At 40.6% G+C, this 57,671-nt stretch carries 57 protein-coding genes, 1 tRNA gene and 1 other annotated feature (1 of these 59 running past the window's edge); of the genes, 17 read left to right on the top strand and 41 right to left on the bottom strand.

The window, feature by feature from the left end; all coding sequences use genetic code 11:
• The 4 genes from CSV63_RS00290 to CSV63_RS00275 form a co-directional block, all read left to right on the top strand.
• Window positions 1-222: the 3' portion of a hypothetical protein gene (locus CSV63_RS00290; protein ID WP_099635693.1), read on the top strand. 81 nt of this gene lie to the left of the window's left edge; 222 of the gene's 303 nt are visible here — the last part of the coding sequence; its start codon lies beyond the left edge, outside the window; it ends in the stop codon at window positions 220-222.
• 165 nt (window positions 223-387) lie between these two features.
• Entirely contained in the window at window positions 388-930 is a 543-nt protein-coding gene (locus tag CSV63_RS00285) for a peroxiredoxin (RefSeq protein WP_099632383.1), read from the top strand.
• A gap of 91 nt (window positions 931-1,021) precedes the next feature.
• A complete protein-coding gene (locus CSV63_RS00280; protein WP_099635694.1) occupies window positions 1,022-1,477 on the top strand; it encodes a TlpA family protein disulfide reductase in 456 nt (151 codons plus the stop codon).
• 139 nt (window positions 1,478-1,616) lie between these two features.
• Window positions 1,617-2,807, top strand: coding sequence for an MFS transporter (locus tag CSV63_RS00275; RefSeq protein ID WP_099694043.1), 1,191 nt, complete (start codon window positions 1,617-1,619; stop codon window positions 2,805-2,807).
• Window positions 2,808-2,928: 121 nt separating this feature from the next.
• Here CSV63_RS00275 and CSV63_RS00270 read toward each other — a convergent pair whose 3' ends face one another.
• From CSV63_RS00270 to CSV63_RS00245, 6 genes are all read right to left on the bottom strand, one after another.
• Complete coding sequence (locus CSV63_RS00270) at window positions 2,929-3,816, bottom strand: transcriptional regulator CcpC (RefSeq protein WP_099694042.1); 888 nt, start codon at window positions 3,814-3,816, stop codon at window positions 2,929-2,931.
• Complete coding sequence (locus tag CSV63_RS00265; RefSeq protein WP_199203590.1) at window positions 3,803-5,242, bottom strand: MDR family MFS transporter; 1,440 nt, start codon at window positions 5,240-5,242, stop codon at window positions 3,803-3,805. Before CSV63_RS00265 ends, CSV63_RS00270 begins: the two co-directional genes overlap by 14 nt.
• A 141-nt stretch (window positions 5,243-5,383) precedes the next feature.
• Window positions 5,384-5,821 carry a cyclic-di-AMP-binding protein CbpB gene (gene cbpB / locus CSV63_RS00260; RefSeq protein WP_099694040.1) on the bottom strand — a complete coding sequence of 146 codons (438 nt, stop codon included), beginning with the start codon at window positions 5,819-5,821 and terminating at the stop codon, window positions 5,384-5,386.
• A gap of 136 nt (window positions 5,822-5,957) precedes the next feature.
• Window positions 5,958-6,188 (bottom strand): hypothetical protein, encoded by a 231-nt coding sequence (locus CSV63_RS00255; RefSeq protein WP_099694039.1) that lies wholly within the window; start codon window positions 6,186-6,188, stop codon window positions 5,958-5,960.
• Between the two features lie 154 nt (window positions 6,189-6,342).
• A complete protein-coding gene (locus CSV63_RS00250; protein ID WP_099694038.1) occupies window positions 6,343-7,212 on the bottom strand; it encodes an NAD(P)-dependent oxidoreductase in 870 nt (289 codons plus the stop codon).
• 189 nt (window positions 7,213-7,401) lie between these two features.
• Window positions 7,402-7,560, bottom strand: coding sequence for an aspartyl-phosphate phosphatase Spo0E family protein (locus CSV63_RS00245; RefSeq protein WP_099694037.1), 159 nt, complete (start codon window positions 7,558-7,560; stop codon window positions 7,402-7,404).
• 237 nt (window positions 7,561-7,797) lie between these two features.
• On the opposite strand from CSV63_RS00245, the gene CSV63_RS00240 reads away from it, so the two are divergent.
• Complete coding sequence (locus CSV63_RS00240) at window positions 7,798-8,028, top strand: YkvS family protein (protein ID WP_099694036.1); 231 nt, start codon at window positions 7,798-7,800, stop codon at window positions 8,026-8,028.
• Between the two features lie 21 nt (window positions 8,029-8,049).
• Window positions 8,050-8,697, top strand: a complete 648-nt coding sequence (locus CSV63_RS00235) for a hypothetical protein (RefSeq protein WP_099694035.1) — start codon at window positions 8,050-8,052, stop codon at window positions 8,695-8,697.
• Between the two features lie 68 nt (window positions 8,698-8,765).
• On the opposite strand, the gene CSV63_RS00230 is transcribed toward CSV63_RS00235, so the two are convergent.
• Entirely contained in the window at window positions 8,766-10,127 is a 1,362-nt protein-coding gene (locus CSV63_RS00230; protein WP_099694034.1) for an ATP-binding protein, read from the bottom strand.
• A 182-nt stretch (window positions 10,128-10,309) separates the two neighbouring features.
• On the opposite strand from CSV63_RS00230, the gene CSV63_RS00225 reads away from it, so the two are divergent.
• Window positions 10,310-12,064, top strand: a complete 1,755-nt coding sequence (locus CSV63_RS00225) for a B12-binding domain-containing radical SAM protein (RefSeq protein ID WP_099694033.1) — start codon at window positions 10,310-10,312, stop codon at window positions 12,062-12,064.
• Between the two features lie 49 nt (window positions 12,065-12,113).
• On the opposite strand, the gene CSV63_RS00220 is transcribed toward CSV63_RS00225, so the two are convergent.
• From CSV63_RS00220 to CSV63_RS00155, 14 genes are all read right to left on the bottom strand, one after another.
• Window positions 12,114-13,463 carry a TrkH family potassium uptake protein gene (locus tag CSV63_RS00220; protein ID WP_099694032.1) on the bottom strand — a complete coding sequence of 450 codons (1,350 nt, stop codon included), beginning with the start codon at window positions 13,461-13,463 and terminating at the stop codon, window positions 12,114-12,116.
• A 163-nt stretch (window positions 13,464-13,626) separates the two neighbouring features.
• Window positions 13,627-14,391: a TerC family protein gene (locus CSV63_RS00215; protein ID WP_099694619.1), complete on the bottom strand. Its 765-nt coding sequence runs from the start codon at window positions 14,389-14,391 to the stop codon at window positions 13,627-13,629.
• 436 nt (window positions 14,392-14,827) lie between these two features.
• Window positions 14,828-17,989 (bottom strand): efflux RND transporter permease subunit, encoded by a 3,162-nt coding sequence (locus CSV63_RS00210; RefSeq protein ID WP_099694031.1) that lies wholly within the window; start codon window positions 17,987-17,989, stop codon window positions 14,828-14,830.
• A gap of 184 nt (window positions 17,990-18,173) precedes the next feature.
• Window positions 18,174-19,751, bottom strand: coding sequence for a peptide chain release factor 3 (locus CSV63_RS00205; protein WP_099694030.1), 1,578 nt, complete (start codon window positions 19,749-19,751; stop codon window positions 18,174-18,176).
• 114 nt (window positions 19,752-19,865) lie between these two features.
• Entirely contained in the window at window positions 19,866-21,356 is a 1,491-nt protein-coding gene (locus CSV63_RS00200; protein WP_099694029.1) for a UDP-N-acetylmuramoyl-L-alanyl-D-glutamate--2,6-diaminopimelate ligase, read from the bottom strand.
• 314 nt (window positions 21,357-21,670) lie between these two features.
• Window positions 21,671-23,059 carry an aldehyde dehydrogenase gene (locus CSV63_RS00195; RefSeq protein WP_099694028.1) on the bottom strand — a complete coding sequence of 463 codons (1,389 nt, stop codon included), beginning with the start codon at window positions 23,057-23,059 and terminating at the stop codon, window positions 21,671-21,673.
• 99 nt (window positions 23,060-23,158) lie between these two features.
• A complete protein-coding gene (locus CSV63_RS00190; protein ID WP_099694027.1) occupies window positions 23,159-25,261 on the bottom strand; it encodes a heavy metal translocating P-type ATPase in 2,103 nt (700 codons plus the stop codon).
• Window positions 25,262-25,452: 191 nt separating this feature from the next.
• Complete coding sequence (locus CSV63_RS00185) at window positions 25,453-26,346, bottom strand: RluA family pseudouridine synthase (RefSeq protein ID WP_099694026.1); 894 nt, start codon at window positions 26,344-26,346, stop codon at window positions 25,453-25,455.
• Window positions 26,347-26,550: 204 nt separating this feature from the next.
• Window positions 26,551-26,623: transfer RNA gene (locus CSV63_RS00180), tRNA-Val, on the bottom strand.
• Window positions 26,624-26,808: 185 nt separating this feature from the next.
• A complete protein-coding gene (locus CSV63_RS16585) occupies window positions 26,809-26,958 on the bottom strand; it encodes a hypothetical protein (RefSeq protein WP_199203575.1) in 150 nt (49 codons plus the stop codon).
• Window positions 26,959-27,346: 388 nt separating this feature from the next.
• Complete coding sequence (locus tag CSV63_RS00170; protein WP_369823763.1) at window positions 27,347-29,383, bottom strand: TRAP transporter permease; 2,037 nt, start codon at window positions 29,381-29,383, stop codon at window positions 27,347-27,349.
• On the bottom strand, window positions 29,373-29,897 hold the full coding sequence (locus CSV63_RS00165; RefSeq protein ID WP_099694024.1) for a DUF1850 domain-containing protein: 525 nt from the start codon (window positions 29,895-29,897) through the stop codon (window positions 29,373-29,375). Before CSV63_RS00165 ends, CSV63_RS00170 begins: the two co-directional genes overlap by 11 nt.
• Window positions 29,898-30,040: 143 nt before the next feature.
• Entirely contained in the window at window positions 30,041-31,045 is a 1,005-nt protein-coding gene (locus CSV63_RS00160; RefSeq protein WP_099694023.1) for a TAXI family TRAP transporter solute-binding subunit, read from the bottom strand.
• A gap of 333 nt (window positions 31,046-31,378) precedes the next feature.
• Window positions 31,379-31,933, bottom strand: a complete 555-nt coding sequence (locus CSV63_RS00155) for a phosphatidylglycerophosphatase A family protein (RefSeq protein ID WP_099694022.1) — start codon at window positions 31,931-31,933, stop codon at window positions 31,379-31,381.
• A gap of 108 nt (window positions 31,934-32,041) precedes the next feature.
• Between CSV63_RS00155 and CSV63_RS00150 the strand changes: the two genes are divergently transcribed.
• The 3 genes from CSV63_RS00150 (at window position 32,042) to CSV63_RS00140 (ending at window position 33,812) form a co-directional block, all read left to right on the top strand.
• Window positions 32,042-32,767, top strand: coding sequence for an esterase family protein (locus CSV63_RS00150; protein WP_099694021.1), 726 nt, complete (start codon window positions 32,042-32,044; stop codon window positions 32,765-32,767).
• Window positions 32,768-32,851: 84 nt separating this feature from the next.
• Window positions 32,852-33,367 carry a YjcG family protein gene (locus CSV63_RS00145; RefSeq protein WP_099694020.1) on the top strand — a complete coding sequence of 172 codons (516 nt, stop codon included), beginning with the start codon at window positions 32,852-32,854 and terminating at the stop codon, window positions 33,365-33,367.
• Complete coding sequence (locus CSV63_RS00140) at window positions 33,336-33,812, top strand: GNAT family N-acetyltransferase (protein WP_233191922.1); 477 nt, start codon at window positions 33,336-33,338, stop codon at window positions 33,810-33,812. Before CSV63_RS00145 ends, CSV63_RS00140 begins: the two co-directional genes overlap by 32 nt.
• Window positions 33,813-33,866: 54 nt before the next feature.
• On the opposite strand, the gene CSV63_RS00135 is transcribed toward CSV63_RS00140, so the two are convergent.
• From CSV63_RS00135 to CSV63_RS00105, 7 genes are all read right to left on the bottom strand, one after another.
• The gene (locus CSV63_RS00135) at window positions 33,867-34,175 is read right to left on the bottom strand and encodes a hypothetical protein (protein WP_099694019.1); all 309 of its coding nucleotides are present in this window, start codon (window positions 34,173-34,175) and stop codon (window positions 33,867-33,869) included.
• 83 nt (window positions 34,176-34,258) lie between these two features.
• A complete protein-coding gene (locus tag CSV63_RS00130; RefSeq protein WP_099675237.1) occupies window positions 34,259-34,513 on the bottom strand; it encodes a stage VI sporulation protein F in 255 nt (84 codons plus the stop codon).
• 15 nt (window positions 34,514-34,528) lie between these two features.
• Window positions 34,529-34,663, bottom strand: a complete 135-nt coding sequence (locus tag CSV63_RS16865) for a YjcZ family sporulation protein (protein ID WP_099694018.1) — start codon at window positions 34,661-34,663, stop codon at window positions 34,529-34,531.
• Between the two features lie 71 nt (window positions 34,664-34,734).
• Window positions 34,735-35,097, bottom strand: coding sequence for a stage V sporulation protein AE (gene spoVAE / locus CSV63_RS00120; protein WP_099694017.1), 363 nt, complete (start codon window positions 35,095-35,097; stop codon window positions 34,735-34,737).
• A complete protein-coding gene (locus CSV63_RS00115; RefSeq protein WP_099694016.1) occupies window positions 35,094-36,113 on the bottom strand; it encodes a beta-ketoacyl-[acyl-carrier-protein] synthase family protein in 1,020 nt (339 codons plus the stop codon). Before CSV63_RS00115 ends, spoVAE begins: the two co-directional genes overlap by 4 nt.
• The gene (gene spoVAC / locus CSV63_RS00110) at window positions 36,107-36,562 is read right to left on the bottom strand and encodes a stage V sporulation protein AC (RefSeq protein ID WP_099694015.1); all 456 of its coding nucleotides are present in this window, start codon (window positions 36,560-36,562) and stop codon (window positions 36,107-36,109) included. Before spoVAC ends, CSV63_RS00115 begins: the two co-directional genes overlap by 7 nt.
• Complete coding sequence (locus CSV63_RS00105) at window positions 36,562-36,954, bottom strand: hypothetical protein (RefSeq protein WP_099694014.1); 393 nt, start codon at window positions 36,952-36,954, stop codon at window positions 36,562-36,564. The genes spoVAC and CSV63_RS00105 overlap by 1 nt, the downstream gene beginning before the upstream one ends.
• 128 nt (window positions 36,955-37,082) lie before the next feature.
• Here CSV63_RS00105 and CSV63_RS00100 point away from each other — a divergent pair, with 128 nt between their 5' ends.
• The gene (locus CSV63_RS00100) at window positions 37,083-37,655 is read left to right on the top strand and encodes a CotY/CotZ family spore coat protein (protein ID WP_099694013.1); all 573 of its coding nucleotides are present in this window, start codon (window positions 37,083-37,085) and stop codon (window positions 37,653-37,655) included.
• Window positions 37,656-37,837: 182 nt separating this feature from the next.
• Here CSV63_RS00100 and CSV63_RS00095 read toward each other — a convergent pair whose 3' ends face one another.
• From CSV63_RS00095 to CSV63_RS00075, 5 genes are all read right to left on the bottom strand, one after another.
• Window positions 37,838-38,254 carry a hypothetical protein gene (locus CSV63_RS00095; RefSeq protein ID WP_099694012.1) on the bottom strand — a complete coding sequence of 139 codons (417 nt, stop codon included), beginning with the start codon at window positions 38,252-38,254 and terminating at the stop codon, window positions 37,838-37,840.
• 73 nt (window positions 38,255-38,327) lie between these two features.
• Window positions 38,328-39,704, bottom strand: coding sequence for a magnesium transporter (gene mgtE, locus CSV63_RS00090; protein ID WP_099694011.1), 1,377 nt, complete (start codon window positions 39,702-39,704; stop codon window positions 38,328-38,330).
• 81 nt (window positions 39,705-39,785) lie between these two features.
• Window positions 39,786-40,751, bottom strand: a complete 966-nt coding sequence (locus tag CSV63_RS00085; RefSeq protein WP_233191921.1) for an RluA family pseudouridine synthase — start codon at window positions 40,749-40,751, stop codon at window positions 39,786-39,788.
• The gene (locus CSV63_RS00080; protein ID WP_099632627.1) at window positions 40,720-41,553 is read right to left on the bottom strand and encodes an NAD kinase; all 834 of its coding nucleotides are present in this window, start codon (window positions 41,551-41,553) and stop codon (window positions 40,720-40,722) included. The genes CSV63_RS00085 and CSV63_RS00080 overlap by 32 nt, the downstream gene beginning before the upstream one ends.
• 42 nt (window positions 41,554-41,595) lie before the next feature.
• On the bottom strand, window positions 41,596-41,979 hold the full coding sequence (locus tag CSV63_RS00075; protein WP_143565373.1) for a UPF0738 family protein: 384 nt from the start codon (window positions 41,977-41,979) through the stop codon (window positions 41,596-41,598).
• 159 nt (window positions 41,980-42,138) lie between these two features.
• Here CSV63_RS00075 and CSV63_RS16960 point away from each other — a divergent pair, with 159 nt between their 5' ends.
• The 3 genes from CSV63_RS16960 to CSV63_RS00060 all read left to right on the top strand — a co-directional run bounded on the left by CSV63_RS16960 (window position 42,139) and on the right by CSV63_RS00060 (window position 44,224).
• Complete coding sequence (locus CSV63_RS16960; protein ID WP_099694009.1) at window positions 42,139-42,798, top strand: lytic transglycosylase domain-containing protein; 660 nt, start codon at window positions 42,139-42,141, stop codon at window positions 42,796-42,798.
• Window positions 42,799-43,010: 212 nt separating this feature from the next.
• The gene (locus CSV63_RS00065; protein ID WP_099675246.1) at window positions 43,011-43,403 is read left to right on the top strand and encodes a globin domain-containing protein; all 393 of its coding nucleotides are present in this window, start codon (window positions 43,011-43,013) and stop codon (window positions 43,401-43,403) included.
• A complete protein-coding gene (locus tag CSV63_RS00060; RefSeq protein WP_099632621.1) occupies window positions 43,400-44,224 on the top strand; it encodes a DsbA family protein in 825 nt (274 codons plus the stop codon). The genes CSV63_RS00065 and CSV63_RS00060 overlap by 4 nt, the downstream gene beginning before the upstream one ends.
• A gap of 280 nt (window positions 44,225-44,504) precedes the next feature.
• Here CSV63_RS00060 and pepF read toward each other — a convergent pair whose 3' ends face one another.
• From pepF to spxA, 4 genes are all read right to left on the bottom strand, one after another.
• Entirely contained in the window at window positions 44,505-46,322 is a 1,818-nt protein-coding gene (gene pepF, locus CSV63_RS00055; protein ID WP_233191920.1) for an oligoendopeptidase F, read from the bottom strand.
• Window positions 46,323-46,371: 49 nt separating this feature from the next.
• Window positions 46,372-47,529, bottom strand: coding sequence for a competence protein CoiA (locus CSV63_RS00050; protein ID WP_158233873.1), 1,158 nt, complete (start codon window positions 47,527-47,529; stop codon window positions 46,372-46,374).
• A gap of 510 nt (window positions 47,530-48,039) precedes the next feature.
• Window positions 48,040-48,690, bottom strand: coding sequence for an adaptor protein MecA (gene mecA / locus CSV63_RS00045; RefSeq protein ID WP_099694006.1), 651 nt, complete (start codon window positions 48,688-48,690; stop codon window positions 48,040-48,042).
• 238 nt (window positions 48,691-48,928) lie between these two features.
• Complete coding sequence (gene spxA / locus CSV63_RS00040; RefSeq protein ID WP_009765721.1) at window positions 48,929-49,327, bottom strand: transcriptional regulator SpxA; 399 nt, start codon at window positions 49,325-49,327, stop codon at window positions 48,929-48,931.
• A gap of 435 nt (window positions 49,328-49,762) precedes the next feature.
• Window positions 49,763-49,976, top strand: a binding site (T-box leader).
• Window positions 49,977-50,069: 93 nt separating this feature from the next.
• Between spxA and trpS the strand changes: the two genes are divergently transcribed.
• Window positions 50,070-51,056 carry a tryptophan--tRNA ligase gene (trpS, locus tag CSV63_RS00035; RefSeq protein ID WP_099694005.1) on the top strand — a complete coding sequence of 329 codons (987 nt, stop codon included), beginning with the start codon at window positions 50,070-50,072 and terminating at the stop codon, window positions 51,054-51,056.
• 679 nt (window positions 51,057-51,735) lie between these two features.
• On the opposite strand, the gene fabF is transcribed toward trpS, so the two are convergent.
• Entirely contained in the window at window positions 51,736-52,971 is a 1,236-nt protein-coding gene (gene fabF / locus CSV63_RS00030; RefSeq protein ID WP_099694004.1) for a beta-ketoacyl-ACP synthase II, read from the bottom strand.
• A gap of 44 nt (window positions 52,972-53,015) precedes the next feature.
• On the bottom strand, window positions 53,016-53,948 hold the full coding sequence (locus tag CSV63_RS00025) for a beta-ketoacyl-ACP synthase III (protein WP_099694003.1): 933 nt from the start codon (window positions 53,946-53,948) through the stop codon (window positions 53,016-53,018).
• 178 nt (window positions 53,949-54,126) lie between these two features.
• Between CSV63_RS00025 and CSV63_RS00020 the strand changes: the two genes are divergently transcribed.
• Window positions 54,127-54,309, top strand: a complete 183-nt coding sequence (locus CSV63_RS00020; protein ID WP_099631038.1) for a YjzD family protein — start codon at window positions 54,127-54,129, stop codon at window positions 54,307-54,309.
• 57 nt (window positions 54,310-54,366) lie between these two features.
• Here CSV63_RS00020 and CSV63_RS00015 read toward each other — a convergent pair whose 3' ends face one another.
• Both CSV63_RS00015 and rraA read right to left on the bottom strand, forming a co-directional pair.
• Window positions 54,367-56,505 (bottom strand): ATP-dependent Clp protease ATP-binding subunit, encoded by a 2,139-nt coding sequence (locus CSV63_RS00015; protein ID WP_369823776.1) that lies wholly within the window; start codon window positions 56,503-56,505, stop codon window positions 54,367-54,369.
• 153 nt (window positions 56,506-56,658) lie between these two features.
• Entirely contained in the window at window positions 56,659-57,138 is a 480-nt protein-coding gene (gene rraA / locus CSV63_RS00010) for a ribonuclease E activity regulator RraA (RefSeq protein WP_099694001.1), read from the bottom strand.
• A 125-nt stretch (window positions 57,139-57,263) separates the two neighbouring features.
• Between rraA and CSV63_RS00005 the strand changes: the two genes are divergently transcribed.
• Window positions 57,264-57,485, top strand: coding sequence for a hypothetical protein (locus CSV63_RS00005; protein WP_099694000.1), 222 nt, complete (start codon window positions 57,264-57,266; stop codon window positions 57,483-57,485).
• Window positions 57,486-57,671: the final 186 nt, after the last annotated feature.

Below are 57,671 nucleotides of genomic sequence, written 5' to 3'. Positions count from 1 at the left end.
CTAGAAGGAATTTTTCTAGTAAACAATAAAAAAATCCGAACATGGAAAGAGATGGCCTCTCATTGCGTAGAGTGCATGGAGCCATTACATTATAGCGATGAATTTGACGCACGTTACTGTAAAGGTTGCAATGAATGGCGAGAAATGATTTGTGATCCTAATTGTAAAACATGTCAAACACGCCCAGTAAAACCTTCTGACTGTAAACAAGACTTTGAGTAATCAGATGCTCAAATCCTAAATATATGAAGTGTATCGCTCTTTATAATAACTATTATTATCTTCGAGTCATTCTAATTGAATTTTATATGAATTTTTGTTATTCTAATTATAATTGTGCAAGACAGTCATGTTGTTGTACAAAAGACTAATTGGAGGTTATATATAATGGCTGAGCGTATGGTAGGTAAACAAGCTCCAGATTTCACAATGGAAGCAGTACTAGCTGACAAATCTTTCGGTAAAGTTAGTTTACAAGAAAACATGAAGAACGACAAATGGACAGTTCTTTTCTTCTATCCAATGGACTTCACTTTTGTATGTCCAACAGAAATCACTGCAATGTCGGATCGTTACGATGAGTTCGAAGACTTGGATGCAGAAGTAATCGGGGTTTCTACTGATACTATCCACACTCACCTTGCTTGGATCAACACTGATCGTAAAGACAATGGTCTTGAACAACTAAAATATCCACTAGCAGCAGATACTAACCACTCTGTTTCACGCGACTACGGTGTATTGATCGAAGAAGAAGGTATTGCATTACGCGGCCTTTATATCATCAACCCTGAAGGCGAACTTCAGTATCAGACAGTATTCCATAACAACATCGGTCGTGACGTGGACGAGACTCTTCGTGTACTACAGGCACTACAAACTGGCGGTCTTTGCCCAGCAAACTGGCGTCCAGGTCAAAAAACTCTTTAATTTTTGGACAACCATCCCCACGCGTTACACTAATCGTGGGGATTTTTTTATCACATACTATATACACCCACTTAGCTAGGAGGAATTCTTGATGAAATTACGTGAGCAAATGCCTGAACTTCAAGGTGCTACTACTTGGTTGAATGGTGAAACTTCTAAATCAGAACTTGTTGGAGAAAAACCGACACTGATCCACTTCTGGTCTGTAAGTTGTCACATGTGCAAAGAAGCGATGCCGGATGTAAACAATTTCAGAGATCAATACAAAGAGGAACTAAATGTGGTAGCCGTCCATATGCCTCGTTCAGAAGACGATGTCGATTTGGAACAAATCAAGGAAGTAGCAGCTGAGCATGATATTACACAACCTATTTTCGTTGATAGCGAATTGAAGTTAAACGATGCATTTGAAAACCAATATGTCCCTTCCTACTACGTCTTTGACAAAGATGGTCAATTACGCCATTTCCAAGCTGGCGGAAGTGGTATGAAAATGCTAGAAAAACGCGTAAATCGTGTGCTAGATGAAATGAAGAAAGAAGATTAATTGTACCATCGACTCTTTTCTAAAAGGAGTCGTTTTTTTCTGCCTTCTCGTCATAAAACCCTATAGCAAGCACGAGACAGACATTGCCAATTTATTTATGATACGATTAGTAAAAAGTTTTTAGAAAGCGAGCTGCCGAATGAACAAAATACCTACAAAAATCGCACTTTATATTTTAATGTTCAACATGTTCATCGCAATGGCTGGTGTCGGCTTGATCATCCCCATTATGCCTGAATTCTTAGGTACTTTCGGAGTCGCAGGACGCGCACTCGGCCTATTGATTGCCATGTTCTCATTTGCACAATTTATCTTCTCTCCGATTGCAGGAAATCTTTCAGACAAATATGGCAGAAAAAGCATTATTATTTTCGGCTTAATTATCTACGGACTTTCTCAATTAGCTTTCAGTATATCAACGGAGCTATGGATGCTCTATCTCGCACGATTCTTTTCCGGCTTAGGTGCCGCTTTTATTATTCCGCCTACTATGGCATTTGTGGCGGATATTACATCTCCTGAAACCCGCGGTCGCGGAATGGGATTACTTGGCGCTTCGATGTCTTTAGGTTTTATGATTGGTCCTGGAATTGGCGGATTTTTATCTAAAATCAGCTTATATTCCCCTTTTTATTTCGCTGCATCCGCGTCTATTTTAGCAGCGATCGTGTCCTTATTGCTTCTACCGAACCCTAAGCCTATACTGCAAGGAATCACAATGAATGAAAACATCTTCCAACAAATGCGAAGATCTACACAAACTTCTTATTTCATTATGCTAATTGTCATGTTTGTATTTTCATTCGGATTGGCTAATTTCCAATCCACCATTTCGTTATATGTCGATCATAAGTATAACTATACACCTGCTCAAATCGCTGTCATTATTACAGTTGGCGGATTTGTAGGTGTCATCATCCAAACATTTGTCATCGATCGTTTGTTCAAACGTTTTGGCGAAATGCGTATTATTTTAGTCAATTTAGTCTTAGCTGCTTTCGCAATGTTAGGCATTATATTTGTGAATACATTCTTCACTATTCTCTTAGTGTCAACGATCTTTTCAACCGCCACTTCATTGTTGCGACCAGCAGTCAACACCTTAGTTTCGAAACTCGCCGGTAAAGAACAAGGTTACGCAGCCGGTATGATGAATGCTTATATGAGTCTAGGAAACATGATTGGTCCAGCCACGGCTGGATACATATTCGACTGGAATATGGAATCTCCCTATATAGTCGGTACAATCATTCTCTTACTTTGCTTTATTCTCGCTTTATATTGGGCGAGAAACAACAAGTCACTCATAGAATCTGCGAGGACTCCATGACACAGGTCGTGATAGTCGTAGTAATCGGAAACTTTTTAGCATAGTAAAAATGAAGACAAACCCTAGTACTTCTAGAGTTTGTCTTCATTTAAAGAACTTCCACACTGAATGGAAGTTCTTTTTATTTACCTTTTCTTAATAACTCCGCATACTCCTGCACGATATCTACAAATGCCTTCACTTGCTTCAATTCAAAAGTAGAACTATAGCCAATCAGCCATGTATCACGTGTCAGCTCAAATTCTTCTTCGCTGTTGAGCAATGGGATTAGATTGACTTTTTCATCGCCTGACAATGTGATAGAAGGCAGTATGGCATAACCTATACCTTTCAAAGCGAGTTGCTTGCACATTTCAATTTGATCCACTACGATTTGCCGGCTCGGATTTTGATTGAAGTGCTTATTCCACCAGCGCTGGATTTCCATGTAATAGTTTGAATCACTTTTATACTGAATGAAGTGACGGTCCGTGTCTTTTAATTCATCAATTGTAGAGATTTCAGAATCCACTAGATAGAGCTGATCTCGAAATAAATAGACGCGATTACTTTTCCAGTCTGTTTGTCCTCTGACAATACCAATATGCGCTTCCCCTTCGTACAACGCTTTGGAAATTTCTGAACTCCATCCAGTCATCAATGAAATTTTAGCGTCGGGGTAAAGTGCTACATAGTCTTTCAATACTTGAGGCAACCAAGTTTGACCGATTATAGAGGCACAGGCAATCTTCAATGTTCCATGTACTTTATCTTCGAGTGAGGCAATCAATTCCATCGTCTCATCTTTCTTCGCCAATGCTTCCTTCGCATAGCTGATGACGTGTTCGCCCGCTGGTGTCGGTTCCAAGCCTTTTTGCGAACGTATGAACAGCTGCATGCCCCATTCTTTTTCAATCGTCTGGAGGCGCTGTGACAAAGCAGGCTGAGACAAATGAAGGCGCTCTGACGCTTTACGCATATTTCCTTCTTCAGCCAAAGCTTTGATGATATCCATCTCAATTGTCGACATGATCTTGCACCTTCCCTCGTGGAATTCGTAAAATCAACAATAAGCTGATGACTGCAAATAGGGCAATTGCAATATACACCCCATGCAAGGAACTATCCAAACCATTTTGTAAACTGATAAGCTCTTGTGATGCAATCATCGAACGACCATCTTCGGTTAACAATGTATTCACATCATCAATCGTGTAGGGCAATTTTTCTTTGGCAAAATAGGTAATGAGTGTAGCGTTCAAAATTGCACCAAACACAGACGCACCAATCGTATTGCCAAAATTCTTCATGAACATATTAGCTGCGGTAGCCGAGCCTCTTTGTACGCGCGGCACAGCTCCTTGAATCGTCACAATAAAGGATGTATTGGTCAGCCCCATTCCGACACCTATGAAGAAACTTGAACATCCTGCCCATACCGGCCCTAGCGTCGCGTTCATGAAGACAAACATCATTGCGCCAATCACAAGGGACACACCACCTGCAAATGATACGAGAAATGGACCGAATCGTATGAGTAAGTGACCTGCCAACGAGGAAGCTAAAGGCCAACCAATTGACATGGCTGTTAATGTGAAACCTGCAATGATTGCTGGTTGTTCCATGACTCCGGATACATAAGTAGGTAAATAAGAAGAAACCCCTATTAAAATAACTCCAGTAGTCAATGAGACGAGATTCGCATATAAAATAACGGGATTTTTCCAAATGCCAAAAGATATAAGTGGATCTTTCGCCAACTTTTCTTGTCTAAAAAACAACCAAAATGAAACGCCTGAAATGATGATTAATGCGATGCCGAAAGCTGATAGACGGCCAAATCCTTGACCTCCCTCAACTAGCCAAATTAAGATGGTCGCCAAAGCAGATGTTAGGAAAAAAGCACCTTTGTAATCAACAGAAGCTTTTTGTGTTTCTTTTGGTTCGTATAAAAAGAAATAAATGACACCCATTGAAAGTAGTCCGAGAGGTACGTTCACCCAAAATATGTATTGCCAGCTTATGTACTGTACAAGCAATCCGCCAATGACTGGGCCCGAAACTGCAGAAACGCCCCATACACTCGACAAATATCCCTGTATTTTTGCCCGTTCTTCTGTTGAATAAATATCGCCAATGATTGTCGTCGCAATTGGCATAACAGCTCCTGCTCCCAAACCTTGTATGAGACGATAGACAATTAATTGCTCCATAGTGGTAGCAAATCCACAAAGTATGGAACCAATTAAAAAAATGGTTAAGCCTATAAAAAAAATCGGTTTTCGACCGTATAAATCGGCTAACTTTCCATAAATCAAGACCGTCACGGTACTCATTAATAAATAAGATGAGAAAATCCAACTATATCGTGAAAATCCACCTAATTCGGAAGCAATCGTTGGCATAGCAGTGGTAACAATAGTCGCTTCAACTGCTCCCACAAACATAGCGAGCATAACAGCAGCAAGTACAAAGGGCCGATTAGTTTCTTTACGCACAGCTATTTCAACTCCATCTATTAGAAAAAGACCCCTTTATCGGAGCCCTTTTATATTTTATCAATATATTCGCTTCACTGCTTTATCTACATTAATACATTATACATTGTAAATATATTTTTTGAACTCTTTCATAATCACACGTCGTGTAATAATACCTGCAAATGTTCCATCCTCTTCTGTAACACAGAGAAATGGATGATTAATCAATAGATCGACAGCTCGTTGAAACCGGTCATTGACCCGAATCGTTGGTAGATTTGTATCCATAATTTCATCTACTTTTATATCTTCTAATCTTTCATATTCAATGCGTTCCATGCCCAAAATGGAATCTGTAATCATCCCAATCCCAAGGAGCCCTTTCAAATGATACTGGTTATCCAGTACAGGGATTGCAGAATAGCCAGTCTTCGTCAAAACAAGTAGCGCATGCTCTGCGTTATTGCCAATTTGTACGTGGGCAACTTTTTCCGAAGATATAATTTGGTCTACGATGGGTGCGGTAAGAAAATCTTTATTGTTTATAGAAACCATAGGTGATCGCTCCTTCTGTTCTTCATCTACATACATTTACCTAAATGTCCGTTCACTGCTTCCCATCCATCATACCACAAAAATCCATCTCTCACCTAAAAAGAAAGCGGATTCACAAAACAAAAAACCTCTTTCTTTAATAGAAAGAGGCCCAGTAATAAAAAATAATGACAAAGATAAAAGCTGAAGCGACAATGATAATCCATAGTAATGGATTCATTGTAAATGGATGCTTCGCTACAATATTCGGTATACGATCTTTTTCATTTAACTGGAATGCACGACTCATTTTTCCTACTCCAGCTATACCGATCCCTAGCATAATGACGGTTACAAACACCATAGGCCACAACCAAATATCCCACATCATAACTCCCTCCTTTTCGCACATACTATATGAAAGAGCATGTGCAATTAGTGAGTAAGTATGCGTGCTTACCATTCAATAAATTATTCGCAATTTGTTCGTTTGGATTCTTTATATGACATATATAAAGTAGCTCCTATGATTTGCTTATATTTCACTCTGTATACATTTTAATCAATACTTGTGTTCCTTTTTCCCCATAACCTTTAGCGAGTAATTCCGTATACATATCGCGCGCTAGCTGTAATCCTGGCAATTTCAGATTCATTCTTTCTGTTTCCTGTAAGGCAATATTTAGATCCTTTACAAAATGTTTTACATAAAACCCCGGTTCATAATTCTCGTTAATCATTCGGGGGCCCAGATCCGATAAACTAAAGGAATTCGCTGCACCTGAAGTGACGGATTGTAACATGGTGTCCGGATCAAGACCTGACTTCATAGCGTATGCAATCGCTTCACATGCTCCTATCATATTTCCAGCGACAGTAATTTGGTTGCACATTTTGGCGTGTTGCCCAGCTCCCGCTTGTCCTTGATAGACAATTTGTTTGCCGAAAACGGACATAACTGGCAATAACTTCTCAAATACATCTTTTTGACCCCCACACATAATAGAAAGAGTACCATTTCGTGCGCCTATATCTCCACCAGATACAGGTGCATCAAGTGCATTCATTTGTAGTGATGCCGCTTTTTCTGCAATGGCAACAGCTAGCTCTGGGCTTGAAGTTGTCATATCCACTACCGTCTGAGAAGGGCGACTGTTTGCAAATATCCCTTGACGGGAAAAATACACTTCCTCCACGTCGGCTGGCATGCCAATCATCGTGAAAATAATGTCCGCATCTTTAATAGCTTCTGCCACGTGATCGGCCCATTTAGCTCCTAAAGCCACCAATGGTTCGGCTTTTGTTTTCGTTCTAGTGTATACGGTTACTTCATAAGATGCGTTAAGCAAATGCTTAATGATACTAGAACCCATAACACCTGTACCAATAAATGAAATTTTTTCTTTTTGCATATTCCCACTCCTCATGATCTATGTTTATGTCTATCGTACAGAAGTTTAAATATTTTTACAATTGAGCAGACATAAAAAAAGAGGACCAATACAAGATTGGTCCACAAAAGGGGGAAATGAGAATGTTGCTGTGTTCATTTATATTGTTCCCACTTTTACTTTACGTTAAACATTCAATTTGGTAAAAATTCAAGGTAATTGTGTTTCTTTTTTCTCGTTGAATTCATTAATCAATACATCTAATTTACGACTAAGTTCAATGGTATTCTCATCGTTAATACCATATTTTTCCGCGACTTGGATTAGTTGTTTTCTCACACGTTCAATTTCTACATTGCAATTATGCACTAGTTGCACACCTTCCGTCTCTAATTACTCTATTCTTTAATATACCAACAATTTAATTTTATTAAACCGAAATAGTATCGACATTTTGCGACATTATTTACATATGTATATTTTCTCGATTTCTAGAAATAAGACTTTACGTTTTGAAGATTATAAGGCAAACTATAAAGGAATTCCCAATAGTATGATTCATTGTTTTGCTTAAAGTACAAGAAGATTGAAGAAAGGATGGGTAGAATGACGATTGCAGAAATAGGTGATATTATAGAATTCAAGGAAGGCTTACAAGGAATTGTGGAAAAGGTGAACGAAAACTCTGTAATTGTAAACTTAACGTATATGGAAGACTTCGATGAATCGGTCATGCAGGAGAAAACAGTCATCAATCATAAACGTTATATCATTTTGAGTAGCAGTTCGCAAGAAGGAAACATTCCTCGCTGTGATCCGTCCAATAGAATAGAATAGTTTTAGAAGGAGTGGTACCATATGAACAACAAATGGCGTATTATTTTCACTTCACTGACAGCCTCGATCTTGCTTGCTGCATGCGGAACTTCGAATGCAGACCCGGAAAAGGATACAACAGGTAATGCTATCGAAGAACCTGCTGCTCCCGTAACGGATGTGGAAGATAGCACTTCTTCCGAGAATGGGGCAGAAAATGAAACAGACACTGAAGTAGGAACAGGCGACAATGTAATGAAAAATGCTGTGGAAACAACAAGCGATGAACAAGATTACTCGATGAAGGTACTCCCTGGATATAAACTTACAAGTGAAGAACCAGGCAGAGATAGTCTATATCTGGAAGAAGACGGCGAAATATTCATGCGAATCGAAACTATGCCTAAAGACGATGAAAGCTATACTTTTGATGAACTCTATGAAAATATGGAAGAATTGTTGACGGCTTCAAGTGACAGTGGAACACCTGTTGAGATAACAGAGCAAACAGATCTACCACAAGCTGATGATATTCTTTCTGTTAAAGGAGCAGTAGTAGATTCTCCTGAAGGATATTTTACAGGCTATGTCATCGAACGTGAAGACAAATTAATTCGTGTAACCATTTACGCTCAAGAAGACAACGAACATATAACAGACTTTAAGGACATGGCAGCTACAATCAAGTGATATATCCATATAGAAAAGGCCTATCCTTATAGGATTGGCCTTTTTATATGGACTTTCAATCATTCTGATCATGATACGAAAATTTGTGGAAATGATAAATGGAAAACCGTTCCTTTGCCGACCTCACTAGTAACGGATATAGATCCACCGTACTCGTGAACGGTTTTCTTAACAAATGGAAGTCCTAAACCGGTTCCTCCCGGTTTGTTAGTAATAAATGGCATGAATAAATTTTCAAGCATCTCTTTTTCCATTCCACTCCCTGTGTCGGATATAAAGATATCTACATTCTGCTGATCACCTTCGCTTATCAAGACAGACAACGTATCATTTGTACTCATCGCTTCCATTGCATTTTTAAGAAGATTAATGAATACTTGTTTAATACGGTTAGGATTGGCCTTAATTAGTAATGACCCGGTAGCTTTAAATTCATTCACTAAATGAATTTGATCCAACAATGCTTTAGGGCGAAGCAATATAAGTACGTCTTCTATTAAAACGGATAATGAAAAAACTGTGATTTCGTCAACAGTTGGTTTTGATAGCGCGAGCATTTCGTTCATACGTTTGACTTCATCTTGAATGACGTTTACATACATTTGTGCATTACCGGTTACTTCGTGTTCCAGTAGTTGGAGAAACCCTTGTAATGTCGTCATCGGATTGCGTACTTCATGTGCAATGCTTGCAGCAATTTCTCCAGTCGTGCTTAATTGATCGGAGTGAGCTAGTTGCTCAAATAGACGTTCTCGTTCAGTAATATCTTCAATGCGTAAGATGAACATTTGTGTTTTACAATCCAGTTTCAAACTAACCTCTTGGAAACGCTGTATTCCATTGGATGTGTAAGACATTTTCACTGTCGATGATTCTTGTGTCAGTACTCTTAAGATATATTCTTCAAAAGAAAACGGGGAAGTAGGAACCATTACATTAAAAAGATCTTGTAGATGTAACAGTTCACCAGTAGTTTGGTCTGGGTATATTTCTGAAAATAGGTCATTCGTGGAAATAATATAACCCGATTCATTTACTAACGCCATTGGCATAGTCGCCGTTAAATAAGCGCTTTCATACAGTTGATGCAATTTATGATTTTGTTCACCTATTTTTATTGTTAAAAGGGCCCTACCGCTAAATTGTTGGTATATAATATGACAGGGTTCACGATTGTCATTTGGCATAATTAGATGACCAGTCAATACAGTTTGATCGGCTATCGTTTCTGTTTTCAACAGAAACAATCGCTTTTCTATTTCTTCCAACAAACTATGGTCAAAGATTTCAGATATATGGTGTGGTATAAAATCTTTAGGCATTAATAATTTAACAGCTTCCGTCATATCAAGTATTTCGCCTTCTTCATCCAAAAAGATCTTAAAAAGTGAACTTTCTAGATGACGATTAAGATTTAGTGTTTTTAACACTGGAGCAATACCCCCTTCACAAAATAACAACTACCCATCACTTGCTTGTAATATCTTTCTTACTTGGAAGTAAATTCTGATAGAATCTTATTATGCCATAATGACAAACTTGTTCACATAGGCTGATAGTCTATTTTGTTTTTTTCATTTACTTATATTATTTAAAGATTAGGAGTTTTGTCATGAGCATCATTTTATCTACATTAAACGCTAAATATATACATACCAATATCGCCATTCGCTACTTAAAAGCTTACGCCGCACCTGAATTCCATTGTGAACTAGCCGAATTTACTATTCATGATCCTACACTTTCAATCGTTTCGGAGCTATATCAACATTCCCCAGACGTCGTTGGCTTCAGTGTATATATTTGGAATATAGAAGAAACTATAAAAGTAATTCGTATGCTGAAATTGACAAGTCCTAAAACCGTAATAGTTTGTGGTGGACCTGAAGTAACGTATGACTATGATCAGTGGTTAAAGAGAGTACCGGAAATCGATATTATTGCGATAGGAGAAGGCGAAAAGACGTTCAAGGATATACTTCGAGCAGTCGATGGACAAACTGATCTTTCTTCTGTACAAGGTATTGCATATCGTACAGAAGGAAAATTAAAGATTACAGCACCAGGTCCTAAATTAGATCTTCGGGAACTGCCCTCCCCTTTTCGTTTTCCGGAGGATATTCCGCATCTCACAAATCGTGTAATGTATATCGAAACAAGTCGCGGCTGTCCGTTCTCTTGTCAATTCTGCCTATCTTCAATCGAAGTGGGTGTTCGATATTTTAATCGAGAGGCCATTAAAGAAGACATTCGCTACTTGATGCAACATGGCGCAAAAACGATTAAATTTGTCGATCGTACATTCAATATTAGTAGAAGTTATGCAATGGAAATGTTCCAGTTTCTTATAGATGAACATGTGCCTGGAACTGTCTTTCAATTCGAGATCACAGGCGATATCATGCGACCAGAAGTAATTCAGTTTTTAAATGACAATGCACCCAAAGGCCTGTTTAGATTTGAAATTGGTGTTCAATCTACCAATGACCTTACCAATGAATTGGTTAAAAGAAGACAAAACTTCACTAAATTATCGCGAACGGTCACTATGGTAAAAGAAGGTGGAAAAATCGCTCAGCACCTTGATTTGATTGCTGGACTTCCTGAAGAAGATTATGCATCCTTCCGTGATACGTTTAATGAAGTGTTTGCTTTACGGCCAGAAGAATTACAGTTAGGCTTTTTGAAGTTACTACGCGGAACCGGTTTACGTATCCAGGCAGAGCAATATGGTTATCGTTACATCGACATCGCCCCTTATGAAATTGTATCAAATAATGTCCTGTCCTTTGATGATATGCTGAAGATTAAACAAACAGAAGACATTCTCGAGAAATATTGGAATTCAGGTCGATTCATACACTCTATGGAGTATATTGTCACGGAATTGGTCGATACACCATTTGACTTCTTCCAGTTATTCGGAGCATTTTGGGAGAAGCAAGGTTGGTCACGAATCGGTCATCAGTTCGAAGACTTATTCACTCGCTTGGAACGCTTCCTAGAAGAAGTGTTGAAAATCGAGACTTCTATAGCAGAAAGTCTATTGAAGATGGATTATTTACTTCATCAAAAGTTTTTGCCAAGAAAGATCTGGTGGAATTCTGGCGTGCCTGAAGAAGAGTTAAAAGAGGTCTATCAATTACTCCTACGTTCCCCACATTTGCTTGGTGAGACGTTTGATTCAATGGGTTACACTGAACGAACGATTCGAAAGCAAGTTTTCATCACAAAAACCTCAGCTAAGTTAAAACAAGATCTTTCCGTAATAAAAGATCCCGGTTATCTGATTGTCCAATACACACCAGGTGAAAAAGCACAGCATTACCATCTGTCTGAACAAGTACTAGAAACCATTTATCCATAATAAAACCGCAGCATGCGAAAATTCGCTTGCTGCGGTTTTACTTTTCATATTAACCAATAATAACACGCTCTTGTGGATAATGATAAGGTGTTTTATTCGATTTGCCACCTATCGTATAGATGAACGATATCAAACCTACTCGACCGATAAACATGAGCACCATAATGATCAGTTTACCGAACACTGATAAATCACTTGTAATACCAAGTGACATACCACATGTACCGAAAGCGGATGTGATTTCAAATAACAACGGGATGACAGGTATTCCTGGCTCCGTAAGTAATAACAACAATAATGCCGCTAACACCATAAAACACGCTACGAGGATGACTGCATACGATCGGAATACGTCAATTAGTTTAATTTGGCGTTTAAAAACATGTATCACGTCATTCCCCTTCGCAAAGTTAATGAGAAATAATAGCGCAATAGCAAAGGTCGTCGTGCGGATACCGCCACCTACTGAACTAGGCGAAGCACCAATGAACATGAGCGCACTGACAATAATATCTGTTGCTTCACTGAATTGCGTTACGTCATACGTCACAAGACCCGCTGATCGCGCAGAAACTGAATGGAATAACGCTGTGAAAAATTGCTGATGCCAGCTCATTCCTTTGAATGAATGCAATGACTCTAACACCCAAATAATGATTGTACCTGCAAGTAACAGAAAACCGAATGTTGCGGTCGTAATCTTCGTAAAAAGGGAGAAGCGGAAATGTGGCACTTTTTTTGAAAAGAAGCTCTTCACTTCAATCAGAACTGGAAATCCAATAGCACCTAAAATAATAAGTATCATCAATATAAGTTGCACGAAATAATCATTATGATACGGTATCATCGATGAACCCGTAATGTCAAAACCCGCATTCGTAGTTGCAGACACCGCCATGAACATGCCGTTCAACAACGCTTCACTAAATGAATTGTAAGAACGATAAATATATACTGTTAAAATACCACCACCAATGATCTCAATGGCTACGATAATTTGGATGATTTGACGTATTAATTGAACGACTCCTTGTAATGTGTACTGATTCGTGTCCACCATAATCAGTTGTCGCTCTCTCAGGCCTATTCTTTTCTTTACAAGTAGCCAGAAAAATGTTCCTAACGACATGATGCCAATACCACCGAGCTGAAGGACGAGCATGATCATGCAAATGCCAAATACAGAGTACGTTTCTCCGATACTAATAGAAGACAACCCTGTCACGCTCACTGCGCTCACAGCCGTAAATAAACTATCTATAAAGGCCACCTTCACTCCTGGTTTATAGACTCCCGGCAAGTTTAACAAGATAAAAGAAGATGCAATTGCCAAAAAGTAGTAGAAGGCGATAATCTGTGCTGGAGTAAACTTATGAAAAACTTCCCTGGAAAGTCTCATCTTTTTCAAATTCCTTTCATAACGGAAACTTCATTTTCCTACTTTATCAAATCCCTTGATGAAAAGATAGCTATATATAGAACATTACACTCTTTCTACAATTCTAAACTGAGACAACAAAAAAGCAGTCTCTTCCGTTCACACGGAAGAGACTGCTTTCGTATTATCTGTTAGCTTTCACTTTTGATTTGGCAACGGCCAGTAAATATCCGCCGATAGCTAAGATTAATAACACAACCCAGAATGTCATTTTCCACATTGTAGAGTGTGGGAATGCTTCCGGAATAATGAGAAGCGCAGGGTGTGCCAGCGTTAATACAACGAGCTTTACACCTACCCATCCGACAATTAAGAATGCTGCAGTTTCCAATGTTGGATACTTTTCAAGCATGACCACAAATTGTTTCGCTGCAAATCGAATCATAACTAAACCAATCATACCGCCTAGCAACATCACAGCGAACTGCCCGCCATTAATGCCACCGATATGGAAGTTACCTAACTCAGGCAATGTTACGGCAAGCGCCACGGCTGCAAGCATAGAGTCCAAAGCGAACGCAATATCTGCAAGTTCCACTTTTAACACGGTCATCCAGAAACCGGATTGTTTTTTAGGTTTTTTATTCGGATGCCCTTCTGGCTTATGGGTCACTTTATCGTAAATATTTTTACCTGATATAAACAATAAGTAAATGGCACCGATTGCTTGTATCTCCCAGAACTTCACTAAAAATGTAATCATAAATAGTGCAGTGAATCTAAAGACGAATGCCCCTAGCAAACCATAAAATAATGCTTTCTTTTGTTGGAGTTTTGGTAAGTGTTTTACCATTACTGCCATTACTACCGCGTTGTCTGTCGCTAATAGGCCCTCGAGTACAATTAATACTAGGAGTACCCATGCATATTCTAATAAAATCGGATCCAACATAATGCCTCCTTATTTTCTACAAAATAAAAAAGACCCTCACCTAAAAATTAGGCAAAGGTCTCGCTAAGTTGGAATTTTACGTTCAAAATCCAGCTATCATAACCGATGACCATTGTGGCGGTCACGTATTGACGATTATGAAATAGGTTTCCCTATAGCTACTCCCCCTTGACATTGCGTCAAAAGTTATTAAGATATCGGATACTGTTAAAGTATTATAACATGATAACTTTGATTTGCAAATGATTTAGGCGATGCCTGTAGAGCTATTCAATTAACTATGCATAAAGATTATGAAATACATGTAAACGCATCGCGTGGGTACTCTCGATTGTATAGTGTACTTCTACCACTATACTTTTATTTGGTATGATTTATTCAATATAATTAAAAAAGCCGGCAGATGTAACATTCCATCTGCCGGCAGTGTGCATTATTTGGTTTCTCTAACCGTTACAGTTTCCGTTACTGTTACGGTTACAGTTTCTGTTACCTTAACAGGCTGATCTTCCGTTACGGCGTGTTCTCTCTTAGGCGTATTCCTACCTCGACGCGTCTCCCGATCCAATAAACTATAAATGATTGGAACAATATACAATGTCAAGAACGTGGAACTGATCAATCCACCAATTACTGCAATCCCCATCGGTTGGTTCAACTCAGAACCTTCACCGAGGCCTAGCGCTAACGGTAGTAAGCCCAATATAGTGGTGAGGGCTGTCATAAGGATTGGCCGCACACGGTCACGTACAGACGACATGATGGCGTCATACGAACTAAGTCCTGCTTCTTTACGCTGATTGATGTAATCAACTAACACAATTCCGTTGTTGACCACAATCCCAACTAATATGAGAAGACCTATGACTGCTGTTACACTAACTGGTGTATTCGTGAAGAATAACGCTAAGGCTACACCGATTAACATAAGAGGTACAGAGAACATAATAACGAATGGATATTTAAACGATTCGAACTGTGCAGCCATTACGATATATACCAATATGACCGCCAGTATAATCGCCAATAACATATCGTTAATCGCATTTTCAAATAACTCGCGATCTCCCCCGTATGAAAGTTCCACTTCACTTGGCAGATCGAGGTCATCTACAATATCATTTACCTTTTTCGTCATATCTCCCAATGATTCACTGGATAGATATTTCACTGTAAATGCAACTGAATGTGCTTGATCTACACGTACAATCGTTGCAGGACCTTCTGCGATTTCCACATCCGCTATGTCCTTCAATTTAACAAACGTATCCAGCGGTGTTTTTAATTCCAATTCCTTTAATTTATCTACACTATTGCGGAAACGTTCATCATAGCCCACGTTCACTCCAACTACTTCGCCAGTTTTCTCAAAGACGATTTGTGAAGCAAAGACACCTCGTGTAACGTCACTAACCGTTTGCGCTATTTGATATGGGGCCAATCCGACATCTGAAGCTTTGTCACGATCCACTTCAATTTTTATTTCCTCTACCGTATCCACCAAATCATTTTTAACGTCAGTTACAGTATCCAGCTCATGTAACTTCTCATCTAGTTGTGATACTGCTTTTCCTAACCGTTCCTCATTCGTATCATGTAAGGAGAATGATAAAGTATTTGGACTTGAGCCAGCAGCAGTCTGCATGTTGAAACTGATTTCTGCGTCATCGCCGACTTCATCTTCTACGACTGGTTGGACTTTGTCTACGAATTCAAAAACAGAGCGGTCACGATCCTCTAGTGGGATCAGTTTTACATACACTTCCGCCATATTACTTTCTGACCCACCCTGGGCCATACTTTGCTGAGTTCCACCGACTAAACTGACATACACTTCTACGTCATCTTGTTTCTTCATTTCTTCCTCAATGCGTTTTACTACATCATTTGTCGCATCAAGTGAAGCACCATTTGGTAACTTTACATTGACGCTGAAAGATCCTTCGTCCGTAGCAGGTAGGAATTCCGTACCTACTTTTAGAATTCCGAATACGCTTCCTACTAGTAAAACGGTTGTGAGTAGTAACACGAGTAGACGATGGCCCAAAGCCCACTTGACGGACTTTTCGAATCTCTGACTTTTCTTCACACGATTCTTTTTCTCGAGTGTTTCTTCATCAGGTGTTTTCAATAAACGACTCGCAAGCATAGGCACGACAGTCAGTGCAACAACTAACGATGCAAATAGACTAAATGAAATCGTTAATGCAAACTCTGTGAAGATTTGACCAATGATTCCCGTAATGAAAATAATCGGTACAAAAACAGCTAGCGTAGTTAACGTAGACGCAGTTATAGCTCCGCCCACTTCCTTAGACCCATCTTTCGCTGCTTCTGTTGGTGTTTTCCCCATTGCTAAATGACGCTCAATATTCTCTATTACGACAATGGCATTATCGACTAGCATACCAATCCCCAGAGCAAGCGCACCGAGTGTCATAATATTTAACGAGAAGTCTGCGAAATACATAAGAACAAATGTAACAATAACCGAATAGGGAATCGCTACTCCAATGATGATGGGACTCTTAATTCCACGTAAGAAGATAAATAATACGAGCATAGCGAACAAACCACCGAGAATTAATGACTGACCGATATTGCCAATGGCGATCTGTACATAGTCCCCTTGGTCAAATATAACATCAGACTCAATATCTTTGTACGCATCTTTCTCTAACAACTTATCCAATGATTTTTTAAACTCTTTAGATACAGTTGCTGTATTTGCTCCTGATTCTTGAAGTACAGACAATAATACAGCTTGCTCATCATTGGCTCGTGTTTCTGTCTGTACTTCCGGCTCTAACAAAGCGACATCCGCCACGTCAGAAACATGGATTTTGTCACCTGTCCGAGGATTCGCACCTATTTGGATACCTCGAACATCCGAGATATTTTGCACGGTGCTTAAGATTCTCGTAGTTAACTTTCTTCCATCACTCGTATCAATCGGATCTCCTGGCATGGATACATTACTAGCTTGTATTGCTTGCACGACATCGGATTGCATTAAATTAAACTCTTTTAATTTATCAGGATCTAAAATAACCTGAACGTCTTCAATGATTTTACCTGACACGTTGACACTGGCTACACCTTCAATACGGCGTAATTCTTTCTCTAGCTCTTCTGCAATCTTCCGTATATTCGTATCTTGATCGACGGAGCGTAAAGATAATTGGATGACTGGGAATTGAGAGGGATCAAACTTCATAAAACGCGGTTTATTAGCACCATCAGGTACTTCTACTTGATCAATTCTTTGGAGGATATCCATTTGGACATCATCGATTGAAGAATCCCAGTCAAATTGTAAGAATACTAAGTTGGCTCCTTCTTGTGAAGAAGACTGCATGGACTTTAAGCCGGGAGCTGTCGATAAACTCTCTTCTAACGGTTTAGTAATTTTCTCACTCACTTCCGTTGGTGAAGCGCCTGGATAATTCGTCACCACTACCGCTACCGGCGGATTTAGATCAGGAATCAATGTAACGGGAATTTTAAAGAAAGATACTGCACCTAAAATAATGACAAGAAACATAGTGACTAACGTAAAAACGGGTCGTTTGACCGAAAAACTACTAATCTTCATTGATCTATTCCTCTCTTTTATCAGCACTCCAACTGGAGAAACCTTTTCATCTTTCCACCATATCACCTGAATAGCATACTTTCACCGAAATTTGCTCGAATCATAACGAAAACACACAAAAATTATTCACAATTTTAACAAATAACCCGGACGGATTACAATGAATCCATCCGGGCCATATATTTTATAATTGGTTATACAGTTTGATATCCGGGTATTTATCTTGGAACCAACGCATCGCAAAATCATTTTCAAACAAGAACACTTTGTGATCATATCGATCTTTTACGAGTAATGCACGTTGTCCTGCCATGGTCTCTTTTACATCTTCTTCGTTTTCAATCCAGCGTGCTACTTTGGATCCCATTGACTCCATTTGGACTTCTACATGGTATTCCGCTCTCATGCGATGTTCGAAAACTTCGAATTGAAGCTGCCCCACTGCACCGAGAATGACTTCTTCCGTATGCAATGTTTTGTAATACTGTATAGCGCCTTCTTGCACAAGCTGTAAAATCCCTTTGTGGAACTGTTTGGATTTCATGACGTTTTTGGCATTTACTCTAACGAAAAGCTCGGGAGTAAATTGTGGAAGCGCCTCAAATTGAAAGTTCGTTTTACCACTGATGACCGTGTCACCAATTTGGTAGTTACCTGTATCATATAACCCAATAATATCGCCTGCTACTGCCTGATTGACAGTTTCGCGGTCATCTGCAAGGAATTGAGTCGTTTGCGTTAACTTGAAGTTTTTAGATAGACGTGGAACCGTTACCGTCATGCCGCGCTCAAATTCACCAGAAACGATTCGAACAAATGCAATACGATCCCGATGTGCAGGATTCATGTTAGCCTGAATTTTAAAGATGAAGCCTGAAAAAACTTCAGACTCAGGATCTACATATTCAGCATCTTTCGTTAACCTCGGTTGAGGCTCAGGTGCGAATTGTAAAAACGTTTCTAAAAATGTCTGAACACCAAAATTAGTCAACGCACTACCGAAGAATACCGGTGTCAAATCGCCTTTAGCGATACGTTCTTCATCGAAGTCGTTCCCGGCTTCATTCAATAGCATGACGTCTTCTACTGCTTGTTTATAGTAAGAAGTCTCTTTCATGGAGTGTTCTACTGCAAGCTCGCCGTCTTCGTCGATTGGAAGGAAACGTTCCTCATCTGCATTCGGACGCGCTAGCTCTATACGTTCATTGAAGCGATCGTAAATGCCTAGGAATTCTTTCCCCATCCCAATGGGCCAATTCATGGCATAAGATTGGATTTCCAACACTTCTTCTAATTCTTCCATTAGCTCCAAAGGCTCTTTACCTTGGCGGTCCATTTTATTAATGAATGTGAAGATAGGGATTCCGCGCATTTTACAAACTTTAAATAATTTAATCGTCTGTGGCTCGATTCCTTTTGCTGAATCTACCATCATGACGGCAGCATCCACTGCCATTAATGTTCTATACGTATCTTCACTGAAGTCTTCGTGTCCGGGTGTATCCAAAATATTGACACGTTTGCCTGCATAGTCAAATTGTAAAACGGAAGAAGTGACAGATATTCCACGTTGTTTTTCAATTTCCATCCAGTCAGACGTAGCGAACTTTCCTGATTTCTTTCCTTTAACAGTACCGGCATCACGAATCGCTCCGCCAAAATATAGTAATTTTTCAGTAATTGTTGTTTTACCGGCATCGGGGTGAGAAATAATCGCGAACGTTCGCCGCGATGTGATTTCATCATGTCTATTTTTTTGCATCCATTGTACTCTCCTTTTGCTTACGTTTTCTATCATAGAGAGAATAAGGATGCAATTCAATGATTTTCATTGAATTGACTAAAAAACTATAAACTCTCAATTCCAAACTGTGCTTCACTTATTGATGGGTGTGTCGCCGAACTTTTTGGTTGCTTCTTCAAGTGCAATGTTTGCATCCGAATGCGCATATTTCGTATTGCCGATAATTTGAAAATCTTCATGACCTTTTCCAGCAAATATAATGATGTCTCCAGCATTCGCTTGCTCAATAGTATGACGCACTGCTTCTTCTCTATCCCCTATACATGCGTACTGGTTATGCGGCATAGTGGCACTAAGTTCCGATAAGATCGACTCATATGGCTCGTCTCGTGGATCATCAGTCGTAAAGACAACATAATCTGCCAAAGCTGCTTTTTCACCCATAATTGGACGCTTAAGACGATCTCGATTGCCTCCCGTACCTATTAAGAATAGTAGACGATTGCCTTCTTTTTTTAATGGTTGTACGGTAGCGATCGCTTTTTCAATCGCATCCGGTGAATGTGCATAATCGATGAAAATAGTCAGTGGTAAAGATGTTTCCACTTTTTCGAGACGGCCTTTCACTGTCGATGCGTTCGCAAGTAGTGGTAAAATATCTTCTGTCGCCATTCCTTTCGCATATAACGCTGCAATTGCGGCCAACGAATTATACACGTTAAACTCTCCAATCAACGGCATCGTAACGGAGAACGTTCCGTCCGGCGCATGCAATTGGAATTTCGTGAAATTCGATTGCATTTCAATTGCTGTTGCTTGGAATGAAGACTTCACATGAATACCGTATGTGTAAATTGGGAAAGACGTCATTTCGATCATTTTACTGCTCCATGGATCATCCGCATTGATGATTGCATACTTTTGTTGATCAAGTTGCTGACCCAATTGTGCAAACAGTAAACCTTTCGCTGCACTGTAATTCTCCATCGTTTTGTGATAATCCAAATGATCATGCGTTAAGTTAGTGAAGATCGCGATATCAAATTCCGTTCCTGCCAATCGTCCTTCAACTAAACCGTGTGAAGACACTTCCATGATCATCGATTCGCAACCTTCATTTGCTGCTTGCGCAATCATCTGCTGAGTAGTCAAAACATCAGTTGTTGTATTTTCCGTTTCATAGAGGATGTCATTTAATTTAAAACCAATCGTACCAGAAACAGCTGTCTTTTCTTCAGTTTGTCGTAGCATGTCATGAATAATGTTGGCAACACTTGTTTTTCCATTGGTTCCCGTAACACCGATCATTTTCATACGTTTCGAAGGATACTGATAGTACTTAGATGCCAATAACTCAATCGCTTTGGATGTGTTTTCGACATAGACAACTGCTGTACGGTCTTCATCTATTAGGATAGGCTCTGATGCGATAATAACGCGCGCGCCACTCAACAATGCACTCTTGACGAATTGATGACCATTCACTGTATAACCTTTCAGACAAACAAATACCCCGCCATCTTGAACAGCTCTTGAGTCGACCGCTACGTCTGTTATATTTTCAGGTAATGTTCCTTTAATTGTTTTTACAGGTAGTACAGATAGTAAATCTTTCGTGTTCATTTGGTTTCCTCCAATACGTTGGTGAGTAACTCGTGTAAGTATAACAAAAAGGCGAATAGTAACTCAGAAAGGCTTTTTATTCTGGAAAATGATGTATTATAGAATGAATCTATCATTCCTATTATACGCATCTTTTCTTATCACATCCAGCATGGAATATAGCCTGAAGTTTCTATATCATGCCGAAATAATCTACTCCCATTGTCCGTTACTTGAATGATATGGATTGGTAAAACGATCATTGGTGATCACAAAGGCACTTTGCTGGCAAGAGACAGCAAAGCGCATGGTCAACAGTGTGGATTTCCCAACAGTTAGCGAATGAAACGCTTTACTACTGACAATTTCCCTCTATAGGGAGGAAATGCTATAGGCACCGATACTGCGGTACTCTTTTTCATCATCGATTTGGAATGGGAGAATGTTTCAAAACTTGCTTTCCCATGATATTGATTCATTCCGGAAGGCCCTACTCCGCCAAACGGTAAATGAATGTTGGCCACATGGGAGATGGTGTCATTGATACAACCACCGCCAAAAGGCAATACTTCGATGAAATGATTCGCTGCCTCATCGTTTTCAGTGAAAAGGTATGCAGCAAGTGGTTTAGGTAACATGCTAATTTGCTGAATGGCCATACCTAAATTATCATACGGAAGAACAGGCAAGATCGGCCCAAATAACTCCTCTTGCATACTAGCGCTATTCCAGTCCGAAAGCGCTAAAATCGTCGGCTCGATGTATTTATCCGCAGCATCTGTCTTCCCGCCTTCTACGATATATGCTTGATCTTGATCTAATATTTTCACCAATCGATCGAAATGACGGTCGGCAATTATGCGACCGTAGTCAGCACTCTTCTGTGCATCTTTCCCGTAAAACCGTTGGATCGCGCTCTTCATTTCATTCAGTAATTCATCGTAAATCGAAACGTCAGCTAGTACATAGTCTGGTGCTACGCATGTTTGGCCTGCATTCATATACTTACCCCAAACGATCTTCTCAGCCGCTTTTTTGATATCTGCAGTATGATCGACAACGGCTGGACTTTTTCCGCCCAATTCTAATGTCAATGGAGTCAATCTCTCCGCACACGCTTTCATGACGATTTTCCCGACTTTTGCACTTCCGGTAAAGAATACATAATCAAATGGTGCGCCGAGTAACAGTTGTGTTTCTTCTTTGTGACCATGCACAACAGATACATACTCCGCCGGAAATACACTTGAAATGATCTTGTCTACGACAGCAGCTGTATGCAATGCATCTTCCGAAGGTTTCAACACTGTACAATTCCCTGCTGCGATTGAGCCTATTAACGGATCAATCAACAGTTGGAACGGATAGTTAAAGGGTCCGATAATCAATGCAGTGCCATATGGTTCCTTCACGATAAAGCTCGTTGCTGGTTGTAAATGGAGTGGTGTCTTTACTTTTTCAGGCGCTGCCCATTCTTCCAAATGATCGATCATATGCGTAATACTGGATAACACAAAGCCGATCTCTGCTACATAGGCTTCAAGCGGAGGTTTGTGTAGATCTTTATGCAATGCATCCGAGATTTCTTTCTCGTGCTTTTGAATCGCTTTATACAGCTTTTCCAGCATCATTTTGCGAAATGAAATACTACGCGTTACTCCTGATACATAATATTGCTTCTGTTTGTTCATAATCATTTCAAGTTCCAGACTAGTCATTGCCAAATTATCCACACTCCTCATGATGGTTGTTGTTATCAGTCTACCATTTTATTCAATAGAAAAAACTTCAGACGATTGATTCGACTGAAGTTTCTACGTATTTTATATTTTATTTTTCATGAGTCGCAATGAATTTAATACGACAATGACCGTCGCACCCATGTCTGCCATGACCGCCATCCATAATGTCAGCCAACCTGGGATAATGAGAAGTAGCGCAAGCACTTTTAAACCAAGTGCGATCGAGATATTTTGCACAATGATTTGTTTCGTGCGCGAGCTTAATTTGATCGTATAGGGAAGTTTCTCCAAGTCATCTGCCATCAATGCAATATCTGCCGTTTCAAGTGCAGTATCTGTTCCTGCACCTCCCATTGCAATACCGACATTTGCTGTAGCTAATGCTGGTGCGTCGTTCACTCCGTCACCCACCATCGCCACTTTACCGTATTGACCTAATGATTTAATCATTTCAACTTTTTGATCGGGTAATAATTCCGCTTTGACTTCTGATAACCCAAGTTGCGTTCCAATTGACAGGGCGGTCGATTGATTATCACCCGTTAGCATCACCGTCTTCTTACCCATCTCATGAAGCTTCTGGATAACCTTCACACTACTTTTACGCACTTGATCAGCTACTGCTATTATTCCTTCTAAACCCGCTTCAGACCAGACAAGCATAACGGTTTTACCTTGTTTCTGAAACGCTTGAATCTGCTGTTCAATAGATTCTTCCACTGTGTTCAGTTCCCGGAATAAATTCGGACTGCCCACATGCACTAAACGCTCTCCAATCATAGCTTTTGCGCCTTTGCCTGTAATGGATTGGAATTGATGTACCGACAGTAATCCAAGCGGTAATTTCTCCGCTGCCCGCAAAATCGATGTGGCTAATGGATGTTGGGAAAACTTCTCGATAGAAGCTGCTTGTTGCACTATTTGATCTTCCGTTAATGAAGAAACCGACACGACATCTGTTACTTCCGGACGTCCTTCAGTGAGCGTACCTGTTTTATCAAAAGCTACCACGTTGATTTGTCCCGTTTCTTCTAAATGAATGCCACCTTTGATCAATACACCATTGCGTGCAGCGTTCCCAATCGCTGTAACGATCGCAATAGGCGTGGAGATAACTAATGCGCAAGGGCAGCCAACTACTAATACGACAAGACCTTTATAGAACCATTCACCCCATACTCCACCTAGTAAAAGCGGCGGTATGATCATGATCAGTAAAGAAATAACTAAAATAGCTGGTGTATAGTATCTCGCAAAGCGATCGACAAATTGTTGTGTCGGTGCTTTTTCCGCCTGAGCTTCTTCTACTAAGTGAATGATTTTGGCAATCGTAGTATCTTCAGCTAGTTTCGTCACGCGTACTTGCATTGCACCTTCCTCATTCAAAGTACCTGCAAACACTTCGTCTCCAACTACTTTGTGTACGGGCACAGATTCACCTGTAATGGCGGCTTGGTTAACGGATGAGTCACCTTGGATTACTTCACCATCCATCGCAATCTTTTGTCCCGGTTTAATCAAAATCACATCATTAATACGTAAATCCTCTACATCCACTTCATATTCATTATTTCCGCGAAGTACAATTGCCGTTGTAGGGGCGATTTCAATTAGTGATGTAATGGAATTTCTCGCTTTATCAATTGAATAACTTTCTAATGCTTCACTGACAGAGAAGAGGAACACTACGACCGCACCTTCTGCCCAGTCACCAATGAGTGCAGCCCCAATGACTGCGATTGTCATCAATGTAGACATATCAAATTCAAGTTTAAAAAGATTCGTTAATCCTTCCTTCATTAAACTGAATCCACCGATTATAATCGCAGAGAGAAACAGAGCGATCGACAGCCAATTATGATCACCATTTGCGGTAGATACTGCATACCCTGCTAGAAGCAAAACTAACGAAGCAATAGTCGTTTGATTTTCACGTTTTTTCCAAAAGGGCGTATGTTGTTTACTAGTCCGCTGTTTTTCAGGAAACACTTTAATACCGTCAAATGCTCCTGCCGCCTCTAATTGTAAAATAGAAGCCTCTCCCGCAACTGTTAATTTGGATGCACCAAAGTTTAACTGCACATCTTCCACAGATTCAATCTGCCGGACATTTTTCTCGAATTTCGCAGCACAACTTGTGCACGATAAATTTTGTAGGCGATAGACATTTTTCTCAGAAGCCATGTGACCAGTCCTCTCAAAAATTCGTTCATTTTACCTTATTCCATCATTCAATCGTCCGTTTGATTGATTACTTGTAGTATATGCAATTCTAGATATTTTGTCAATTTAGCCATTTAACTATACATGTGAATGAAATCACATAAAAAAGCAGTTCCTTGGATACACTAAGGAACTGCCATATGAATCGATTATTATTTTGAGCGCGTAATGAAGATTTGCGGTACTTCCGCTTCAAACCGAACTAATTCCCCTGTACGTGGATGTAGAAAAGACAAAGCTGTGGCATGAAGTCCCACTCTACGCAAAGGGTTGCCTGTAGCACCATACTTTTTGTCACCCATCACTGGATGACCCAATTCTTCCATATGCACACGGATTTGATTTTTTCGGCCGGTTTCTAGAAGAACTTCTAGCAATGAACAACTCTTATTCGCTTGTACTCTTCTATAATGTGTAATAGCATGTTGTCCTCCATTGTCAGTTGGACTCGAGTATACTCTGAATGCACTATTTTCCGTTAACCAAGATGAAATAGTTCCTGATTGTGTACGTACTTTCCCTTCGACAAGCGCAGTATACAAACGTTCCTTTACCGATTCATTCCATGTACTTTGCAACGCTTGTTGGGTTTCTTCGTTTTTAGCAAACATCATCACACCCGAAGTATCTCTATCCAGACGGTGCACAACAAAAATTCGATTTTCAGGATGGCTCCTCTTCACATACTTTGTGATTTCTCTATAGGCAGTCTGATCTTTTTCTTTTTCAGAAGCTACAGATAGAATCCCTGCATCTTTATTGATCACGATTATATCTTCATCTTCATGGAGAATAGATACACCGACTAATTTCGAGACATTTATCGCGGTTTTATTGCTTTGTATTTCTACCTTTTGTCCAGGCGCTAACGGCTGATTGTGCTTTGTTGTCATCTGACCATCCACCATAACTTGGCCACGTGTAAGAATGGATTTCACCGAATTTCTACTGCTTTTTGACATAATCTTCAATAAATACGGCAAGAGCTCTATCTGTTCTTCCACTGTATATTCTTGTACATTAGATGTGATCTGTTTTCTTTTCATTGTATGGTAGCCCTCCTGCTTACTTAAATAGGTGTTCGTATTATAATTATACACCGCATGACGGATGGTGCGCTTGAATAGCTTTTGACAGTATATGTGAAAAAATCTAGACATAAAAAAACAGCCCCTAGACATTCGGTCTAATAGGACTGTTTATGGTTATAAACCGTGTTCCTACGGTAAATAACTTAGGTTTGGCACCTATGACTCCGACTGGGCTCGAACCAGCGACCTCCACCCTGTCAAGGTGGCGCTCTCCCAGCTGAGCTACGGAATCGATCATACTAGGATGTGCATGTTGAAGTGAGTTAGTTAGGCTCTCAAGCACAAATACTATAATAGCATTATCTTCCCTAGTTGTAAACAAAGAAATTAAAAATCGATAATTTTTCTATACCAGTAGAAAAATTACCGACTTTTATGGACGTTCAGTAAACTATTCAGAGACTCTTCTCCCTTCATTTACTGCATGGGGTTTAATTGTTCTTCTGTTGAATCATTCTCAAAATATAAAAACTCTTCATGATCCAGCTCACTCATACGTTCTTTGTTAAAACCATGTGCCAAGTGCCCTTCAAAAACGTTTTCCCACCATGTCTCTTGTGTACTCATAGTATTTTCTCTCCTTTTTGATTTGATTGGTTTCTGTACCGATCTATATAGTTTATTCGTTATGACTGATCCGCTTATATGTAGTATATACATAACTCGTGTTGGTAAAACTGCGTAATTAGTCCAAAATAGTTTGACTGGTTTTCGGTCCTTCGGCTTCTTGACTTTTATATTGTCATGTGTTTTAAAATTCACTTTTCGACGGGAATCCTTATACATACTAGACTCGTCCTCTAGTAAAAAATCTATTCAATCTAGCTCTTTTCACCTAGATAGATTTGTAGAGATATAAAAGTGCATACAAATTTCTGAAAATTCTTATCTCTCATCAGTAAAATAAAAGACTTGCAAGCTCCATTTAGAGCCGGCAAGTCTTTTTAGACATTATTTAATTTGAAGCCAATGTTGGCGAATTATTTTTCTTATTGCCCATCCACTGAGACACCAGCAAGATAATGAATAATACTAAACCGATAATATCTGTGATAGTTTCTGGGTAGATCAACAACATGCCTGTACATATCGTGATAATTCGCAGAATCCAGTTCAGTTTACTATACCAGAAGCCAATGATCCCCGCTCCGATTGCGACCATACCAATAATGGCAGTCAAAGTCACCCAAACAATCTCTAGTATACTCGAGTCGAGCATTAGCATCGCCGGATTAAAGACGAACATGTACGGAATGATGAATGCAGCAATCGCTAGTTTCGCGGAAGTGACACCAGTCTTGATCGGATCCCCACCTGAAATACCGGAAGCTGCAAAGGCAGCGAGTGCAACAGGCGGTGTAATATCCGCAATGATACCAAAGTAAAATACGAATAAGTGTGCAGATACCGCCACTACAATCGGCACTGCTGCACCTGTAGGCTCACCTAGCATCAATAACGTAATGATGGCAGGTGCTGCGATTGTAGATGTAATCACATAGTTTGCCGTCGTTGGAGAGCCCATACCCAGAATAATTGCCGCGAGCATCGTGAAAATTAATGTAAGCAAGATGTTACCGCCAGCCGCTGAGATCAAGCCGGTTGCCAAGCTAAGCCCAAGACCCGTCTTGACGACAACACCGACAATAATACCTGCACAAGCAGTTGCAGCTGCTACAGCCAAGGCTGTACGTGCACCGTCCACTAACGCCTCAATCATATCTTTAAATCCAATTCTCGTTTCTTTACTGATTGCACTCACTGCAATGGTTAATACGATACCGAGTAAAGCCGCTTTCATCGTAGGTATACCTATTAATAGGAAGACAATAATCCCTACAATCGGTAGTAATAAATATATCTTTTTCAGCGTTTCTTTACGATTAGGAATTTGTGAGGCATCCATCCCTTGCAAACCAACACGCTTTGCTTCGAAATGGGTCATGATCCAAATTCCCGTGAAGTACAGCAACGCGGGGATAGCTGCTGCTTTGGCAATTTCCCAATACGTAACGCCCCCGATAAATTCAACCATCAGGAATGCAGCGGCTCCCATGATAGGTGGCATAATCTGTCCACCTGTAGACGCAGCTGCCTCTACTCCGCCTGCGAATTCTTTTCGGTAACCTAACTTCTTCATCATCGGGATCGTGTACGAACCGGACCCAACGACATTTGCTACAGAACTACCTGAAATTGTCCCTTGCAAAGCACTTGAGAAAATAGCGACTTTTGCCGGTCCGCCAGTCAAACGTCCTGCCAATACTACCGCCAAGTCATTAAAGTAGTTACCAACACCAGTCTTCACTAAGAACGCTCCAAATAATAGGAAGACGAAGATGAAAGTGGCGGATACACTAATTGGCGTACCGAGAATCCCGTCCGTTGTAAAGAACATGAGTTGAACGAGATTTTCTACACTTTGCCCTCTATGTGCAAGGAACCCGGGGAAATAAGGTCCAAAGAACGCATAAGTGAGAAACACCACTGAGATAATTGTGATCGGCATTCCTACCGCACGTCTCGCTGCCTCTAGTGTAAGGAGAACCGCTAAAATACCGATTATTAAATCGACGTCGGATACACGTCCCACACGATATACTAATTCGTCAATAAATAATGGCCAGTATAAACCAACTGCGATCGCCAATAAAGATAAAATAATATCATAAAATGGAACTTTGTCGCGACGCACACCGATTTTTTTCCTAGCAGGGAACAACAAGAATATAAGTGATAAAGCAAATCCTAAGTGAATTGATCGCTGGATTTGAGCTGTAAATGGTTTACCAATCGCTGTATACAACTGAAATATGGAAAATGCCAACAAACCGAAAAATACAATCTTCCCGATTAAGCCTTTCAGATCTCTCGTATTGGATTCAGGGTCGTACTTTTGAAGAATTTCGAGTTGTTCTTGTTCAGAAAGTGTACCCATTTCTTCATCAGAGATAGCGGGAATATCTTTTTCCCGATCTTTATTATTTTTCATTTAATCTAACTCCTTTTAACATCTTATAATTTGAAACCTTCGCTACATGAAAATCATAAGAATGCCCCTTTTGAAGAAATTCTTTTAGATGGTAATCTTGTTGCTCATATCGCAAAGACAGATCTGTATTCACTCTACCTACATAGAGAACAAACGAGTCTATCACGCGGTTTTCGAATGTAAGCGTATAAACGCCATCTTCTACTTTCAGTGTTTCGCCTTCCTCTGCATAACCCGGCAAACCGATGGCTACATCTTCATACTGCATAAATTCGAAACGGAGCTTTCCATTGTCGGTAATGCGATACTGCTCTTTCACATTGGACAAATGGATGGAATGAATATATTGAATTTGAAAATTTCTATTCTCGTGTAATGGAAGATAATACGCTTTTGGTTGTTCGCTCCGAACCTCTTCAAGTACGATCATTTGTCTATACGGATAAAACGAGATGATCAGCATTACAATTCCGATAAGAAACGTCAGCAGAAACAGAATGTTTCGTGATTTCATCCGCTTAATCCTTTCTGTTTCATTACATACAAACGACAAAATAGTTTATGTATTCCGCTAATTATATGTAAAAAAGTAAGAATGGGACGGACAAAGCTTTCGCTTTACCGTCCCTCATGATTCTCTAAGATCACTTACTCCGTTTATTGGTTCACTTCGTCAAAGTACTTCTGCGCACCTGGATGTACAGGAATACCAATTCCATTCAAACCGTTTTCCGCTTTAATCAAAGCACCTTTAGCATGTTGGATTTTTGAAGCGTTTTCATAAATCGCCTTTGTGATCTGGTAACCAAGTTCTTCAGAGATATCGTTCTGCATAACAAGCATTGCACCTACTGATACTGCAGGTGTTTCTTCTTTAGAACCATACGTTCCAGCAGGGATTATTTCTTTCGTGTAATATGGGTATTTCTCGATTAATTCATCCGCTTTGTCTTCTTCTACTGGAATAATGAAAACTTCTGAAGTTGCGTTTAGACCTTCAACAGCACCTGTCGGAGTTCCAGCTGTAATGAATGCAGCGTCAATTTGTCCCGCTTGTAGACTTTCTTGTGACTCACCGAAGTCCAAGTTTTGTGCTTTGATATCACTTAAAGCTAAACCGTGGATTTCAAGTAATTGCTCAGCGTTGGCAGCTGTTCCTGAACCCGGCGCTCCTATTGAAATACTTTTGCCTTTTAAGTCTTCAAATGTTTTGATATTGCTTTTCTTCAATGTAACCAATTGAACCGTTTCTGGGTAAAGTGAACCAACAGCAGATACGTCGTCAATTACATCTCCGTCAAACATCATTTCACCTTTAGAAGCGTAGTATGCGATGTCTGTTTGTACGAATGCAATGTTTGCATCTCCATCTTTAAGCGCTGTCATGTTTGCAGCAGATGCTTGAGATACTTCAGCAGTCGTTTTGATTCCTGTCTCTTCAGTAATGAATTCAGCAAAAGAACCACCTAGTGGATAATAAGTTCCTTGTGTTCCCCCAGTAAGTAAGCTCAAGAACTTGTAGTCTTGCTCTGTCTTACCTTCATCTTTGTTTCCGTCTGCACCTTTGTTCCCATCAGCTTTTTCGTCGTTACCGCAAGCTGCGAGTACAAGAAGCGCAAGCATGGAAACTAACGCCAGTAGGCGAAGTGAATTTTTCTTCATGTGACCATCTCCCCTTTACATTTTGTAGTCATAGACACTACCATTCTACCATGAAAGCGCTTTAACTTGTCAATATAATATTAAATTATATATTATTTCCTGTTGCATGTATGCTATTGCTGCTCGTCAACATATAGCCAGTATCAGACCTTGTCCAACGCTTATTCTAGCGAAGGCGATTGCTATGGTAAATGTAGTAGGTATAATAGACCCTACACTCTCACCGCTTACTACATACTAATATCAGAATCGTAATACTAGACGCACCGACTAATTTCATTTTCAACAAAAAAACTGCTGCTAGAAATGATGATCTAGAGCAGTTCGTTTTAGTTAGGAGTTCTTGCCATTTTGTACATCTTCAAACGTAAGACCTGCTTCTTTCAAATCGCGTGTTCTATGCGCAATTCTAGATGCCGCACAAGCCGCCACACTTGCCACTAGATCATCTAAGAACGTATGGATACCAATTCCTTTTTTGGTATCCAATTCGTTGATGATACCGACTTTATTCTTATCTAAGTGGCCGAATGTAGTAACGGCGATTGAACCATACGTGTATACCGCACCCAATGCAATCGTTTCATCCACTCCAAATAACCCCTCGTCTGATTCAACGATTTGCTGAAGTGGTCCCGATAATTGACCTCTTTCAGCAATTTCGTCCAATTCAACTCCTACCAATATTGCATGTTGCAATTCACGTTTACGAAGAACGCTTTCTACTGAGTCGATACACTGTTCGAGTGACAAACCTTTGTTATAAGGCACTTGCAGTTCATACACAATTTTTGCAATATCTTCAATCTTAACCCCACGACGGATCAACGCATCTCTTGTTGCTGCAGTCACAACGTCCGAATGAACAATGTTTTTACCTTCATCCATATTATTTCCCCTCTCTCTCTTCATACGCAATAGTTTTCACTAGCTTTACACTGTTATTTATCGGTATGATATTTAGTAAGTGTACATTAATTATGGAGGTCCTACAAAATGAATCCAGGAAAAATTGAAGAAATTCGTTTTTACAGTAATGAATTACAAGAAGAAATGGAACTATTGATATATTTGCCATCACGCTACTCCCCTTTATACAAACATAATGTCATGCTCGTCTCTGATGGCAAAGATTATTTCCAACTCGGACGGATTGGTCGAATTGCCGATGAATTAATGGAAGAAGAAATCATTGAACCGGTTATCATCGTAGGAATCCCATACAAAACGGTGCAAGAACGCAGACGTATGTATCATCCAGAAGGTGATCGACACAAAGCATATATCCGCTTTTTAGCGCACGAGTTAATTCAGTATATTGATGAAACCTACCCAACATACCAAATGGGCTCTTCAAGAATGTTGATGGGCGATTCACTGGCAGCATCGATTTCCTTATTGACCGCTTTAAAATATCCAAACTGCTTTGGAAATGTAGTATTGCATTCTCCTTTCGTTAATGAACACGTACTCGAAGCAGTCAAAGCCAATGAAAACCCTGCCAATCTTTCTATTTACCATGTGATCGGTGATAAAGAAACGGATGTACCCACAACTGCTGACGGCAGATTGGATTTTCTAACGCCTAACCGCGAACTGCATAAAGTGATTAAGGAAAAGAGATTTCCTTACTATTATGAAGAGCTAGACGGAGATCATACCTGGAAATCATGGCAACCTGATATTCGCCGCGCGTTAATTGAAATAAATAGACTTTCATAATAGAAAGAGCATGTTTGGCCATTTTCTGATATACTAAAATAGATGTACCTAAAATTCAGTCAATTCACAAGGAGGCAAATTTAAATGAAATACGGTATTGTTGCATTCCCTTCAAAAAAACTTCAGGACTTAGCAAACGGCTATCGGATGAGATACGATCCGCATTATTCGCTGATCACACCTCATATGACGCTGAAAGAACCATTCGAAGCGAATGACAAGGAAATCGAAGAAGTGGCAAATGCGTTAAAAGAAATTACCATCAAAAACAGCCCTTTTGAGTTGAAAGTTACAAAAGTTAGCTCATTCGCTCCAACGACGAACACGATTTACTTTAAAGTTGTACCGAACGATGAAATTCTCGCGTTGCACAAGGATTTAAATGTAAACTTCTATCACGATGAAAACAATTATGCTTTTGTTCCGCATGTTACCATTGCGCAAAACCTAACTTCTGGTGAACACGATGATGTGATTAACCAAATGAAGATGGTAGGTGTAGACCACACGGAAATCATTGATCGTATTCACTTACTTTATCAACTAGAAGATGGTTCGTGGACAGTCTATGAAACGTTCCGTCTTGATCGTGAGTCTTGATTTGCAGATGACAGTAAAAATCGTCTCAGATGAAAAAGGTCGGCAAGATGCGTATTCCGTCCGCAAGAAAGTTTTTGTGGAGGAACAGGGCGTCCCGCTGATTCTTGAGTTGGACGAACACGATCAAGAAGCGATCCACTTCGTTGTCTATGATGAAGTGGATCAACCAATCGGTGCCGGTCGCATGAGAGGTCTGGTAAATGCACACGGTAAAATAGAGAGAATCTGTATTTTACCTGAATATCGCGGTAAACATCTTGGAAATTTAATTATGAATACATTAGAAGAACATGCATTAAAGAATTCTATGAAAAAACTTATATTGAACGCGCAATCCTATGCTGTGCCTTTTTACGAAAAGCTAGGCTACGTCGTCACATCGCCCGAATTCATGGACGCTGATATTCCTCATCGCGCTATGGAGAAAAGTTTGTTAAACGACTGATTGCACAGAAAAAATACCCCTTACCACTAGAGTGGTAAGGGGTATTTCCTTGCGTCAGGCATAGGCGTTAATCGATTGTCCCTTTCCTACAACTTCTGCAATTTCAGGTGAGAATTGGGCTGGATTTGGCGCAATAAATCCATTTTTAACTAAAGGTTGAGGTGCACGATTTTTTCGTTGTTTCATCTGCTCTTCACGACGTCTTTCTTCATCTGCCAGAACATCTTCCCAATAGCTTGATTCCTCATTTTCCAGACGCACAGGATGTACGCGTCCGATATAAGCAAAATTATGACGTTCATTATTCATACGTTCTGCATACTGTTGTGCTTGGTAATTTGGTATTGGTAGTATATAACCCATGATGTGCACCCCCTATTAAATAGATTTTCATTAATAGTTTACCCAGTTAGCTAGAGGTATAAACATGTTTTAATAAATTTATTTTACTTACCACCTAGCATTTGTGATATATCGTTCAAATTTAACCCTTTACCACTTGTTATGATAGAGTTAACTAATTCATCTTCTACTGATTGTGGCACATCTTTTTTAGCTACTTGACTTACTTTTCGAATGATTTTTCTTACTTGTTTTTCGTCTTTGAAATCGGCATATTGAATGGCATTCGCTAATGCAAAGACTTCTTCCATCGGCACACCCGTCTTAGATTCTATTTTTTTAAAGAATGAATCGTTCATAGTCAGTTCTCCTCCTTAGAAATAGCTTCTGCCTACAATGATTAGTAAAATAAACAGAACTACAATCAAGACGAATGAAGAACCGCCATATCGTTCACCATAACCTCCGCCATATCCGTAACCACCTTGAGATGGATAACATCCGTACATGAAAAACCCCTCCTTCCTTTCTTCTCTACTATATGCAGAGAAGAATGAATTGGAGAGGGCGTTTTGGTAGTTTAAATATTTCCTTTTGAAGTAAAAAGCAATGCACCGATTAGTCCGAAAATGATGGCTGCGCTAATTCCCGAACTTGTCACTTCAAACATTCCAGTTACTACACCGACCAAGCCGTGTCTCTCGGCTTCCGCCATCGCGCCATGTGTCAATGCGTTCCCGAATGAAGTAATGGGAATCGTAGCGCCAGCACCAGCAAAATCAATAAACGGTTCATACCAACCGATTCCATCCAACACCGATCCCACTACAACCAGTGAACATAAAGTATGAGCAGGCGTTAACTTTGCGACATCCATCAGTAATTGCCCAATGACACAAATCAAGCCACCCACAATAAATGATGTAATATATATAGATATCATGGTGCTGTCACCTCTTCCATTGTGAGTTCAATAGCGTGAGCAATACACGGAATGGTATCTCCTTGTTGAAATGATAAAGGGGATAGTAAGGCACCAGTCGCTAGCAATAAAACCCGCTTATACTCCCCAGTCAGCAATTTTTGATACACATCGGAAAAAAATACCGCTGCTGAACAACCAGATCCACTTGCTCCTGCTTTAAAGGACGGATCATTACCATAAAACTCTTCTCCGGCATCCCGAAAGTTTTTCGTATGCGGTAAACCATTTTCATTGGCTAACGCTTTAAAGATTTTGAAACCATTACTTCCTAAATCCCCCGTGATGATCGTGTCATAATCATCGACCGTTTTACCATGCCCTGTTAAGTGATTCATCAATGTATCACTGGCTGCTGGAGCCATTGCAGATCCCATGTTCAACGGATCCGTCATTCCCATATCTACCACTTTTCCTACAGTAGCGCAGTCAATCACTGGGGTGCCTTGTGTATGTTGTCCAATCAATGCAGCCCCCGCCGCTGTGACTGTCCACTGTGCAGTTGCTCCTTTTTGTGAACCATACTCCACCGGATATCGGAACTGCCGTTCAATTGCATTATGTTGACTAGAAGAGCCCGCCACGATCCAGTTTGCATGCTTCGCATCCGCAAGCAATGCCGCCGTAATCATAGATGAAACAGAAGTAGCGCAAGCGGAAAACAGACCAATATACGGGATAGCTAATGCATGTGCTGTGAAATTAGAAGGTGTCATTTGATTGACTAAGTCACCGGTTAATAAGAAATCGATTTTCTCCGGCTGTTTCTTTGCTTTACTCAGTGCAATCAATACAGCATCATACATTAACTGCTTATGACCGTCTTCGTTCGTCGGCAAATCACAGCGCTCATCTTCATACGATTTGTCGAATTGCTGCGCAAACACACTTTTCTTGTTTTCCAACGGACCTGCCGTTACACCCGTTGCGTAAATACTCGGCTTGGAATGAAAGGTTAACACGCCCCGTTTTACCATGAGACCACACCAAATTTCACTAAGATCGTCTTGATCAGCGCTACAACAAAGGCTGAAAAGACACCAAATAAAATGACTGAACCCGCTAGTTTAAACATATTCCCGCCAACACCTAGTACATATCCTTCCGATTTATGTTCAATGGAGGCCGAGACGACAGCATTGCCGAATCCCGTTATCGGTACCGCTGCGCCTGCCCCGCCAAATTGGGCAATCTTTTTATATAGTCCAAAACCCGTTAACAACATAGCGATGAAAATCATTGTGGCAACAGTCGGATTACTCGCTGTGCGCTCCGTGAAGTCAAAGTACGTAATATAAAAAAGTGCAATAAATTGACCAATTAGACATATCGAACCACCAATCAAGAAAGCTTTAATGACATTTTTCATAATGGGTGGTTTAGGTGATAACTCTTTCTCTATTTGGGCATACTTTTCCTGTTGCATTAGGTTTGCTCCTTTTCAATTGATTTGATTTTATCAATTTTCTTTCGATAATTTTTCTCGCTTTTTTTATTGATCAACTTCTCCGTTTCCAATAAGATTTTACTATCTGCCGACACGGTGACTTTTAAGTCAGGATACTCACGTTCCAATTTTTTTTGAATTTTGTTGGCAATAGCTTTCTTTTTAAATCGGGAAAACGTATTGACACGAATCCCTGCTAGCAATTCATCTTCATATAGCAGTACCTTTGCTAGCTTCACATGTTCATTACTCATCAAGACATTCTCTACCGAATGCTCATCATACGGAGTAGTATTTTTAATATACGTTCCTTTCTCACTACAACCAGTGAGTAGACCAAGAATAAGTAATATTATACTTAGTTTCTTCAAATTCGACGCCTCCCTTCTATCTAGCATGTATCTTTTATGTCGGATTTATGCATATTGAGGAAAGCGCCCTGTCATGTCGATTACCCATGCATAAAGTATAGAGAACGACAAACAGGAGGTGGACAGTAGTGGGATGTGAAAAAAAAGACAGCAAACATGATGGCTGTCATAAGTCGAATTGTATTTGTGAAGTAGTGCGCTTTATCCAACGCGTCCAGAATACGTGTCCGGAAGTGGATTGTGTAGAGTGTGATACAGATTGTTTCATGGCGCCGCTTGGCAGTTTAGTCAGCCCGGTTAGAGGCCGCGTCAACACACGCGTGTTCAGTTTACTGACGGGTAACGGGGACTATTTCAAGGCAGTATTCAGAGGTGGCAAACGGAAGCATTATCCTAAAATGACAGCAGAAGAGACACTAGCTAATCATACATCGTCACATCATAAGCATACGAGCTGTGTTTCCGTATTCTTCCGTGTACAGACCGTGTTTGATTCTTGCTGTGCTACCATTCAAGTATTGCAGCCTTTATATAACGGACACCCGTTTGATATTACGACGGACGGAAAGATCTGTTATGAAAAAATTTGTAAGGTGAATGGTTTTGGACCTACGAATACATGCTTGACGGTTGATTTGAGCTGCTTCTGCGGCATTCAGTGTATTGATGATGTGTATATCAATTTCTGCGATGAAGATTGATTGGTTTCTTGCAATGCTAAATGGCGAACCCTACGATAATAGGGTTCGTCTTTTTAGATGTAGCAAAAGAAATGTATGGAATGCAGTGGCGTTTTTAAACTCCCTTTCAGGTGAATGTTTTCTACATATACGAAAAAACAAGGCGAACCCGTTTAATGGGTTCGCCTTGTTAGTAATAAGAATTAAATAGTGAATGATTGCTGTTTCCAGAGGATATCTAAAATTTCTTCCATACGGACTGAGGTTATTTCTTTGTTCGTGTTGAACCAGACCACTTCGTTTTCTATACCATGCAACTTTCCTTTGATACTTCCTTTTTCTGTGATGATTTCTAATGGTGCATACAATTCTTTACGGAATGGGTGGTGCAAGTACTCTAATTTTTGGCGAATCAGTTGAGTAGCTACTAAATCTTTTTCAATCTCTGGCGACTCTTGCACCGACACATTCTCCGTAACAGGTAAGACAACGGGGCCCTCTGATCCTCTTGAGTGTTCCGGCTCGAAAACGGATGTGCTTTCTTCTTCAACTATAGGGATATACCGATATTTTCTAATTATCGGACTGGAGATGAACAGCAACGGCTTTTCATTACGCATTTTTATCACTTCCTTTTAGTTAGCATATGTAAGTAAAGCGCCTAACGTTCCAAAAAAAAACAGTATTCCTAGTTCATAAAGAACTAAGGAATACTGTTGCAAGTCCTAGATAAATGACGACACTAATGACGTCGTTGAGCGTGGTAATAAATGGCCCTGAGGCAACAGCCGGGTCCACTTTAAGTTTATGCATAAATAACGGAATAAATGATCCCGAAATGGTAGCAACGAAAATTGAAACCATCATCGCTGCTCCTACTAGTAATGCAATCACCAGTTCATGCTTCCAGATAAAGATTAATAAGACGACGAATATCGCACAAATTAAACCTGTAATAATTCCCGTGCCTGCTTCTCGTATTAGTAACTTCAACTTACTTTCATCTTCAATATCACGTGTTGCGATACCACGAACCGCAACAGCAAGTGACTGCGTTCCACTATTTCCGGCAGTTCCGGCGATTAAGGGGATAAATGCTGCTAATAAAGCAACTTGAGAAATCGTATCCGTAAATAAATCAATTAAATTTGCTGTCAACATTCCGAGAACCAATAAAATCAGTAGCCATGGAATCCGTTTTTTGGCAGCAGAGAATGGGTTTTTATCAAATGTATCCATTGTCGAAACACCGGCAAGTTTAGAATAGTCATCCGATGCTTCTTCATCGATTACGTCGATAATGTCATCGACTGTGATAATCCCCAGTATATGTTGCTGGAAGTCGACGACTGGAACAGCTAGGAAGTTATAATCCTGAATCGTTCGAGCGACGTCTTCTTGGTCATCCGAAACGGATACGCTGACGAGACGATCACTCATAATAGAGCGGATTAACGTATCTTCATCGGCAATAATTAAGTCACGTAACGAAACGACTCCAGTCAAACGCTGGTAATCATCTACAACAAAAATATAGTAAATGGTCTCAGCGCTTGGTGCTTCACTACGCAAAATCGTCATAGCGGAACGAACGGTGGAATTCTCGGAAACCGTGACGAATTCCGTCGTCATGATCGAACCGGCAGTATATTCTTCATAGTGTAGTAATGCTTTAATTTGAAGCGCCGCTTCTTTATCCATCAATGTTAAATAGCTAACGACTTTCTTTTTATCTAGTTCTTTCAGGACATCAACCGCATTATCCACAAACATGTATGAAATCATCTCTGCGGCATATGTCGCGTCCATCTCCTCAAGGAACTCTTCGTATTCATCTTCCTCAATTTCACTTGTTTCAAATATTTCCGCAAGCTCTTTTGGTGATAGATAAAAATACATTAATTCACGAAGCTCTGGACCCACTTCTTCATAAAAAGTTGCTCGATCGTATGGATGAAGTACCAGATATTCTTGTCTGAACGAATGAATATCTTCGTTGAGCAGTAATTCCCGCAATTTCACCGCATCCAAAACGATTTCACTTTTCATTTGTTCTGGTTGAGTAGTCATGATTTCACACCTTCCCTTCTGCACATACGATACGCTTAAACGTACGAATTAGTTACTATAAAACGTTATGACTGCTTTGCATTAACAGAGCTGTTGCTGTTTTTCGAATCCGCACACTTGCTGACTTTGCCGTAAATAGTATTGCATATCTTCCGGCAACGGACTAGTAAAGTGCATTCTCTCTTTCGTGAGTGGATGAAGTAAACTGACACCAGAACAATGCAGTGCCTGGCGTGGGAATACATTCCCATCCGCCCCGTATAAATCATCACCTACAAGTGGATGTCCGAGCCATTGCATGTGCACACGAATTTGATGCGTACGACCTGTATGTAACGTCAAGTCTATGACGGTAAAACAGTCTGTTTCATGACGATAATGTGCAGTTACTGATACATCTGTTTTTGCATACTGACCATCATCCCGTACCATTCTCTCAATAATACTACCTTCTCTTCTGCCAATCGGTTGTTCAATAGTCAGGAACGGTGTAGTAATTATACCTTCTGAGAATGCGGTATAGTGGCGTTGAAACAAACCCTGCACCATTTGTTTGCTTAATAGATGATGGATATGGCGGTTTTTCGCCACACAAATAATACCTGACGTATCCGTGTCAAGACGTGTCACCATATGAGCAGTTGAAAGAATACCTTCTCTTTCAAATTTTCCACAGACAAAATTCGCAAGCGTTCCAGAAGGATGATTGCGAGATGGGATCGTACTTTGCCCAGCGGGTTTATCAAGCACTAAAAGAGTTTCATCTTCATACAAAATGGATAAGGTACCTTCTTGTGGAATCAAGCCATCACTCACCTGTTCAGGAGGGAATAATACTGTCACTTGATCATTTGGCTGTAATTGATGACGCACGTTTCGAGATTGCCCATTCACCAATATCTCTCCACCGCGATATTTAATAGCAGTTAACGTCGTTTTGGAAATTTCATGCTGTGCCAAAAATTCACGCAGCACTGCACTTTTCTTCACAACGAATTGTAATTGAAACTGCGTATTATTTTTTCTTTTCATCATCTTCACGTTCATAGATTAAATCACTCGCGACAAATGATTCTTCTACACGTTTCCAGAATGGGAAAGGACGGAAGCGCGCAAAGCCCATTTTTTCATTGGACACTTTATATTCGATAGATTTCACATCTTTATGAAGGAGTTGCAAATGATCGACTGTCACCATGAAATCAGGACCTTTTACAGGCGTCAATGTACAAATATGATGATCGGGTAAAATGAGTGGAGATCCTACTGTACGGAATACGCGATTATTAATCGACGCCATTTCTGTCAATTGCATAGATGGCAATGAAGGATGGATAATCGCACCGCCTAGCGATTTGCTGTAAGCAGTGGATCCAGATGGCGTCGACATGCAAAGCCCATCTCCTCTAAATCGTTCAAAGTGTTCTCCATTTAATTCAACATCCATCACCAACGTAACTTCAGGTGATTTTACGGTCGATTCATTCAACGCTAAATAGGATGCACTTTTTTCGGAATGACGATAATTGATCGTCACTTCAATCAAAGGATACTCGATGACCTCGTACTCTTGTCTTGCGATCAAGATCACCAGTTTTTCTATTTCAGAAGGTTTCCAATCCGCGTAAAACCCTAAGTGTCCCGTATGAATTCCCACAAATGATGTCTTATCCAAGCGGTGTATGTATTTATGGAAAGCATGTAATAGCGTTCCATCGCCACCGATGGACAATACAATATCCGGCTCTTCCTCATCATACTTTAAACCGAAATCGCGCAAATATACACGGGCTTCTTTCATTAACTTATTGGATAACTCATCATTTCGCGACTGAATTGTAAATTTCATTACATCACTTCCATTCTTTTTGTGAATTTGTTTTGCCATATATCAATTCACCTTTTCCAGCACCGGCTTGAATATTTCTTCTACGGCTGAACTAAATTCCTCACCATAATTATCATTGCCTTCAATATTGAATATCAACGCCTGCAATTCGTCTGCAGCACCTGTTAATCGTATCTTCTGATCTTGCCAAATCAACACGGGTTCTGCTTGTTGCAGTAGCATATCAACTAGCCCACGCCAGCTGTCTTTCGGGAAATACGCATAACGATAGCCGGTCTCATGATCAAATATATATACAAACGATTGATGATCTGTGTCTGTCAACATTTTTCCAGTTGGAGAACCTAACGGCCACTCTGCTTCGGGATTCAATACAAATTGAACTTCATTACCGTTGTTACGTGTATCAATGATTTTATTTTTCATGTTCAAGACATCCACATCCTTAATTAAAGTCTTTACGTTTAGTCTACCATATGCCACACATAGTTGCATTTCGTTATTGTGCATTATGGTAAGAAAGTTGGTATAATGAATATAATAAACAAACCTATTTACCATCTTCAATAAACAGGAGGAAAAAGTATGAATCTCCAACCCATTAACACTCGGTTACTCCTTGAAATCAATACACTGCAAACTCTTGGAGCGGTTCAATCCTTCAGTAGTAATACACCGACCAACTCCAATTCGTTCCAAATGGTACTTACGCAATTGTTGGAAGGCAACAACATTAGCGCTGAACTCGCAACACAATCCGCGCAATTATTTACTCAAGGAAGCAGCGTAGCATCATTTGGTCTATCACAAAGCCCGGTTGAAGTAGTTACAGCTAAATCACCGGCTACATCGTCGCTAGCAACTACTACTCCATACGCAGATATCATCAAACAAGCTGCTGATAAATACCAACTACCGGAAAAACTACTAGCCGCCGTCATCAAACAGGAATCCAACTTCAAAAGCAATGCAAAAAGTCATGCAGGCGCTGCTGGGCTCATGCAACTCATGCCAGGTACAGCTAAATACCTTGGCGTGTCAAATCCCATGGACCCTCACCAAAACATCATGGGCGGAGCCAAATATCTACGCAACATGCTCAACCAATTCGGCTCGAATGAAATGGCACTAGCAGCCTACAACGCAGGACCGGGGAACGTAAAAAAATACGGAGGCATCCCGCCTTTTAAAGAAACCCAGAACTACGTAAAAAAAGTCATGAACTACTACCACCAAATGGTGTGAAATTTTCGCTGTCGTTTTTTACCACGTGTACTTACAACTATCCAGTGGATGGCAAGCCCAATGCGACTTTGAAGCAGATTAGCTAGATAGTGGATCCGACTCGAGCGATCCAATCTGCTATATAACAAGAAACAAAATAAGTTCTTTTATTTGTATAGAAATTCGTTCGTTGATAGAATACAGATACAAATGCACGAAGGGGTGTGAATTCAATGACTCGAAAACCTGTCATCCCTTTTGAGGAGATCGGCGAGAAAAAACTACATGAACTGATTGAAACATTTTACGCTAAGGTGGCTGTACACCCAGATCTCATTCCTATATTTCCTGATGATTTATCTGAAACCATTAGGAAGCAAAAACAATTTCAAACACAATATCTTGGTGGACCGAACCTATTCACGGAAGAGCACGGACATCCTATGATGAGAGCTCGACATAACCCTTTCCCTATAACACCTACACGCGCAGAAGCATGGCTAGCATGCATGGCTGAGGCAATGGACGACGTAGGACTGGAGGGTCCACTTCGGGAAGTCTACTATAAGCGCCTTGTCTTAACAGCCAACCATATGGTAAATAGGAACGAGGAGGAAGATCAGTGAACTATCTTACTGTTATTGATGATACGTTACACTTCTCTGCTTCAGTAAAGCCCATTGAACTTTATGTATTTCTTGATCCTTATTGTAAAGATTGTTGGTCACTGCAACCGTTGCTACGTAAAATGCAGGTCGAATACGATCACTATTTTACGTTACGCATCGCGTTAAGAACACCTATGACAAAACTGAATCCACCTTCTTTACTTGATCCGAACGATGCAAAATCAACTAAGCGGTCAAACCCTTGTTTCCCTAATATTGCAGTAAAAGCTGCAGAGTTCCAAGGTAAGCGAGCTGGATTCCGTTACCTATCTTGTTTACTTGAGTACTCCTTCTTGAAGAAGCGTGACGTCGCGTCCTATTCAGTTCTCGTTGAAATTGCTGCACGGATTAATTTAGACGTGGATGAATTTATCGCGGATTTTACTTCTGAAGAAACATCGCGTGCTTTGCAAGTCGATATGTATTTAGGTAACGAAATGGAAGTGGATGAAGCCCCAACTTTCGTTTTCTTCAATAGCAATATAGAAGACGAAGGATTGAAAGTAAGCGGCCTCTATGACTATGCGATCTACGAACAGATTTTAGAAGAACTAATCGGAGAACAACTTCTACCAGAAATGCCTCCTACTATTGATTTGTTATTCAATCGTTTTGATTTACTCACAACGAAAGAAATCGCAGAAATGTGTCACGTGACGGAAAAAGAAGCGGAACGCGAATTAAAGAAACGCTTACTCAAACAGGAAATCGAACGAATCCCTTTCCAAGATCGTACGTTATGGCGTAAAAAGCAACCAAATTGTTCACTAATTAAATAGCACTTATACTAGTCGAAGCCCCAACAATTTGTTGGGGCTTCGTCTTTTTTACGTATAGAAATAAAGAAAAGAGCATCCGCTCCTGGGGGGGAGTGAATGCTCTCTTTCAAAGGGAATGGGAGAAATGTTCACGTTCAAACAAAAGGGGTGTATGTTTGGTATGTGATTTATTCCACAATTACACCATATCATAAATGACTTATGACTTCAACAAATTATAACAGTTTTCATCCAAATGTCATGGACTTCGCGAATACCTGTCGAAACATGCAGTCAAAAGTTACCCTCTTTTGGCCAATAACTGTTCCAGTTCTTCCAATCTCGCTTCAAATACCCGACACGCTTCTTCAATCGGTTTTTCAGATGTCATATCGACACCTGCTTTTTTCAATACTTCGATTGGATAGTCGGATGAACCTGCCTTTAAGAAATTCGTAATATAACGTTCTACAGCAGGCTCCCCTTCTTCTAAAATCTGCTTGCTAAGCGCCACAGCCGCACTATATCCTGTCGCGTATTGATAGACATAATAATTCATATAGAAGTGAGGAATACGCGCCCATTCTAAACCGATTTCCTCATCACTAACAATCGCATCACCATAATACTTTTTATTCAAAGCATAGTATTCTTCGGTTAACTTTTCGGCAGTCAACGGTACACCATCTTGATCCAGCTGATGAATCAAATGTTCGAATTCCGCAAACATCGTCTGGCGGAACACCGTCGCACGGAATCCATCTAGCCAATAGTTTAACAAGTAAATCCGCTGATCTTCATCTGTTGTCACGTTCAATAAGTGGTCATTCAGCAATGCTTCATTCACTGTTGATGCAACTTCCGCCACAAATATAGAATAACCACTATATATGAATGGTTGATACTTACGGGAATAATAACTGTGTACACTATGTCCGAACTCATGCGCTAACGTGAACAAATTGCTTACATTGTCTTGCCAGTTCATTAAGATGTAAGGATTCGTTCCATAAGAGCCGGAAGAATACGCACCTGAACGTTTCCCTTTATTTTCGCGAACATCCACCCAGCGATTATCAAGACCTTCCTTTACAACTTCCCGATAATCTTCACCAAGCGGATGGAAGCTTTCTAGCATAGTATCTTTTGCTTCTTCGTATGTGTACTTCATCTTTGTATCTTCTACTAGTGGTGTATAGATATCCCACATATGAAGCTCATCCACATTCAGGACTTTTTTGCGTAATGCTACATAACGATGCAATAAACCTAGATTTTTATTGATGGTAGACACCAGGTTTTCATACACTTGCTCCGGAATATGGTTATTGGATAATGCTGCTGCTCTTGCTGAGCTATAATTTCGAATTCTCGCGTTGACATTATGCCCTTTTACATTACCGCTTAATGTCGAAGCAAATGTATTTTTAAACTCTCCATATCTTGAATACATTTCTTTAAAAGCCGCTTCTCGAACTTTTGGGTCTTTGCTCTCTAGAAATTGTGAATAACGACCATGTGTCAATTGAACGTCATTTCCCTCTTCATCTTTAACCAAGCCAAAAGTTAGATCCGCATTATTTAACATACTGAATGTTTCGGAAGATTTTCCTGTCACTTCAGATAACTGCGCGATTAATTGCTCCTGTTCTGAAGATAAAACGTGAGCGCGTTCTGCATTCAACTCTTCAAATTCCTGTTTATATAAACGCAAGCCTTCATGCGACTCAATCGTTTCGTTCAGTTGCTTTTCATCGATCGAGAGTAATTCTGGAGTGAAATAGGATAATGCTGTAGATATTTTCACGACTAACGTTCTAATTCGACCATCCATCGCCTGATAAAAACTGTTTGTCGTATCCTGATCTGTTTTAAGATGCGCATACGTGTACAATCTTCGTAGACGTTCTGCCAACTTATCACGATATGTTAACGCTTCAAAAAGTGGACGGGCTCCATTTCCTAAAGTGCCTTTATACTGTTCTGCCTCTTTGGCTAGCTCTTCAATTTTGCTGTACTCTTTATCCCATTCTTCATCAGATGAAAATATATCTTCCAGGCGCCATGTTTCCTCTTCAGATACTTCATCGCGCGTCAATACTTTGTGATCATTCGTCAATCCAATTCCTCCTCCTGCATTTACCGTTATTTGATTCTCTTGTATTTTCTCAATTCCTGGCATGCATTGCAAGAAATCGCCCTGAAAGTATTTCCAGCACAAAGTCTTTCCCCATGAATTGATCCAATCGATAGATATCTATGCGGCGCTCTTTCAAGAAATCCACATAACTTTGACAAGCTTCTAATTGTCGGCTTGAATCTCCTTCAAATGTTTTGACAAACGACTGAAGAATAGAGCGATGTAGTTGAAAAGGTGTACTTCTCGTTTGTCGGATTGCCGCAATAAGTAGTAATTGCCATTCACTATCAGACTCTGTAAATGCGGCTTGCCCGAATGTCGGAACGCCGATCCATGCGGGCAGTTGAATGGGCTGGACACGCAATTCATAACATGCACGCAAAAAGCGATGATGGATACCTCTTTGATTATACCCAATTACCGACCGAAGATACTTTCGTCGCGCAGATAGATATTGACGTGTTAATTCTTCTATGTCTTTTGCGGATGGAGTAGCAGGGATAGCGAATGGAATCGTTTGATGTGTACTTCGCATGACGGAGTGACATACCACAAACGCAGTACCACGAAGATGGATGAAATGACTGAGGTAGTGAAAGTGTTGCTGTAACGGATTGTACGTGATGAACACGGATAACGCTTCTTTTGTGTGTGAATGAATGTGGCGGATAAAGTGTTGTTGGAATTGACTAAATCGATAGGTAAGGACACATGATGAAGAGTCTTGTAGTTGCGTGGGTGTGAGTAAGATCCATATAGCCATCATTTCTGCGTTATGGTAGCCAGCGTTACGTTCTACTATACGCGCGATAGGAATCGTACTGCACTGAAATTCAATAGGGACTTGCTCATTTCGCCACGTCACAAGCAGATCAGGACGTTGTCTGATGTCGCGCAGATAAGGCTCCATTTCTGTTTGTAGTTGAAGACGTGAAAATAATTCATAGAGTTGGATTTTACCGAGTAGATGGGTTGGGGACTCCCCTTCTGAGAAACTATCTCGGCAGGTGGTTTGTTTCAGATGAGCAAAATGTGGGATCACAATGTCGCCGACTTTTAGGAGTACTTGTTCTTTGCACTCTGGACAATGAAAGGTTTCGTTTTTACGCCACTCTCGTAAGTTGGCTAGGGACCACTGTCGTGTTAATACGACTTGCTTCCCGCCACTTGTAAGAGCTGTTAACAAGGCCTTCACACTCCTTCTCTTATATACTACGAATTTTCTGATTAGTTGGCAAGAGAAATTTTACGTTTTTTTGAATTAGGAGGCTGAGATGGGGGGCACCATTGATCGACGCTCCAGGGGGGACGGCTTCCACTTACGATCAACTAGTTTGATTTTCTACTATTAATGAAATGTAAAGTTTTCTCCATTCGTTAAACAGAATCCTCTACAAGAGATAATGATTGTTCTCCTATCTATGTGATTTTCTGTATCAACCCTGCACATGTAACTAGTGACGTGCTAGAACAGAGTACTTAGTGCTATTCCACTAAAAAAACGAAGGCGCCTTCCAAGCAGTAGGCGTAGTGAAGAGACAGGGACAGATGCACTTCCTGTCCTTGGCTCTTCACGGGAGCCATCTGCTAGCGCCGAAGTGGGTTCAATGATATTACTTCCCTCGCCCTCAGAGTTCCAGATTTTCTAGGAACAAAGTAAAAAAGGCTACCAAATTACCGGTAGCCTTTTAGAGTCTTATGAAAAATATTTAGTTACTTGTTCAAATACGTCAGATCCCATAACTTCCTTGCCATACTCAGCTATACGATGAATAGACATTTTAGACACTGCACCGTATTCCGTTACCATGCTGGCAATGTCTTTCGCACGTTTCTTCTCAATGAGAGAATAATCGAAGCGTAAGTTGAGATAATAACGATCCTCGAATGCGTATAGTTGCGAATCAAATTCGTCTTCGAGTGAAATCATTTTGCTAGCCAATGGTATGATCTGGTCAAATTCATTGAAAACAAATATTTTATCTGTCACTTGCAACTCTTCTTCATTTTCTTCTTCAGAATCAGTAATCGCATCGAAAATTGGATCGAATAATTCTTCTGGATCTTCAATTCCAAAAGGAAACTGTGATGATTCTGCATTCTTCGGAAGATGTGCGCGAGTGACAATCACTTCAATGCCTTCATTCATTGCGTTAACTTGAATCCAAAGCGGTCCTTCTACTTCAAATTCCGTGTCATCACCAAGTTCATCCATCATATCCCAAAAAAGCTCTTCGCTTTTGTCACGATTATACCAGACGTCTTCTTTACTAAAACCACGGGCTTCAATATCTCCATAGGACAGATTAAACTTTACCGTGTTTTCATTAATGCGTTCTATTTCCATCCCTTATCTCTCCCTTCTGTAAAACAGGCCCTCCCCTGTTATATACTAATACACACTTGCAATGCTTATTACTACTATATGTCGACTACGACGTTTTCGTAAGGGTTTATTACATTTCATTTTCATTCTATACGCATTGCAGTGGTTAAGCTAGAGGAATACAAGGGAATATCAATTCAAAAAAGCTGATAGGCACAATTGTATCCCGTGTCATCCCTATCAGCTTTTGTTATTAAGATTAGTTTACCATCCGCCGCGCTTCGAGCAGCTGATAGGCTCTAACTTTTCTCGGTAGGAAACGACGAATCTCATCTTCATTATACCCTACTTGGAGTCTTTTTTCATCTAGAATGATTGGTCTTCTTAAAAGCCCAGGATGCTCTTGAATCAATTCATAAAGTCTTTGAAGTGGAAGACTTTCTACGTCAACATTTAATTTTTGAAAAATCTTGGATCGTGTTGAAATAATTTCGTCAGTACCGTCTTCAGTCATCCGAAGAATTTGTTTGATTTCTTGAATATTCAATGGTTCAGAGAAGATATTACGCTCTGTATAAGGAATCTCATGTTCCTCCAACCATGCTTTTGCTTTTCTACAAGATGTACAACTAGGCGATGTATAAAGTGTGACACCCATATATTGACACGTCCTTTCCTACGGCTTACGCTCATTAGATTTTGTATACTTGCAATTCATGTAATTCAAATTAGAATTATTATAATTAATGTCTATACTGTTCATTATACACTTAATCATTCTCAATTAATATAGTTTTTCAAAAAAACTTTTTCGGAATTCACAATTTCTTATTTTTCAACATGCCAGTAGAGAATCATGCTGTATTCTGCGATTAATGAGCACCTTCTACTGTTATACCCAGGGTGGAAATATTTTAAACATTTCATTTGTTAAAAAATGCATTCTCATTTAGAAAATAAATCTGCTAATTATTCCCTCACTACATAGTACGTACAAGTGTACTAAAAGGTTTCATATAGTGTAAAAGAATTTCGTTATAGCCAATCAAAGTTGCATTTTTTATAAGGTATCGATATAATCTTAAGCAATAAGTGAATGGCATTGAAGGAAATAGTATTTTTGTGGCGGTTTTTGTAGAGAGCTTGTATAAGGTGAAAACAAGTAAAGCTGCACAAAAAGAATGGGCTCCTGAGCTTGATGGATGAAAACAGTACTCCATCACGTCTTCTCACGTTACGGGAATAGAGTGGCTATTTTTTAGCAATTCGGGTGGTACCACGGTTACCTTTCATCAATCGTCCCTATTTACAGGGGATGACTGATGTTTTTTTATGCCATTTTTTACGGATGATACAGACTGTTTCGTTCCAGTCGACAATTCAAAGGAGGATACATGCTTATGAAAACTATTTTTTCAGGCGTACAACCAACAGGTGTCATTACATTAGGGAACTACATTGGCGCGTTCCGTCAATTTGTTGAGCTTCAAAACGACGAGGACTGTATTTTTTGCATCGTTGATCAGCACGCAATTACAGTGCAGCAAAATCCCGATGACTTAAAACAAGCGATTCGTTCATTAGCCGCTACATATATTGCAAGTGGCATCGATCCGGAAAAATCTACTTTATTCATCCAGTCAGAAGTTCCAGCTCATGCACAAGCCGGCTGGATCATGCAATGTATTTCGTACATTGGGGAACTCGAGCGTATGACACAGTTTAAAGACAAATCAGATGGAGCAGAAGGTGTATCTGCCGCACTTCTTACCTACCCTCCATTAATGGCTGCGGACATTTTATTGTATAACACGGATATCGTGCCAGTCGGTGAAGATCAGAAGCAGCATTTAGAGTTAACTAGAGATCTAGCAGAACGCTTCAATAGCCGTTACGGAAAAGTATTGACCATTCCGGCCGTTCGTATTCCTAAAAATGGAGCCCGCATAAAATCTTTACAAGATCCGTTGAAAAAAATGAGTAAATCTGATCCAAATAAAAAAGCTACGATCACCATTTTGGACACGCCAAAAGAAATCGAAAAGAAAATTAAAAGTGCAGTAACGGATTCTGAAGGTATTGTGAAATTCGATGTTGAAAACAAACCAGGTGTTTCCAATTTATTAATTATCGAATCTTCACTGAGCGGTGTAACCATCGAAGAATTAGAAGTGAAATACGAAGGCCAAGGCTACGGAGCATTTAAAACCGGTGTCGCTGAAGCCATCAACACACATTTGGCTGGAATTCAAGAACGCTATCATGAATTAATCGATTCCCCTGAACTCGATGAAATTCTCGACGAAGGAGCAAAAAAAGCAAACGCCATCGCTTCCGCCACCCTCAAAGAGATGGAGGCCGCGATGGGCTTGGGACGAACACGGTAAGCAGTAATAAAATTACCGCCGTCACCAACATCATAAAATCAGTCGATTGCACAATAAAAATAAATATCTGTCTATAATCATAACCAAGAGCAGAATAATTTAAGTAAAACAACAAATTGGCGAGCGTCACTACAATGACACAGTAACAACAAATAAACACAAAAAAACGCGTCACAAACATCTCGTCCTTTTCCCTTTTCTTTCATCCTATGTTCAAACCAGGTGCAATTAGACGAGTCCCGTTGCCCACAACCAAAAAGACTGAAAACATCTCCTAAAATACCTTCCAAGGAGCATGTCTTCAGTCTTTTTTAGTATGAATTTATTTTATGGGGGTTGGGGTTGGGGTTGGGATTAGGGTTGGGGTTGGGATTGGGGTTGGGATTGGGGTTGGGGTTGGGGTTGGGGTTGGGGTTGATATTGATTTAGAATTTGAATGTAACGAACTTCTTTTGTAAAAAATATACAAGAGTTGATCTTCGTTTCAGGCGGCGACTCCAGCGGGAACAGCGCGAGCTGAAAGCCCCGCAGGAACGCAGTGACGAGGAGATTGAAGCCGTGCCCGCGGAACGCGTCCGCCTGGAACGCAGATCAACGGTGCCCTCCCACTTACTCTTGAACTTGAACTTCTCCAATAATAAAAACGGAAAGGAGTCCAAATGCCCCTTTCCGTCTACCTTTATATCTTCTTAAACACCAACGAAGCATTATGCCCGCCAAAACCAAGCGAGTTACTCATCGCATACATAATATCTGCCTTACGCGCTTCATTCACTACATAATCCAAATCACACTCTGGATCCGGCGTCTCATAGTTCATCGTAGGAGGCAAAATCCCTTCCTGCAACGCCTTCACAGTAAAGATCGCCTCAATACCACCAGCCGCGCCAAGCAAATGACCCGTCATGGACTTCGTCGAACTCATTGCCAACTTATACGCATGATCACCAAACACAGTCTTTGCTGCCATCGTCTCAAACAAATCATTATACGGTGTGCTCGTTCCATGCGCGTTAATATAATCCACTTGCGTAGGTTCAACGCCCGCTTTTGCCAATGCCTGTCGCATCGCACGCGCTCCGCCTTCTCCGCCTGGTGCTGGTGCTGTAATATGATGCGCATCTCCTGTTGAACCGTAGCCGACGATTTCTGCATAGATCTTCGCCCCACGCGCCACCGCATGTTCATACTCTTCCAAAATCAAAATCCCTGCACCTTCACCCATTACGAAGCCATCACGGTTTTTATCGAACGGACGGGAAGCTTTGCTAGGATCATCATTTAAAGATAACGCTGTGCTTGCGATGAAACCTGCTACTGCAAGTGACGTGATCGGCGCTTCAGTTCCACCTGTGATCATAACGTCTGCATCTCCGCGCAGGATTACTTCAAATGCATCTCCGATAGAGTTTGTACCGGATGCACAAGCTGTTACGGAACAAGAGTTGATTCCTTTAGCACCAGTGAAAATCGATACTTGTCCTGCAGCCATATCCGGAATCATCATTGGAACGAAAAATGGACTGACGCGTCGGTATCCTTTTTCTAGGAATGTATTGAATTGTGTCTCATGTGATTCCATTCCGCCGATTCCAGAACCGATCCAAACCCCTGTACGAAGCGCTAGGTCGCCTTCAAGTTCAAGGTTTGCGTCTTTCATTGCCATCATCGCAGAAGCAACTGCATAATGCGTGAATCGATCCATTTTGCGGGCATCTTTGCGGGAAACGTATTGCTCGATATCGAAACCTTTAACTTCTGCCATTACGCTGACCGGGAATTTCTCCTGATCCAGTCTTGTCATCGTGTCAATACCCGATTTCCCTTCTAACACGGATTTCCAAGATTCTTCAGCTGAGTTACCTACTGGAGAGACTCCACCGATACCCGTTACTACTACACGTCGTTTTTCCAATTTCAAACTTCCTTTCTATTGTCAACTTTTATTTGCCAGGCTATTTACTTACCCCATTTTATACATAAGCCGCCCCATGTCAAGCCGCCACCGAACCCTACGAGAACAATCACATCATCATCTTTCACTCGACCTTCCGCTAAATCGTCTGTCAATGAAATCGGTATAGATGCAGCCGATGTATTTCCGTACTTATGAACCGTTTTCGACATTTTCTCAACCGGTAAGCCTAAACGCTCTCGTGACGCTTCCATAATACGAATATTTGCTTGGTGAGGAATCAAGTAGTCCACTTGGTCCGTCGTTAAACCGGCTTTTTCAGCGACACTGACTGCTGTTTCTCCCATTTGACGTACCGCAAACTTGAATACTTCACGGCCATTCATTTCTAAATGTTTGTCATGTTGAAGATGTTTTCCGCCTGAACCATCTGCACCCAATTCAAATGAAAGGATCCCTCTTCCTTCACTTACTTTACCAACAACTGTAGCTCCTGCGCCATCTCCAAACAAGACAGCAGTATTGCGGTCTTCCCAGTCAACGATTCCTGATAACTTCTCCACGCCTACTACTAACACATAATCATACGTGCCCGATTCAACAAATTGCTTCGCTGTTACCACACCATACATGAACCCAGCACATGCTGCAGAAACATCCATCGCTGCTGCGTTCTTTGCACCTAAACGTTCCTGGATCATCGCTGCAACGGACGGGAAAATCGTATCCGGTGTAACCGTAGCTACCAAAATCAGACCGATTTGATCAGCACGAATATCTGCTGATTGTAATGCGTTTTTTGCTGCTTCAAAGGCCATGTCTGATGTTTTAATATCATCTGATGCGATTCTACGTTCTTCAATTCCCGTACGCGTGCGAATCCATTCGTCTGAAGTATCTAAACTTTTTTCTAAATCTTCATTTGTTACAATAGTGGGCGGAACATATTTTCCCATTCCTAAAAGTCCAGCTCTCATCTCATCTACCCCGTTCCTTATCATCTAATATTAGTACCTGGTAGTAATTATAGAAGAAAAAATGTGTTTTTTCAAGACGAGGACACTTTTTCGTCAAATATAATACATATATTGTTTTCAACGATTTAGTTTGCTATGGTATGATGGATGATGAAATAGACTAGTCGAGGTGAAAATCATGCACTATATTATGACATTTGTTTGGTCGTTCCTCTTGGTAGCTATGTTAAACTACGTTGCAGGCTCCATTGGTGGCAATGCATTTGACTTCATGGCGGGCGTTACCGTCTCAATCGTTTTGGCTGTACTTGTATTGATTATCACTGCAATCATTCCAAACGAATCTCCAGCAGACGTTTGATTTACGATCAAAAAGCGTAAGAACTGTTCACCAGTTCTTACGCTTTTTATTTTGATCTCATCGGACAACTTCTACAACCAATTCTCCTTCGTGCATGGACAATTTGATTTGCTGTCCTTCTACAAGACCACCTCGTATTACTTCTTTCGCAACTTTCGTTTCCACATGTCGCTGAATGAATCGTTTCAATGGCCGCGCACCAAAGTCCGCATCTGCTCCTTCACGAACAATCCAGTCGAGTACTTCATCATCATAGACGAGCTCGAGATCCTGCTCTTCCAGACGACTAACTAAATCACCGAGCATCTTGTTGGTAATTGCTTTAAATGAATCGGTAGTCAATGAATGGAAAATGATGATATCATCCATTCGGTTCAATAACTCAGGTTTGAAATGACCGCGAAGAGCTGCCATGATCAGATCTTCTTTGGCATGTTCTGTATCCTCCAGATCATTATCGAGTAAATAAGCGGACCCGATATTCGAAGTCATGATGACAACAGTATTGGTAAAGTTAACTAAACGTCCTTGACTATCTGTAATACGTCCATCATCTAGAATCTGCAGTAATATATTTGCCACATCAGGATGCGCTTTTTCAATTTCATCCAACAACACGACAGCATATGGATTTCTTCTAACCGCTTCCGTTAACTGACCGCCTTCTTCATAGCCGATATATCCTGGAGGTGCACCGACTAGACGTGACACACTGTGTTTCTCCATATACTCGGACATATCGATTCGCACGAAATGATCTTCCGAATCAAATAACGTAGCAGCCAGCGTTTTCGCAAGCTCTGTCTTTCCTACACCAGTCGGCCCAAGGAACAAGAACGACCCAATAGGCTTATTCGGATCTTGTATGCCAGCACGCGCACGCCAGACAGCTTCAGTGACGAGTTGTACTGCGTTGTCTTGTCCAATGACACGTTCTTTTAATGTTTCATGCAAGCGCAATAACTTCTCACGCTCGCCTTCAACGAGTTTCGTTACCGGAATGCCTGTCCACCGCGCAACAATAGAAGCAATTTCTTCTTCCGTCACTTCTTCACGTAAAAGACGTATATCTTTTGTTCCTTCTAACGGACTTTCCAATTCTTTCAATTCTTTTTCCAACGTCGGGATTTTACCGTACTGTAATTCAGCGGCTTTGTTCAAATCAAAATTACTTTGCGCTTCCTCAAGTTCACGGCGGTAGCGATCAAGTTCTTCCCGTTTACTTTGAATAATTTTTAACGTTGCTTTTTCTTCATCCCACTGTTCCCGCATATCTTTTGAAGAATCTTTCAAGTCTTGCAGCTCTTCTCGTAAAGTCTGAAGTCGTGACTGACTCATCGTATCTTTCTCTTTACGTAACGCTTGCTCTTCAATTTCGAGTTGCATAATTCTACGAGTCACCGCATCCAGTTCAGACGGCATTGAATCAATTTCCGTACGAATCATTGCGCTCGCTTCATCAATTAAATCAATCGCTTTATCCGGCATGAAACGCTCAGTTAAATACCGATCAGATAATGTTGCCGCCGCAACAATTGCACGGTCATGAATACGCACACCATGGTGCAATTCAAAACGTTCTTTTAATCCACGCAAAATCGACACCGTATCTTCTATAGACGGTTCACGTACCATCACTTGCTGGAATCGTCTTTCAAGTGCCGGATCTTTCTCGATATACATCCGGTACTCGTCAAGCGTCGTCGCACCAATACAGTACAATTCACCACGAGCAAGCATCGGCTTCAACATATTCCCCGCGTCCATCGCACCTTCTGTTTTTCCAGCACCTACTATAGTATGAATCTCATCAATGAACATGATGATTTCTCCATCACTTTCTTTCACTTGTTTCAAGACACTTTTCAGACGCTCTTCAAACTCTCCACGATACTTCGCACCCGCAATTAGCGCACTCATATCCAGCTCGAAAATCTGACGGTTTTTCAACCCTTCAGGCACATCACCTTTTACAATACGCTGTGCCAATCCTTCAACAATCGCCGTTTTACCGACTCCCGGCTCACCGATTAAGACTGGATTATTTTTTGTCTTTCTCGATAATATACGGATTACATTTCGAATTTCTTCATCCCGGCCAATAACCGGATCCATTTTCCCGTTTTTCACTTCTTCCACAAGATTGCGACCGAATTGCTCTAGTGGTGAGCGCTGATCTTCTTGCATTCCATCCATACGCATATACATCCGCCTCTCATCTATTTGACTTTGACTATCTTTGATTAATTCAATTATAGTATATTTTTTGCGTAATGTAAAAGATTAACACTCAAATTAATGTACGTTTTTAGATAAAAAAGTCGCCCGCACTTATGCGAGCGACCTGTATTAAACTAGTTGGCGAGGCGCAACGACTACCCCGTCTTCATCCGCGTAGACATAGTGACCTGGTGTCCATACAACGTTTCCGAAGTGAAGGACTTCCTCTCTCTGCCCTTCGCCACGTTTGATGCTTTTCACGGGCATGCTGCCGATCGCCATGACACCGATTTCCTGTGTACCGAGATCCGCTGTGTCGCGTGCACAGCCATAGATAATAACACCCGCAAGTTTACGTTCTTGCGCGATTTCGCCGAGCATGTCCCCCATGAGCGCGCAGCGTTTTGACCCTCCGCCGTCTACAACCAATACATTGCCTTCTGGAATCGTTTGTAGTGCTTCCTTTACTAACACATTGTCTTCAAAGACTTTTACTGTCGAGATCGGCCCCGAGAATCTCTTGTGCTTCCCGTAGGATTTGAACTCTACTGTGCACACTTGCAGTTCGTCGATGAAGTCATCGCAAAGGTCTGCTGTTTTAACTGACATTTCCCATTCCCCCTAGTACATTCTGTTTGACGCTACCCTATTCCTATTCGACAAAATCTTGCATTTCCTTTTTTATTATGAATGTTGTTATTTTGGATATAGAGATTGGCTAGGTGGGTTACTTAGTGTTAGTCATGGGATGGAAGCTACAGCTAGCGGACGCTTTCCTATGGGCTCGCGGTGAGCCAACCAGTTCGCTGCGCTCTCTTTTGGTTGTCTCACCTGTCAAGCTGATCCATCAGGAGTCGCCGCTAGCTTCCGCTTCCATCCTACTTATTAAAGTGGGAGAAGTGAATCACACACTGGCATGTGGATATGAATTCTTGTTGGCTCTTGAAATAGGGTAGATTCAAGTTCCAGCTAAATCACCAACCTTTTATTTTGAATGTTTTCATTCTAGCTTAAAAGGGTTGCTAGGGTGAGTTACTTAGTGTTCGTCATGGGATGGAAGCTACAGCTGGGGACGCTTTCCTGAGGGCGTGGCCCGAGCCGCTTCCCTCACTTCGTTCAGTCCAGGGTCTCGAACTCACGCT

The sequence above is a fragment of the Sporosarcina sp. P34 genome (assembly GCF_002743375.1).
Lineage (GTDB): Bacteria > Bacillota > Bacilli > Bacillales_A > Planococcaceae > Sporosarcina.
Note: the sequence above shows the minus strand (reverse complement) of the source record. Positions and strands in the feature narration are given on the sequence as shown.

Excerpts from the sequence above, each read along its gene's own strand:
- CSV63_RS00285 (WP_099632383.1), top strand. The coding sequence starts at position 388 with ATGGCTGAGCGTATGGTAGGTAAACAAGCTCCAGATTTCACAATGGAA.
- CSV63_RS00280 (WP_099635694.1), top strand. The coding sequence starts at position 1,022 with ATGAAATTACGTGAGCAAATGCCTGAACTTCAAGGTGCTACTACTTGG.
- CSV63_RS00275 (WP_099694043.1), top strand. The coding sequence starts at position 1,617 with ATGAACAAAATACCTACAAAAATCGCACTTTATATTTTAATGTTCAAC.
- CSV63_RS00270 (WP_099694042.1), bottom strand. The coding sequence starts at position 3,816 with ATGTCGACAATTGAGATGGATATCATCAAAGCTTTGGCTGAAGAAGGA.
- CSV63_RS00265 (WP_199203590.1), bottom strand. The coding sequence starts at position 5,242 with ATGCTCGCTATGTTTGTGGGAGCAGTTGAAGCGACTATTGTTACCACT.
- cbpB (WP_099694040.1), bottom strand. The coding sequence starts at position 5,821 with ATGGTTTCTATAAACAATAAAGATTTTCTTACCGCACCCATCGTAGAC.
- CSV63_RS00255 (WP_099694039.1), bottom strand. The coding sequence starts at position 6,188 with ATGTGGGATATTTGGTTGTGGCCTATGGTGTTTGTAACCGTCATTATG.
- CSV63_RS00250 (WP_099694038.1), bottom strand. The coding sequence starts at position 7,212 with ATGCAAAAAGAAAAAATTTCATTTATTGGTACAGGTGTTATGGGTTCT.
- CSV63_RS00240 (WP_099694036.1), top strand. The coding sequence starts at position 7,798 with ATGACGATTGCAGAAATAGGTGATATTATAGAATTCAAGGAAGGCTTA.
- CSV63_RS00235 (WP_099694035.1), top strand. The coding sequence starts at position 8,050 with ATGAACAACAAATGGCGTATTATTTTCACTTCACTGACAGCCTCGATC.
- CSV63_RS00225 (WP_099694033.1), top strand. The coding sequence starts at position 10,310 with ATGAGCATCATTTTATCTACATTAAACGCTAAATATATACATACCAAT.
- CSV63_RS00220 (WP_099694032.1), bottom strand. The coding sequence starts at position 13,463 with ATGAGACTTTCCAGGGAAGTTTTTCATAAGTTTACTCCAGCACAGATT.
- CSV63_RS00210 (WP_099694031.1), bottom strand. The coding sequence starts at position 17,989 with ATGAAGATTAGTAGTTTTTCGGTCAAACGACCCGTTTTTACGTTAGTC.
- CSV63_RS00205 (WP_099694030.1), bottom strand. The coding sequence starts at position 19,751 with ATGCAAAAAAATAGACATGATGAAATCACATCGCGGCGAACGTTCGCG.
- CSV63_RS00200 (WP_099694029.1), bottom strand. The coding sequence starts at position 21,356 with ATGAACACGAAAGATTTACTATCTGTACTACCTGTAAAAACAATTAAA.
- CSV63_RS00190 (WP_099694027.1), bottom strand. The coding sequence starts at position 25,261 with ATGGCTTCTGAGAAAAATGTCTATCGCCTACAAAATTTATCGTGCACA.
- CSV63_RS00185 (WP_099694026.1), bottom strand. The coding sequence starts at position 26,346 with ATGAAAAGAAAACAGATCACATCTAATGTACAAGAATATACAGTGGAA.
- CSV63_RS16585 (WP_199203575.1), bottom strand. The coding sequence starts at position 26,958 with ATGAGTACACAAGAGACATGGTGGGAAAACGTTTTTGAAGGGCACTTG.
- CSV63_RS00170 (WP_369823763.1), bottom strand. The coding sequence starts at position 29,383 with ATGAAAAATAATAAAGATCGGGAAAAAGATATTCCCGCTATCTCTGAT.
- CSV63_RS00165 (WP_099694024.1), bottom strand. The coding sequence starts at position 29,897 with ATGAAATCACGAAACATTCTGTTTCTGCTGACGTTTCTTATCGGAATT.
- CSV63_RS00160 (WP_099694023.1), bottom strand. The coding sequence starts at position 31,045 with ATGAAGAAAAATTCACTTCGCCTACTGGCGTTAGTTTCCATGCTTGCG.
- CSV63_RS00155 (WP_099694022.1), bottom strand. The coding sequence starts at position 31,933 with ATGGATGAAGGTAAAAACATTGTTCATTCGGACGTTGTGACTGCAGCA.
- CSV63_RS00150 (WP_099694021.1), top strand. The coding sequence starts at position 32,042 with ATGAATCCAGGAAAAATTGAAGAAATTCGTTTTTACAGTAATGAATTA.
- CSV63_RS00145 (WP_099694020.1), top strand. The coding sequence starts at position 32,852 with ATGAAATACGGTATTGTTGCATTCCCTTCAAAAAAACTTCAGGACTTA.
- CSV63_RS00140 (WP_233191922.1), top strand. The coding sequence starts at position 33,336 with ATGAAACGTTCCGTCTTGATCGTGAGTCTTGATTTGCAGATGACAGTA.
- CSV63_RS00135 (WP_099694019.1), bottom strand. The coding sequence starts at position 34,175 with ATGGGTTATATACTACCAATACCAAATTACCAAGCACAACAGTATGCA.
- CSV63_RS00130 (WP_099675237.1), bottom strand. The coding sequence starts at position 34,513 with ATGAACGATTCATTCTTTAAAAAAATAGAATCTAAGACGGGTGTGCCG.
- CSV63_RS16865 (WP_099694018.1), bottom strand. The coding sequence starts at position 34,663 with ATGTACGGATGTTATCCATCTCAAGGTGGTTACGGATATGGCGGAGGT.
- spoVAE (WP_099694017.1), bottom strand. The coding sequence starts at position 35,097 with ATGATATCTATATATATTACATCATTTATTGTGGGTGGCTTGATTTGT.
- CSV63_RS00115 (WP_099694016.1), bottom strand. The coding sequence starts at position 36,113 with ATGGTAAAACGGGGCGTGTTAACCTTTCATTCCAAGCCGAGTATTTAC.
- spoVAC (WP_099694015.1), bottom strand. The coding sequence starts at position 36,562 with ATGCAACAGGAAAAGTATGCCCAAATAGAGAAAGAGTTATCACCTAAA.
- CSV63_RS00095 (WP_099694012.1), bottom strand. The coding sequence starts at position 38,254 with ATGCGTAATGAAAAGCCGTTGCTGTTCATCTCCAGTCCGATAATTAGA.
- mgtE (WP_099694011.1), bottom strand. The coding sequence starts at position 39,704 with ATGACTACTCAACCAGAACAAATGAAAAGTGAAATCGTTTTGGATGCG.
- CSV63_RS00085 (WP_233191921.1), bottom strand. The coding sequence starts at position 40,751 with ATGAACGTGAAGATGATGAAAAGAAAAAATAATACGCAGTTTCAATTA.
- CSV63_RS00080 (WP_099632627.1), bottom strand. The coding sequence starts at position 41,553 with ATGAAATTTACAATTCAGTCGCGAAATGATGAGTTATCCAATAAGTTA.
- CSV63_RS00075 (WP_143565373.1), bottom strand. The coding sequence starts at position 41,979 with ATGAAAAATAAAATCATTGATACACGTAACAACGGTAATGAAGTTCAA.
- CSV63_RS16960 (WP_099694009.1), top strand. The coding sequence starts at position 42,139 with ATGAATCTCCAACCCATTAACACTCGGTTACTCCTTGAAATCAATACA.
- CSV63_RS00065 (WP_099675246.1), top strand. The coding sequence starts at position 43,011 with ATGACTCGAAAACCTGTCATCCCTTTTGAGGAGATCGGCGAGAAAAAA.
- mecA (WP_099694006.1), bottom strand. The coding sequence starts at position 48,690 with ATGGAAATAGAACGCATTAATGAAAACACGGTAAAGTTTAATCTGTCC.
- spxA (WP_009765721.1), bottom strand. The coding sequence starts at position 49,327 with ATGGGTGTCACACTTTATACATCGCCTAGTTGTACATCTTGTAGAAAA.
- trpS (WP_099694005.1), top strand. The coding sequence starts at position 50,070 with ATGAAAACTATTTTTTCAGGCGTACAACCAACAGGTGTCATTACATTA.
- CSV63_RS00025 (WP_099694003.1), bottom strand. The coding sequence starts at position 53,948 with ATGAGAGCTGGACTTTTAGGAATGGGAAAATATGTTCCGCCCACTATT.
- CSV63_RS00020 (WP_099631038.1), top strand. The coding sequence starts at position 54,127 with ATGCACTATATTATGACATTTGTTTGGTCGTTCCTCTTGGTAGCTATG.
- CSV63_RS00015 (WP_369823776.1), bottom strand. The coding sequence starts at position 56,505 with ATGGATGGAATGCAAGAAGATCAGCGCTCACCACTAGAGCAATTCGGT.
- rraA (WP_099694001.1), bottom strand. The coding sequence starts at position 57,138 with ATGTCAGTTAAAACAGCAGACCTTTGCGATGACTTCATCGACGAACTG.